Source organism: Streptomyces sp. NPDC029216, assembly GCF_040648015.1.
GTDB lineage: Bacteria > Actinomycetota > Actinomycetes > Streptomycetales > Streptomycetaceae > Streptomyces.
In genome coordinates this window covers 1-53,543 of record NZ_JBEZWL010000047.1, presented here as the reverse complement: position 1 = coordinate 53,543, position 53,543 = coordinate 1, and the positions used below count along the sequence as shown (strand labels likewise).

Here is a 53,543-nt window from a genome sequence, read left to right as displayed (position 1 = left end):
GCCCGCGCCAGCGGCCGGCCCGCGCGCCGCCCGTCGTAGTGCAGGCCGACGACGAGCCGGTCGCGGTACTCGGCGCACCGCAGGTGCAGCGCGTGGCCGTCCGCGAAGGTGATCCGGCGCAGCGGGTAGGCGTCGGCGGTGACCCGCAGCGGGCCCGGCTCCCGCGAGCCGCCGTCATCGCCCTCGAAGCGGCGCAGGTTCACGTAGACGTCCCGGCCGGCCGGGGCGCCGTGCTCCTCCTCGGCCTCCCGGGTCAGCGCCGCCATCTCCTCGGCGGTCAGCCGCTGGTGCCGCAGCGCGTTCAGCAGCCGGCCGCGGACCTGCTCCCGTACCGCGTCGGGGTGGCCGGCGGCGTCGGTGACGGTCAGGGGGCAGGAGCCGGCGAACATCCCGACCACGTCCCGGTCCCGGGAGGGCCGGGAGTCCATGGAGGTCCACAGCCCGATCTCGGTCCTGCCGGTACGGGACGCCAGCGCGTGCACGAACGAGCCGACCGTCCACTGCAGCACGGTGGTGCGCCGCTCCTCGCAGGCGCGGCGCAGCGCGAGGGTGGCGGGGCCGTCGAGTTCGGCCCGTACCGTCCCCTCCTCGCCGGCCACAGCGCCGTCCGGGCGGACCCACGCGGTGCGGGCCAGGAACCCGAGGCGCTCCCGCCAGCTCGCCAGGGTCCGCTCCCGCTGGGCCGCGCCGGCGCCGGCCCGCTGCCGGGCGGCGGCCTCCGCGAACGAGGGGGCGGTGTCCGGCGGGGTTCCGCCGCGCCGCAGGAGCTCGTAGTCGCGCCACACCTCGTGGCCGAACAGGTGGTGCGCCCGCCCGTCGAAGACCAGGTTCTGGAAGGTCGCGAGCAGCGCGTGCCGGCCCGCGTCGTGCCGCAGCAGCCGGATCGTGAACGGCCGCTGCTCCCCGTACCGCCAGGGGGTGACGGTGTCGCGCGAGAGCAGGGCGGAGGCGTAGCGGGAGAACTGCCCGGGCGAGGCGGCGCCGACCTTCTGGTACGTGACGACCTGCTCCCGGGTGCCGAGGGGCCGGGTCCACTGCCAGGGCTGGGGGCCGGGGTCCGGGCGGAGCTGGAGGTGCAGGGCGTCGTGCCGGGCGACGAAGGCGCGGACGGCCGTCAGCAGGGCGTCGGTGTCGAGGTCGCCGAGGATCTCGAAGCCGAGCCGGACGTTCTTGTGGGCCCAGCCGTCGGTGCGGGTCTTCGCGTGGAACCAGTCCTGCTCGTAGGTGAGCGGCAGGGGGGCGCCGGGCGCCGGGCGGAGGGCCGCGGCCGGGGGGTGCGGGGCGGTCAGGTCAGGCACGGGTACTCCTTGCCGGTCTCCTTGAGGGCGGCGGGCGCGCCCGCCTCGACGATCCGGCCGTCACGCATGACGATGACCTGGTCGGCCTCGTCCAGGACGGTGAGGCGGTGGGCGATGACGACGACGGTGATCCCGGCGGCCAGCAGGCCGCGCATGATCGATTCCTCCAGGGCCGGGTCGAGGGCGCTGGTCGCCTCGTCGAGGATGACCAGCTTCGGCTGTTTGGCCAGGGCGCGGGCCAGGACGATCCGCTGCCGCTGGCCGCCCGACATGCCGTGGCCGCCGGGGGCGACCAGGGTGTTGTAGCCCATGGGCATGGCCTCGATCTCGGCGTGGATCTGCGCCAGTTGCACGGCCTTGATCAGGTCGGTGTCGCCGATGTCCTCGGTGCCGAGGAGGATGTTCTCGCGGATCGAGCCGCCGAAGAGGTGCGCGTTCTGGTTGACGTAGCCGATGCGGCGCCGGTAGGTCGGCCGGTCGAGCTCCTCCAGGGGGACGCCGTCGACCGTGATCGTGCCGCCGGTGGGGGAGTACAGCCCGGCCAGCAGCATGCCGAGGGTGGACTTGCCGGATCCCGAGCGGCCGACGACCGCCACGAACTGCCCCGGCCGGACGTCGAGTCCGACGTCGGAGAGGGTGGGCCGGGGGGCTCCGGGGTAGCGGAAGGAGACCTCCTTCACCGAGATCCGGCCCGGTTCGGCGACGCCCGTCCCGGCGAGGACGCCGCGCGGTTCGGGGGCGGCGCGCAGGACGTCGTCGAGCCGGGCGAGGGTGGGCCGGACGGCGGCCAGCTGGGAGCCCGCGTCGAACACGCCCGCCAGCGGGACGAACAGGGCGATCGTCAGGGTCATGAAGCCCATGGCCTCGCCGAGCGGGCTCCGGCCGCTCAGCACGAGCCAGATCCCCGCGAGCAGCACGCACAGCGGGGCGCCGAAGCGGACCGTACGGCTGAGGGAGGCGAACAGGGCGAGGCTGCGGCGGGCGCTCAGCCGCTTGTTGACCTCGTGGACCAGGGTGTGGGACCAGCGCTCCGCGGCCCGGCCCGCCAGGCCGCTGGACTTCAGGGAGGCGATGCTCTCCAGCATCTCCACCAGTTCCTCCTGCGCCTTGGTCTGGCGTTCCAGGACCTCCTGGCTCAGTTCGGTCTGCCGGCGCCAGGTCAGCGCGAGGATCCCGGCCTGTACGGCGACCAGGGCGGTGACGAGCGCCGCCAGCAGGGGGTTCGTCAGGAACATCGCGACGAGGTAGGCGACGATCAGCACGCTGTCCAGCACGGCCGAGACCGCGGTCAGGCTCAGCACCTGGACGAGGACGTTGCTGGCGCGGGCCCGCATGGCCAGGTCGCCGGGGTTGCGCACGGTGAAGAAGTCGTAGGGCAGGTCCGCCATGTGGCCGACGATCCCCAGCGTGAGCCGCTTCTCGACCACGGCCTGGCGCCGGGCGACCAGGAACGAGCGGGCCAGCTGGAGCAGGAAGAACAGGACCCCGAGTCCGGCGAGCAGTCCCGCGGCGCCCCACAGGGTGGCGGCGGACCCGTCGGGCACCACCCGTTCGACGAGGAACCCGGCGGTGAGCGGCAGTGCGAGCTCGAAGGCCATCAGCCCGGTCGAGGCGGCGAGGAGCAGCCCGAGCTCCCTGCGGCCCGGCAGGAACCGGCGCAGCCGGCGCCAGGGGCCGCCGACGGCTCCCGCGCCGCGGGCGGGGGCGGACGTGCCCTCCAGGGGCGGGTCGAACTCCAGGGCCACCCCGGTGAAGGACTCCGCGACGGAGGCCCTGCCGAGCCGGCGGCGCCCGTACGCGGGGTCGACGACGTCGACGTACTCCTTGCCGGCGCCCTCCAGGACCACGAAGTGGTTGAAGTTCCAGAACAGGATCGCGCCGGGGCGCAGCCGCGCGAGGGCGTCCAGGTCGGCGCGTACGCCCCGGCCCCTGACCCCGTACTCGCGGGCGATCTCCAGCAGGGTGCGGGCCGAGGCGCCGTTGCGGCCGGAGTCGGCGCGGGCGCGGACCTCGTCGAGGGACACGTCGACGCCGTGGTGCCGCAGGACGGTCACCAGGGCGGCGGGACCGCAGTCGCTGACCTGGGTCTGGAAACAGACGGGCAGCCGGCCGGTGCCGGAGCGGCCGGGGAGCCTTTCGGGCAGCGCCGCCACCCGCTCGGCGAATCGCCGGGGACGGGCCGGGCCCGGGTGGTGGCCGAGGACCGGCCCGAGACCGTCGCCCCTGCGGTGGTGTTCGAGCGCCTCGGTCCGAAAGCGCGATTCGCCGGCCATGGATCCCGGTCCCTTTCCTTTCCGTTCCGTTCCGCATCACCGGCGTGTGCCGAGAAGAAACTCCCGGCACACGCCGGTGGCGACGTCGCCGGACGTCGTTAGATGACGCAGCCGCGCTGCAGCGAGAACTGGCCGCCCACGATGTCGTCGAGCTCCTCGTCGGACAGCTCGGTGATGTCGATCTCGACGTTGTCGATGTTGTTCATGTCGAATCCTTTCCTGGAGAAATGCGAATCGATTTCGCATCGATATTCCGGCCCCGTTGGGCTGGACATGGGAACTCTAAGGCTTTTTTCGACGGCCCCGCAAGGCCCGGAAGGGAAATCTATCGAATTTATTCCCGTAAAGTAAATCGGGTACGCGGGAAATCCCGTGCTCGAAATTCCGAGCACGGGTCCGGGTGGAAATGGAATTGAATTACGCGGTCACCAGCGGTGGCAGACCGCGACGTGCGCCGTGAGGACGTACGGCAGGGAGCCGTCGGGTGCGCGCAGCGCCTCCAGGGCGCCGTAGGCCGCGGCGCGGGCGGCCGGCAGCCGGTCGGGCGGGAGGCTCTCCCAGAAGGCCCGCGCGGCGGTGGACCAGGTCCACGTCCACCAGTGGTCCGGGTCCCGGAAGGTCGTCTCCAGGCGCTCCTCGTACAGCTCGGCGGAGGCGAAACCCGCCTGGTAGACGAGTCGTTCGACGCGTTCGGGGGTGAGCGGCGGGCTCTGCCCGGGGACGTCGGTCTCGATCTCCTCGCGCGAACCGGGGCCGAAGGGCCGGGTGGCCTGGACCACGCGGTCCCAGCCGGGGGCTTCCGCGCCCCACCAGGAGAGCGCCAGCCGGCCGCCGGGGCGCAGTACGGACCGGAACCGCCCGAGGGCCCGGTCGGGCCGGCGCAGGAAGCTGAGCAGCATGCCCGCGGTGACGGCGTCGTAGCCCTCGGGCGGCGGGGCCGGAGCCGGGTGCCGGGGGTCCTCGACGTCGGCGGTGTGGGCGCGGATCCAGTGCAGCCCGTGCTCGGCGGCCCGCTGCCGGGTCCGCTCGGTCATCGCCGGAGAGACGTCGACGCCCGTGACGGCGCCCCGGGGGCCGACCGCGCGGGCCGCGGGGAGCAGGCACGCGCCGGTGCCGCACCCGGCGTCCAGGACCTGCTCGCCCTCGGCGATCCGGGCGTGGCGCACCAGGAGGCGCCCGGCGGCCGGCAGGAGGTCGACGCCGACCCGGTCGTAGGTGGCCGCGGCGCGGTCGAAGAGCCCGGCGATGCCGTTGCCGTCGCCCGCGTCGTCGGTGCCGGGGCGGGGCGTCCCGGCGGCCGTGTCCCAGGGGGTGTCGGGCGGGGCGGGGAGGGGACGGGGCATGGGGGGCGACTCCTTCCGGCGGGCCCGGGGGCCCGGGGTGAACGGTGTGCGCGCGGCTGGCGCCGTGGGCTAGTGGACGGTGACGCGGAGCCCGAGGACGCGGTCGGCGCCCATCGGCGCGGCCCGCTCGAAGGTGGCGGGGTCGTGGCGCACGCGGATGCCGTCGGAGGCGAGCACCCGGCACAGCGCGTCGGTCGCGCCGCGCGCCAGCGGGGCGCCGACGCAGTAGTGGGAGCCGGCGCCGAAGGCCAGCTGGCGGGGCTCGCGGGCGCCCGGCCGCCAGTCGAGGGGCTCGGGGAAGGCCGCGGCGTCGAGGTTCGCCGCCGCGAGGATCAGCATGACCCGCTGGCCCGCCTCGACCCGGTGGCCGGCGATCTCCATGTCCCGGACGGCGTACCGGGGCGCGAAGCGGAACGGACAGCTGATCCGCAGCACCTCCTCGGTGAACTCCGTGAAGTCCGTGGACGCCTGGGGCTCCGTGGCGTCCGCGGCCCCCGTGAACAGGTCCTCGCCGCCCCGCATGACGACCTCGGTCAGGATCGCGGCGAGCGGGTCGAGGGTGCCGGTGACGATCTGCGCGGTCACGGCGACCGCGACGTCCTGCCCCAGCCGCGGGTCCTGCGCCATGTCCCGCAGGACCGCCGCGAGTTCACCCCGGCCGCCGTTCAGGATGTGCTCGCGCACCTCGGTGCGGGCGCGGTCCAGCGAGGCGTTGGCCCCGCGCGCCAGCTCGTCGTCCGTGTACGAGCGGGGCTTGGCCAGATAGGCCATCAGCCCGTCCGTGGCCTGCGCCAGGTCCGTCATGTGCGCGGTGCTCGTGCCGAACAGCCGGGCCAGCAGGGCCAGGGAGTACGGGCGGCAGAACGCGGCCGCCCAGTCGCACTCCCCGCCCGCGTCCCGGAGCCCGTGCAGCAGGTCCCGGCAGTCGTGCTCCAGCAGGGAGACGAGCGCCGTGACGTTCCCGCGGTCGAGGGCCGGGCGGATGCGGGAGCGGATCTCCCGGTGGTAGTCGCCGGAGCTGAACACCGGCCACAGGGAGACGAAGTCCCGCACCGGCCGGTGCAGGGCGGTCTGCTCCGGGGACAGGCCGGCGCCGGCCAGCGGGTCGCGCAGGGTGGAGCTGGTCAGCCCCGGATGGGTCAGGAGCTCGCGGACCAGGTCGTAGCCGGTGACGAACAGCGCGCCGGAACGCGGGTCCTTCATGGCCGGGACCGTCGCCATGGCCCGCAGGGCCTCGCGGGGGTCCGTCGCGGAGTAGTCGCCGTAGAGCAGTTCGGCGAGCTGGTCTGGGCTGGTCATTCGGGTCTCCTTCACGGCGCGCCGGGCCGGTCCGGGCGGACCGGCCGTCCGGTGCGCGCGGATGCGTACAGGGCGAGGGTCAGGGCGAGCGAGCGGCGCGCCTCCTCCCCGCTCACCAAGGGGGGCCGGCCTTCTTCCACGGCCTCGCAGAAGTCGGCCAGCAGGTCGCGGTGCGGGGCGGCCGGCAGGCCCGTGGGGTCGCGCAGGTCCTCGTACCGCAGGGGGAGGTCCGCGCTCCGGTCACCGGCCCCGTACGCCCCGTAGGGGTCGCCGGAGTCACCGTCCGCACGGGTGTGGAACCAGGCCATCCGGTCGTCGTCGAGGACCGCCGAGCCCCGGTCGCCGTGGACCGCCAGCCGTGCGGTGCGCCCCGGGTACGCGGCCGTCGTCGCCAGCACGGTGGCCAGGGCGCCGCCATCGAACCGGATCACCGCCGCCGCCGTGTCCTCCACGTCGATGCCGCGGTGGGCCAGCAGCGCCGTGTGGGCCGTCACCTCCACCGCCTCGCCCATGACCCACTGGAGCAGGTCGAGGGTGTGGACGCCCTGGTTCATGACCGCGCCGCCGCCGTCGAGGCGGCCCGTGCCGCGCCACTGCCCGGAGTCGTAGTAGCCCTGCGACCTCCACCAGGCCACCTCCGCGTGGGCGGAGGTGAGGCCGCCCAGGGCGCCGGCGCGCACGGAGTCGTACAGGAACCGGGCGGCGGGGTCGAAGCGGTGCTGGAGGACGACGCCCAGGGTGAGTCCGGTGGAGCGGGCCGCCGCCAGCAGCCGGTCGGCCGCCTCCAGGCCCACCTCCAGGGGCTTCTCCACCAGGACGTGCTTGCCCGCGCGCAGGGCGGCCTCGCCGACCTCGGCGTGCAGGCCGCTGGGCACGCAGACGCACACCGCGTCCAGGTCGGGCCGGGCCAGCAGCTCCCGCGCCGTCGCGTGCCAGTCGCAGCCGTGCTCGGCCGCCAGGGCGCGGGCGCGGTCCGGGCCGTGGCCCGCGACGGCCACCAGGGCGGCCCGTCCGGGGAGCCGGGCGAGGGTCCGGGCGTGGACCCCGCCGATCACTCCTGCTCCGATGATGCCGAATCTGAGCATCCTGTCTTTCCTGTCGATCAGGTACGGGTGGGGGCGGCGGGGGAGGTCAGGGGAGCGTTCCGGCGGGGAGGCCGTCCGCTTCGGCCGGTTCCCCGGGGAGCGGGCCGTCGTCGAGCAGCGCCGCCGTCAGCTCCTCCCGGTGCGCCTCGGTCCACAGGGCGTCGCGCTCCACCCCGTCGGCGATCCCGGACTCCACCAGCCGGACGAAGCCGGGCTCGCCCTGCGCCGCCCGCCGCCGGATCAGGTCCAGCGTGAAACGGATCCGCGTCGCGGCCAGTCCGGCCAGCGCCGTGCGCCGCTCCGGCGGCAGCCCGTACCCCTCGACCAGCAGCCGCAGGCGCCGCCCGCGGTCCGGCGGGGTGCGCCAGCCGAACGCCGCGCACCCCGGGTCGTCCGTCAGCGGGGCGAACTGCCAGGCGGCCTGCGCGAGATCCCACTCCGGCACCTCGCGCCCGGCGGCCTCCCAGTCGATGAAGGCGACCGGCCGCCCCTCCACGAAGACGGTGTTGCGCGGCGCGATGTCGTTGTGGCACACCACCGTCTCCGGCCCCGAGGTGGCCGGCTCGTACGCCCAGCGCGCGGGCTCCGGCGAGAACCCCTCCCCGGCCCGGTGCATCCGGCGCATCAGCCGCCCCACCAGGAACACCGCGCTGTCCGGCAGCTCCGCCACCTCGGGGTTCTGCGGGGCGTGGCCCTCCACGTACTGGAGAACCTCGCGCCCCTGCGCGTCGAAGCCCAGCGCCCTGGGGGCGCCGTCGAACCCGACGCGCTCGAAGTGACCCAGCAGCCCGCGGACCGCGGGGGTCCACGGGCCGGGCGGGCGGCGCACCGTGTCCCCGACGCGCACCACCGTCGAGATGCCGACGTGCTCTTCCCCGTCCTTCACCGCTCCCGCTCCCCTCGCGCCGTCCCGCCCCCGCCCGTGCCGTTCACGAGCGGGCGCCCGCCAGTGCCGTCCGCCCGGCCATGGGCTCCACGCCCAGGTCGCGCAGCAGGAGCAGCTGCCGCTGGATCTGGCGCGCCCCCGTGTCGACGTCGCGGTGCACCCGGGGTGCCAGGGCGAGGCGCTCCATGCACTTCTCCACCCGCAGGTTCTCCAGGCGGCCGCGCTCCGGCATCAGCCAGTGGTCGAACTGGTGCTGCCACAGCAGCAGCACCGCGTCGTCGTTGCGTTCGCGGACGTCGTCGAGCGCGGTCAGCTGGAGGCTGCGGGCGTCATCGCTGTTCATCCCGATGTGCGACCACCAGGTGTGGGTGTCGTCGGGGTCCTCGATCTCGATGCGCAGCCGCTCGCGGTCCTCCCACAGCGGCATCGTCTCGTCGGAGATGGAGAAGAAGTTGAGCATGAAGTGCCCGGAGTACTCGTCCACCAGGAAGTCGCGGGTCTCGGCGAAGAGTTCCGGGGTCTCGCCCGGGTAGCCGATCATGAAGAAGACCACGTAGCCCAGCTCGCTGCCGCGCAGCGCGTGGAAGGCCCGCCGGTTCTGCTTCGCCGTGACCCGCTTGCTCATCAGCTTCAGGACCTCGTCGCTCATCGCCTCGAAGCCGATGTGCAGCTTGTAGCAGTGCGCCTCCAGCAGCGCGTCCACCAGCGCCTCGGAGTCGACGGTGTTGGCGCGGCTGAAGCCCTCCCAGCGCACCCCCGCCTCCGGCAGGATCTCCAGCAGCCGGCGCAGCCGGGTGGGCGGCACCGTGAAGGTGGAGTCCATCGCGGAGATCATCTGCGCCTCGTTCTCGGCGACGTAGGCGAGCCAGTCGTGCTTGATCTTCTCCGCCGACTTGTAGCGCCACTTGGGGGAGGCCGCCGGGAACGAGCAGAACTTGCAGTCGAACGGGCAGCCGCGCATCGACTCGTACGGGACGATCGGGAACCGGCCCCTGAGGCGCGGCGAGGGCTGCGCCTCGATGTCCATGTACTCCAGCGGGTTCACCCGGATCCGCCCGCCGTCGCGCCACACGGCGCCCGGGACCTCCTCCAGGGAGCGCTGCGCGCCCACGGCCTTCAGCACCGCCGGCAGGGCCCGTTCGCCGTCCCCGCGCACCACCGCGGTCACACCGGGGAACTCCGACATCACCTGGTGGAACTTGAGGTTCGTGTACTGGCCGCCGCAGACCACGGGGACCGACGGCAGCCGCTCGGCGATCCAGTCGGTCACCGTGGCGAAGATCGCCTTGCTCCACATGTACGTGGTCGACAGCAGGACCACGTCGAAGTCGCCCGGCGGGAGTTCGGCCGTGCCCGACCAGACCCCGGCCAGGTCCATCAGGGCGTAGTCCTGTTCCGCTTCCTGGAGGATCGCCTCCAGGGTGAACGTGGTCAGGTGCGGGACGGACGTGGTCCTCGGGCGGCACAGGGTCCGCCGCCCGCCGTCGACGGTGTAGGTGAAGTCGGCGAAGTCCAGGTCCGCGCAGCCCGCGCGGTCCAGCATGGCCCGCGTACGGGCGTCACGGCCGGCGCCGCTCGTGTCGAACAGCGACCCCCGCAGGTAGTCGAGATTGACGTAGCTCGGTCCCAGACCGCACATCAACAGCGCGCGCACGGGCTGTCCTCCTCCTCGGCATCGACAACGGGTCGGGCGCCCGGGGGCGCCGCGGCGGCGGGCCTCACGCGGCCGCCATGGCGTTGCCCAGGTAGTTGGGCAGGGCGGTCAGCCGGTCCCACTGGGCGTCCAGGTCCGCCGGATACGCCTCCCGGTAGCGCCGGGTGACCTGGGCGACCTCGGCCCACGAGGCGGGCGTCCACCCGTCGTTGTAGCGGGGGGCGAGCCGGTCGTAGAGCGCGGTCCCCGGCCGCAGGACGAGCTGGTTGAGCCCGAAGTCGGCGGGCAGCGAGGCCGCCCAGTCCACCAGCTCCCCGCCGGCGCAGGCCGGATCGTCGGGCAGGCCCAGCAGGACGAAGGCGAAGGGTTTGATGCCGGCGTCCGCCAGCTTGCGGATCGCCTCGGAGACCTTCTCCGGCGGCACCCGCTTGCCCACCCCGGCGTCGGCGACCCCGGGGGACTCCGCGCCCAGCCACATGCCCCGGCAGCCGGCCTCCGCCCAGCGCCGGACGTCGGTGCGCAGCACCACCTCCGCGCGGGTCTGGCCCGTCCACTCCAGGCCGGAGCCGGCCAGTCCGTCGCACAGGTCGTCGTAGAAGGTCCGGTGCAGGCCGAAGACGTAGTCCAGGAAGAAGACCGACTCGGTGCCGCGCGCCTGGAGGGCGGCGGTCTCGGCCAGCGTCCGCGCCGCCGGCCGGTCCCGCATCCGGGCGCCGAAGGGCAGGTGGCAGAAGGAGCAGCCGTAGCTGCAGCCGCGCACGCCCATCACCAGCCCGCACGGCGCCCGGCGGGTCCGCCCGTCCACCACCACCTCGGCGGTGTAGGCCCGCGGGTCCGTCAGCTCGTACGCCGGCAGCGGCCAGCCGTCGGCCGGCAGGTCCGGGTAGGTGCCGGCCGGGGGCAGGACGGGGGTCAGGGCGCGCCCGTGCAGGATGTCGCGGACCGCCTGCACGGCGGCGGAGTCGGCCTCGCCCCGGGCGGCGTGGTCCACGCCCAGTTCGCGCAGGGTCGCCTCCGGCAGGTGGGTGGGGTGCGGTCCGACGGCGAGGACGGGCACGCCGGGCCACAGCCCGCGCACGTCCTCCACGGCCGCCCTCACCGGCGCGAGGTCCAGGGGGTAGCACTGGGCCCGGTCGGCGACCGCGGTCACCGCCACCACCAGGTCGGGGACGCTCCCGTCGGAGGGCAGCGCGTCGAGCCGCCGGTCCCACAGGCTCACCGACAGCCCCTCGCCCCGCAGCACCGCCGCGGCGTTGAGCACGTCCAGCGGCTGCTGGAGGAAGTGGCGTTCGAACTCGTCCTGGGCGACGACGAAACACACGTGGGTCATGCGGACTCCTGTCGGGGCGAGAAGACGGACCCGGCGGCGGTACGGGGCGCACGGCCCGCGCCGGCCGGGCGCACGATCCGCTCCGCACCGCCCCGGGCCGCCTCGGCGGCCCGCGGCCGCACGGCGCCGACCAGGGAGGCGATCCGGCGCAGCGGGCGCAGGTCGGGCGGCGGGCAGGTGACGGCCGACAGGGAGGCGAGCAGGCCGGTCCAGGCGTTCTCGATGAGCGGGTCGGCGACCTCCAGCCGGCGGTCCCCGCCCGGGGTGCGCACGGTGATCCGGTGCACGTCCCGGCGGACCTGCCCGCGCCCGGGGCCGCCGAGCGGCTCCAGCTCCGCGGTGAACCGGGCGGTGGCCGTCTCCACCCGAACCAGGCGCTGCCGTTCCCCCGTGGCCTTGGGGTAGTCCCGCGTCCAGACGGGGCGGGGGAGCACGGCCTCGGCCCCCTCGCCCGCCACGGTGGAGAACAGCTCCACCGCCACCCCGCGCACCGTGGTGCGCTCGTGCGCGGCGGCCAGGGCGAGGGCGGGCTCGTACGCCGTGCGCAGGGAGCCCGGGGCCACGGGGCCGCGCAGGTAGGCGTCGTACACGGGCTCGGGGAGGAAGTGCCCGAGCGCGGCCAGCATGTGCAGCCACTCGTAGCCGAAGACGCCGTGGTCCCGGTCGACGAACCGGCCCCGGGCCACATCGGGCCTGCGGTCCTTGGTGAACGCCACGCGCAGCGCCCGGACCGGCTCGCCCGGCGCCTCGCGGGCGACCAGGCGGGCCATCGCGGCCAGCACGGCCGAGTCCCGGTACTGGTTCATCACCACGACCCGGGCCGCAGGCAGCGCGGCCAGCAGTTCGGCGAGGGCGCCGGCCTCCGCCGCCCGGCAGGCGGGCTTCTCCACCACGATGCGCGCGGCGGGGTCCCGGGCCAGTACGGAGGCCACCACGGACAGGTGCGTGTGCGTCGGCGTGCACACCACCCAGACATCGATGTCACGGACCTCGGGGACCTGGGCCAGTCCGTGCCACCACCCCACCGACGGGCCGGGGGCCCGCAGCGGCGCAGGGTCCAGCACGCTGACCCTCAGCCCCAGCCGGGTGAGCACCCCGGCGTGCAGCCGTCCCACGCTGCCGTATCCGATGACGCAGGCATGTCCGGTGCGGGTCACGGGCGCTCCGCGCGGTCGGGGAGCGCGTCGGCCACGTACGTGTCGTAGTACGTCTCGAACAGGCCCGCGTCCCGGACGGCCTCGTCGACCTCCCGCACGTGTACGCCCGGGGCGAGCGCGTCGGCCCGGCGGCACAGTTCCCGGAGGGCGATCAGCGTGCCGGCCCGGTAGGCGTCGTAGCCGGAGTTGGGGATGCCCTCGTACTCGAAGAGGTTCAGCGAGCGGCCGTCGCCCAGGAGGGTGGCCAGGCCGCCGCCGGGGAGGCGGTAGCGGGCGCCGACCCCGGTCAGGGTGTCGGCGGGCAGGCCCGCGCCGCCGGTGCTCAGGAGGCTGAAGTCCTTGGTGGCGAAACCGGCCAGGAGCACCCCGTCCGGCAGCAGCGGCAGGTCCTCGGGACGCAGCAGCGGCTCGCCGGTGCTGCCCGTCACCAGGAAGGGCGTGCAGCGCCGCAGCGCGGCGGTGAGCGTCGGCTCGGTCTCGAAGCCCTGCTCGGCGGCCTGGATCAGGGCCAGGGTGTCCTGGTCGACCACGGTGACCCGGCAGCCCAGTGAGCGCAGCCGGCGCGCGAGCCGCGCGCCCAGGGTGCCGAAGCCGACGGCGACGACGCGCCGCCCGATGAACTTCCGGCCCGGCACCAGCTCGCGCAGCCGCCGCAGACAGGAGTCGGCGATCTCCTCGTACGACAGCAGGCTCTTGAGCTGGGAGCGGGCGACGTTGAAGACGGGTACGGAGGGCAGCGGCCCGTTCCCGATCCGCTTGAGCCCGCTGACGGTGAGCTCGACCACGGCGTCCACGGGCTCGCTCACCAGCCGGGCGGCGCCCGGAGCGCGGGCGAGCAGCCCGCCGTCGTCGACGACCAGCACCCGGCGGCCGGCGCGGTGGGCGGCGGCGATGAACCGGTCGACGTCGGCGGCCACCAGCCGTGCGGCGGCGACCTCCTGGCCGGGGGCGGTCCCGTCGACGACGGAGTTGTCCAGCACGTCGCTGCGGTAGCCGCGGGCGCGGAACCAGGCGTGCACCCGGTGCCGGCCCGAGGTGCGGTCCCCCTTGGCCAGCGCGTAGATCCACTCCCGGGGGATGCCGGCCCGCTCCGCCGCGAGGAGGAAGCCGACGCTGTTCTCGACGTAGTGGTCGCGGAAGACCAGCGCCCAGTCCTCGATCCCCGGCCCCCGGTCCGCGAAGTGGCGCAGCAGTGGCATGGCGGACCAGAGGGCGTCGACCTCCGCGTGCGTGAGCCGGTCGGCCCGTTCCCGTACGGCCGCCACGATCTCCCGGACCGGTGCGGGCAGCGCGGTGCCCGCGGGTACGTCGGCCAGGACGGCGGTCCGCCACAGCGCGGGCTCCGGTACGACGGGGTCCAGGGTGCGGTGCCGGGCCGGTGCGGCGCCTTCCCAGACCAGGCGTACGCGGTGTCCCGCCACGCGTATGCCGACGGCGAGGGGCAGCCCGTCGGGGCCCTCGTCCGTGTGCCACGCCGTCACCGGGTGCGGGGCGGCCGCCTCGGAGACCGCGTCGCGCACCTCGCCGGGCGAGGCCGGGCCCGTCACCGTCTCGATCAGCCGCAGGGAGGTTAACTCCTGCCCGCTGTCGGCCCGTTCGGTCCGGATGGTGCTCGTTTCGACGTCGACGGTCACCGCGCCGGCCCCCTCGGATCGGCGGGCTGCATGGGTGGCATTACAGTCAAAACGGACTCCTCGGATCGGGCATGACGAACAGCGCGCCCTGCGCGCGCGGTGTTCGTTACGGGAGTGGCTGCGTGGCGCCGGCCAAGGGGCGCGGGCACACCACTGATCGCGGGCCGGTGGACCAGGGCCTGGCGTGGATGGCTCTTCCGGGGCGCGGCGGACCGCCGCGCCGCCCGGGCGTGACTCAGCTCGTGTAGCGCGTGATGCAGTCGTGGGTGGGGCTGGGCCGGCAGTTGCCCCAGGAGGTGTTGGCGGGGTCGGCGGTCCCGGCCGCCTGAACCCGGCCGGAGAGCGGAGCCTGGTCGGCCGGGGAAACGCTGGAGACGGCCGGGGCCGCGAGGGCGCACAGGGCGGTCACGGTGGTGACGGCGCCGAAGGCGGTGCGGAGGACACGGTTCACAACGGGATCCTTCGGTTCATGGGAAGGGGGCGGGATCGAACGGCGGGGCCCTGTGGGGCGAGGCGCCGTTACCGCTCCGTTGTCAGGATTGTTTCTGGTGTGTCCCTTGAGGACTAGCGGTGCCGGCTGTCATTAAAGTGACAGATCACCAGGGGACAGGGGGAGGAACCGCTCAACATGGACATACGGAACGGTCCGAGTGTGACACCGGCGGAGACCACGGCGCTGATGACGGGCACGGACCGGCCCGCCCCGCGCGCCTGCTCCCCCCTCGCCCACGGCACGGCGGACTGGCGGGTCTACGACCACGTCCGCGCACACGGCCGCACGGACCCCGCCGCCGTCGCCCGGGACCTCGGCATCGACGCCGGGGAGGCCGAGGCGGCCCTGACCCGGCTGTCCGAACGCCACCTGGTCCACCGCGATCCCGCCGACCCCGGCCGGGGCCGCGCCCTCACCCCACAGGCGGCCCTGGCGGACCTCACGGCCGAGACCGAGGCCCGCATCGCCGCCGAAACCGCCACCCACCAGCAGCGCCTGGCCGCCCTGCGCGAGGACATCCAGCGCTTCACCCGCCTCACCCAGCCCGGCGTCCACGGCGCCGACCCGGACGCGGTCAGGCTGCTCCCCGACATCACGGCGGTCCAGACCCTCCTCCAGCAGGAGGCCGACCGCTGCCGCCACGAGGTCATCGCCTGCCAGCCCGGCGACGTCTCGCGCAACCCCGACAACCTCGAACCGGCCCTGGTTCGCGACCGCGCCCTCCTCGAACGCGGCATCCGGATGCGCACCCTCCAGCAGCACTCGGTCCGCTTCCACGGCCCCACCCAGGCCTACGTCGCCGCCGCCACCGCCCTGGGCGGCGAGTACCGCACGGCCCACGAACTCTTCGGCCGCCTCATCGTCTTCGACGACACCGTGGCGTTCCTGCCCGCCGACACCGTCACCTGGGGCGCCGTCGTCGTCCGCGAACCCCACCTCGTCGCCTACCTGCGCGGCATCTTCGAACAGGCCTGGACCCACGCCACCGCCTTCGTCGACACCACCACCCTCGGCGCCGAAGCCCTCGAACAGGCCGCCCGCGACATCGACACCACCCTGCTGCGCCTCCTGGCGGCCGGCCTCAAGGACGAGACGATCGCCCGCCGCCTGGGCATGTCCCTGCGCACGGTCCGCCGCCGCGTGGCCGACATCCTCGAACGCCTCGGCGCGGAAAGCCGCTTCCAGGCCGCGGTCATCGCCACCCGCACGGGCCTCCTCGACACCCCCGCAGACACCTCCGCCCCGCCCCGCGACGGCCGCGGACCCGGTGCACCACCGGTTCCGTAGCCGCCGACGGGACGGGGCGGTCGGGGCGGGGACCCCAGGGGGGACCCCGGGGAGGATCAGATGTCGCGGAAGATCTCGATCTGGGCGCCCACCGAGTTCAGGCGCTCGGCGAGTTCCTCGTAGCCGCGGTTGATGACGTAGACGTTGCGCAGTACCGAGGTGCCCTCCGCCGCCATCATCGCCAGCAGGACGACCACCGCCGGGCGCAGGGCCGGCGGGCACATCATCTCGGCCGCGCGCCAGCGGGTGGGGCCCTCGACCAGGACGCGGTGCGGGTCCAGGAGCTGGAGGCGGCCGCCCAGGCGGTTGAGGTCCGTCAGGTAGATGGCGCGGTTGTCGTACACCCAGTCGTGGATCAGGGTCTGGCCCTGGGCCACCGCCGCGATGGCGGCGAAGAAGGGGACGTTGTCGATGTTCAGCCCGGGGAAGGGCATCGGGTGGATCTTGTCGATCGGCGCTTCGAGCTTGGAGGGGCGGACCGTGAGGTCGACCAGGCGGGTGTGGCCGTTGTCGGCGACGTACTCCGCGGAGCGGTCGTGGTCCAGGCCCATCTCCTCCAGGACGGCGAGCTCGATCTCCATGAACTCGATCGGGACCCGGCGGATGGTGAGTTCGGACTCGGTGACGACCGCCGCGGCCAGGAGGCTCATGGCCTCGACCGGGTCCTCGGAGGGGGAGTAGTCCACGTCTGCGTCGATGACGGGGACGCCGTGCACCGTGAGGGTGGTGGTGCCGATGCCCTCGACCTTGACGCCCAGCGCCTCCAGGAAGAAGCACAGGTCCTGGACCATGTAGTTGGACGAGGCGTTGCGGATGACGGTGACGCCGTCGTGCCGGGCGGCCGCCAGCAGGGCGTTCTCGGTGACCGTGTCCCCGCGCTCGGTCAGGACGATCGGGCGGCCGGGGGAGACGCCCGGCTCGACCTTCGCGTGGTAGATGCCCTCGGTCGCGGTGATGTCCAGGCCGAAGCGGCGCAGGGCGATCATGTGCGGCTCGATGGTGCGGGTGCCGAGGTCGCAGCCGCCGGCGTAGGGCAGCCGGAAGTGGTCCATCCGGTGGAGCAGGGGGCCCAGGAACATGATGATGCTGCGGGTGCGGACGGCCGCCTCCGCGTCGATGGCGTCCATGTCGAGGACGGCCGGCGGGATCAGTTCCAGGTCCACGCCGTCGTTGATCCAGCGGGTGCGGACGCCGATGGAGTTGAGGACCTCCAGGAGGCGGTAGACCTCCTCGATGCGGGCGACCCGACGGAACACCGTACGGCCCTTGTTGAGCAGCGAGGCGCACAGCAGGGCGACGCAGGCGTTCTTGCTCGTCTTGACGTCGATGGCGCCGGACAGACGGCGGCCGCCGACGACGCGCAGGTGCATCGGGCCGGCGTAGCCCAGGGAGACGATTTCGCTGTCGAGCGCCTCACCGATTCGGGCGATCATCTCAAGGCTGATGTTCTGGTTGCCGCGCTCGATGCGGTTCACCGCGCTCTGGCTGGTGCCGAGGGCTTCGGCGAGCTGGGTCTGGGTCCAGCCCCGGTGCTGCCGGGCGTCACGGATGAGCTTGCCGATGCGTACGAGGTAGTCGTCTGCCATGGGTGCACGGTATCTCAGATATGAGATGGTGATCGCATCGGACAGGGCCGAACGGGTGAAGGTTCCGAGATTCGGGCGATACGGGGGTTATCGGTCGTCAGGTGTCAACTCGGGCAGGGGGAGAGGGGGTGGGATTCCGCCCCCACCCCCTCGGCCCCTCAGTGCCCCGTGCAGCCGCACGCCCGGTGCCGGCCGCCGTGGACCGCCGCGTACGAGGCCGGGCGCGGGCCCGCCGCCCCGCGTGCCAGGCCGGCCGCGGCCGCGCGTCCCGCCGCCGAGCCGGCGTCGTGCACCACCTTTCCGCCGACCAGGGTCATCCGCACCTGCGTGCCGCTGATGTCGGCCACCGGGCAGCGCGTCACATCCCGGTCCAGCAGCACCAGGTCTGCCGCCTTGCCCCGCTCCACCGTGCCGGTCAGCGCGTCCTGGCGCAGCTGCCAGGCGGTGCCCAGGGTGTGCATCCGCAGGGTGGAGGTCCGGCTCAGGGACTCCAGCTCCGGGTGGAGCGCGCCCGCGCCGTACGCGCCCTGACGGTCGATCGCCGTACGGAGCTGGTTCCACACCTGCAGGGCGTCCACCGGCCAGTCCGAACCGCCGGTCAGCCGGGCGCCGGCGCGCTCCAGGCTGCGCGCCGGGTACATCCGGCGGTGCCGCTCCGGCCCGATGTACGGCAGCAGCGCCTCCATCGTCCAGATGTCGGCGGTGGCCCACTGGAGCTGCATGCAGGCGGCCACTCCGAGCCGGGCGAACCGCGGCAGGTCGGCCGGGTCCACCAGCTGGAGGTGCGCGACCGTGTTGCGCAGGTCGCGCCTGCCGGTGACGCGGAGGGCGGCCTCGTACCCGTCCAGGGCGGTGCGGACCGCCCGGTCGCCCAGGCCGTGGGCGTGCATCTGCCAGCCGATCGCGTTGAACGCGGCGGTCAGCCGCCCGTAGTCGGCGGCCGAGGTGTACAGCTCGCCCCGGTTGCCGGTGGGGCGGCCCGCGCCGTCGAGGTACGGCTCCAGCAGCGCGGCCGTCTGCGCCGGGTACTCGATGACCCCGTCCAGGAACACCTTGACCGTGCCGAAGCGCAGCCCCGCCACACCCCGGAACTCCCGCTCCAGCCCCCGCGCGTAGGCGACCGACGCCGCGGGGTCCTTCGTCTGCTCCACGTCCAGCCGGATCGCGGGCACGATCCGCTGCGGCAGCCGCCCGGCCGCCGAGAGGGCCTGGTAGAGCTCCAGTTCGTGCCGCCCGGCCAGGGCGTCCATCATCGTCGTCACGCCCGAGGCCGCCGCCTGCCCCAGCGCCCTGGCGCAGGCCTCGACCAGCTCGGCCCGGGTGGGCGCGGGGACGTGCCGCTTCACCAGGTCCTGGGCGTCGTCCTTCAGCACCCCGCTCGGCTGCCCGTCCGCGTCCTTGACGATCCGGCCGCCCGGCGGGTCGGGGGTGGCGGCCGTGATGCCCGCGATGTCCAGGGCCCGCCGGCTCGCCCAGAGGTTGTGCCCGTCGCCGCCCACCAGGACCACCGGCCGGCGGGTCGGCAGCGCGTCCAGCAGCGCGTGGTGCGGGAGGGTGCCGGCGGGCAGCAGTCCGACCGGGTTCCAGTCCTCCACCACCAGCCAGGTGTCGGGCTCCGCCCCGGCGCCGCCGGTGTCGGCGAGGAACCCCGTGAGGATCTCCGTCAGCTCGGCGGCCGTCGTCTCCGCCCCCTCCAGCGAGGGCCGCAGCGACCGGTCGCCCGCGCCCAGCGGGTGGACGTGCCCGTCGTGGATCCCGCTCATCAGGGTGGCGCCGCGCCCGTCGACCACCTCGGTGTCCCGGCCGGCCAGCCGGCGCACCTGCGCGTCGCCGCCCACCGCGAGGATCCGCCCGTCACGGCCGACCGCCACCGCCGTCACCGGTGCGCCGCCCGGCGTCCCCGTGAACACCCGAGCCCCGTGCACCACCAGGGCGGCCGGCCCGCGCGCCGGGGCCGCCGAGGCCCCGGCGGCCCCGGCGCCGAGCAGACCCGCCGCTCCGGCGGCCCCGGCCGCCGCGAGGAGCCCGCGCCGGGAAACAGAAGACGTCATGACCACTCCAAACCGTTGGCTGTGGCCAGGACACTGGGTGATTAACCCCTTAACCAGAACCCGCCCGCCCCGACGGATTCCGCACGGCGGGGCGGGCCCGGCCCGGGCAGCGCCCCGTACGGATTCCGGGCCGCGACCCGTACGCGACCCGGCCCGCAATCCGTACGATGACCCGCGTGCCGCCCGGACCGACCCTCGCCGACATCGCCCGCGCCGCGGAGGTGTCCACCGCCACGGTCTCGCACGCCCTCAACGGCACCGGCCGGCTCGGCGAGGGCACCCGCCGCCGGGTCCGCGAGATCGCCACCGCCCTGGGGTACGGAGCCCCGCGCGCGCCCCGCACCCGCACCCTGGGCCTGGCCGTGACCACGTTCGCCGGGGCCCCCTGGAACTTCGTGGCCGTCGCCTACTTCTCCCGCTGGCTGACCGCCGCCACCTCCGCCGCCCACGCCCGCGGCTACGCCCTGACCACCCTCCCGGCCGACCGCGGCGCCGGCACCCTCTGGCACCACCTCGCGGTGGACGGCATGCTGCTGCTCGACAGCCCGCACGACGACCCCGTGCTGCGCGCCCTGCGGGCCCGGGGCATCCCGCTGGTCTTCGACGGGCGCCCCGCCGCCCCGCGCCCCGGCGACGTCTGGGTGGACAACGACCACGGCGCCACCACCCACGAGGTCCTCGACCACCTCGCGGCGGCCGGGGCCCGCCGCATCGCCCTGCACGCCGGATTCGGCGACGAGCACTACACCCGGGCCGTCACCGAGGCGTACGGGCGCTGGTGCGCCCGGCACGGCCGGACCCCGCTGCCGGTCCGCTTCGACCCCCACGACGGGCCCGGCCACGCCTTCGACCGGGTCTTCGCCGAGGGCGCGGCCGACGCCGTGTACTCCCTCTACGACCCGGGCGGCCACCAGGCGCTGGCCGCCGCGGCCCGGCACGGTCTGTCGGTGCCCGGGGACCTGCTGCTGGTCTGCGCGAGCGAGGACCCGGCGTACGCGGACTGCCGGCCCCCGGTCTCCACGGTCACCCTCCACCCGGAGTCCCTCGCGGAGGCTGCGGTGGCGGCCCTGGTCGGCCTGCTGGAGCCGGGCGCCGCGGCCTCCCCGGGCGGGCTCACCGTCCCCGCCACCCTGCTCCAGCGGACCTCCTCCCTCCGTTGAGGGCACCGTGACGAGATGTGCAGCAGAAGTGGACGGCGAGTGCGGGCGGCGCGACGTGCCGATACGGACACGGAGGCGTGCTGACCCGAGGCGTGGCCATGTACTAGAGTTATCTCGACATCGAGATATCTGCCGAAGGCGTACCGCAGCCGCCCCCGCCGGTAAGGGCTACCTAACTTAGCCTTACCTTAGCGGATTGGCCACAGGGCGTGGCGGCAGGATTGCGGTAATACGCGCGAAATCATGCATGAAGGAGACTGTCGTGTCGGCGAACAGCTTCGACGCCCGCAGCACGCTGCAGGTGGGCGACGAGTCGTACGAGATCTTCCGGCTGGACAAGGTCGAGGGCGCCGCGCGCCTTCCCTACAGCCTGAAGGTCCTGCTGGAGAACCTGCTCCGCACGGAGGACGGCGCGAACATCACCGCCGACCACATCCGGGCGCTCGGCGGCTGGGACTCCCAGGCGCAGCCCAGCCAGGAGATCCAGTTCACGCCGGCCCGCGTGATCATGCAGGACTTCACCGGCGTCCCCTGTGTCGTGGACCTCGCCACCATGCGTGAGGCCGTGAAGGAGCTCGGCGGCGACCCGTCCAAGGTCAACCCGCTCTCCCCGGCCGAGCTGGTCATCGACCACTCGGTCATCGCCGACAAGTTCGGCACCAAGGACGCGTTCGCCCAGAACGTGGAGCTGGAGTACGGCCGCAACAAGGAGCGCTACCAGTTCCTGCGCTGGGGCCAGACCGCCTTCGACGACTTCAAGGTCGTCCCCCCGGGCACCGGCATCGTCCACCAGGTCAACATCGAGCACCTGGCCCGCACGGTCATGGTCCGCAACGGCCAGGCCTACCCGGACACCCTCGTCGGCACCGACTCGCACACCACCATGGTCAACGGCCTCGGTGTGCTCGGCTGGGGCGTCGGCGGCATCGAGGCCGAGGCCGCCATGCTCGGCCAGCCGGTCTCCATGCTGATCCCGCGCGTCGTCGGCTTCAAGCTGACCGGCGAGCTGCCGACCGGCACCACCGCCACCGACCTCGTGCTGACCATCACCGAGATGCTGCGCAAGCACGGCGTCGTCGGCAAGTTCGTCGAGTTCTACGGTGAGGGCGTCGCCGCCACCTCCCTCGCGAACCGCGCCACCATCGGCAACATGTCGCCGGAGTTCGGCTCGACCGCCGCGATCTTCCCGATCGACGGCGAGACGCTGAAGTACCTCAAGCTCACCGGCCGCTCCGAGCAGCAGGTCGCGCTCGTCGAGGCGTACGCCAAGGAGCAGGGCCTCTGGCTGGACCCGAAGGCCGAGCCGGACTTCTCCGAGAAGCTCGAACTGGACCTCTCCACGGTCGTCCCGTCCATCGCCGGCCCGAAGCGCCCGCAGGACCGCATCGTCCTGGCCAACGCCGCGCAGCAGTTCGCCGTGGACGTCCTGAACTACGTCGACGACGCCGACGAGGCGGGCAAGGAGTCCTTCCCGGCCTCCGACTCCCCGGCCTCCGCCAACGGTGTCCCGAGCCGCCCGACCCAGGTCACCCTGGCCGACGGCACCTCCTTCGAGATCGACCACGGCGCCGTCACCGTCGCCGCGATCACCTCCTGCACCAACACCTCGAACCCCTACGTCATGGTCGCCGCGGCGCTCGTGGCCAAGAAGGCGGTCGAGAAGGGCCTGACCCGCAAGCCGTGGGTCAAGACCACCCTGGCCCCGGGCTCGAAGGTCGTCACCGACTACTTCGACAAGGCCGGCCTGACCCCGTACCTCGACAAGATGGGCTTCAACCTCGTCGGGTACGGCTGCACCACCTGCATCGGCAACTCCGGTCCGCTGGACGAGGAGATCTCGAAGGCGATCAACGAGCACGACCTCGCGGTCACCTCGGTCCTCTCGGGCAACCGCAACTTCGAGGGCCGCATCAACCCCGACGTCAAGATGAACTACCTGGCCTCCCCGCCGCTGGTCGTCGCGTACGCCATCGCGGGCTCCATGAAGGTGGACATCACGACGGACGCCATCGGCACCGACACCGAGGGCAACCCGGTCTTCCTCAAGGACATCTGGCCCTCCGAGGCCGAGGTCAACGACGTCGTGGCCAACGCCATCGGCGAGGACATGTTCAACAAGTCCTACCAGGACGTCTTCGCGGGCGACGCGCAGTGGCAGGCGCTGCCGATCCCGACCGGCAACACCTTCGAGTGGGACGCCGAGTCCACCTACGTCCGCAAGCCCCCCTACTTCGAGGGCATGACGATGGAGACCACCCCGGTCTCCGACATCGCCGGCGCCCGCGTGCTGGCGAAGCTGGGCGACTCGGTCACCACCGACCACATCTCCCCGGCCGGTGCGATCAAGGCCGACACCCCGGCCGGCAAGTACCTCACGGAGCACGGCGTCGAGCGCCGCGACTTCAACTCGTACGGTTCCCGCCGCGGCAACCACGAGGTCATGATCCGCGGTACCTTCGCCAACATCCGCCTGCGCAACCAGATCGCGCCGGGCACCGAGGGCGGCTTCACCCGCGACTTCACCGTCGAGGGCGCCCCGGTCTCCTTCATCTACGACGCCTCGCAGAACTACCAGGCCGCCGGCATCCCGCTGGTCATCCTGGCGGGCAAGGAGTACGGCTCGGGCTCGTCCCGCGACTGGGCCGCCAAGGGCACCGCGCTGCTCGGCGTCAAGGCCGTCATCGCCGAGTCCTACGAGCGCATCCACCGCTCCAACCTGATCGGCATGGGCGTCCTGCCGCTCCAGTTCCCCGAGGGCGCCACCGCGGCCTCCCTGGGCCTCACCGGCGAGGAGACCTTCTCCTTCACCGGTGTGGAGGAGCTGAACAACGGCACCACCCCGCGCACGGTCAAGGTCACCACCGACACCGGTGTCTCCTTCGACGCGGTCGTCCGCATCGACACGCCGGGTGAGGCGGACTACTACCGCAACGGCGGCATCATGCAGTACGTCCTGCGGAACCTCATCCGCGGCTAAGGGCGCGCCAGGCGGAGCGATCCGCCGGTTATCGGCACCATAGGGCCGTACCCCCGTTAAGGGGGTGCGGCCCTTCCGCTTTTCGCGGCGGAGGAATCAGATGACGGACAGGTCTCAACTCGGAAAAGCCGGGAACGATCCTTGCGCACGATCTTGCTGAGCGAAGCGGAAGTGGACTATACCTGTGCCCCAATCCTGACGAAGGCGAGGACTTGAGCATGGGATCCACCGGTGAGGGCCTCGGCCGCCGTGATCTGATCAAGCGTTCCGCAGCGCTCGGACTGATCGCCGTGCCGACGATGAGCTTCCTGTCCGCCTGTGCCTCCGGCGGCGGGGACACCTCCACGAAGGGCCCGGACAAGGGGCTCGTGTCCAAGGAGAACCCGTTCGGCCTCGCCAAGGGCGGCAAGCTCGACGTGGTCATCTTCAAGGGCGGTTTCGGCGACGACTACGCGAAGGCCTGGGAGGCGGCGTTCGACAAGAAGTGGGGCACCACCAGCTCCCACCTGGGCACCCAGGAGATCGCCGCCAAGCTCCAGCCCCGGTTCAACGGCGGCAACCCGCCGGACGTCCTCAACGACTCCGGCGCCCAGATGATCAAGATCGACGTCCTGGCCAAGGGGGGTCAGCTCGCCGACCTCACGGCCCTCCTCGACGCCCCCTCGATCGACGACCCGGACAAGAAGGTCCGCGACACCCTGATCGCCGGCACGGTCCAACAGGGCACCCAGGGCGGCAAGTTCGTCGCCCTCAACTACGTCTACACCGTCTTCGGCCTCTGGTACTCCGGCAAGCTCTTCAAGGAGAAGGGCTGGACCGAGCCCAAGACCTGGGACGAGTTCCTGGGCATCTGCGCCAAGGCCAAGGAGGCCGGCATCGGCGGCCTGGCCCACCAGGGGAAGTACCCCTACTACATCAACGTAGTGATCATGGACCTGATCGCCAAGAAGGGCGGTCTGGAGGCCATGAAGGCCATCGACAACCTGGAGCCGAACGCCTTCGAGGGCAACCCGGCCGCCCTGGCCGCCGTCGAGGCGGTCTACGAGGTGGTCGAGAAGGGCTACCTGATGCCCGGCACCAACGGCCTCACCCACACGGAGTCACAGACCGCCTGGAACCAGTACAAGGCGGCCTTCATCCCCTCCGGTTCCTGGCTGGAGAACGAGCAGCTCAAGCAGACCCCGGCCGACTTCGACATGAAGTTCCTGCCGGTGCCCCTCCTCGCCGACAGCAAACTGCCCTTCACCGCCATCCGGGCGGGCGCCAACGAGGCCTTCGTCGTCCCGGAGAAGGCCGCCAACAAGGCCGGCGGCCTGGAGTTCCTGCGCTCCATGCTCTCCCGCGAATGGTCGACCGTCTTCGCCCAGCAGGCCAACTCCCTGACCGTCGTCAAGGACGGCGTGGACCCGGGCGTCAAGCTCCGCCCGGGCACCCAGTCGGCCGTGGCCGCCGTCAAGGCCGCCGGGGCGGACACCTTCAACTACCTGTACCCCGACTGGTACAGCGAAATGGACACCGAGATCCAGAACGCGTCCAATGAGCTGATGGCCCAGCGCATCCAGCCGAAGGAGTGGATCAAGCGGGCGCAGGCCGCGGTGGACAAGGCCGCCAAGGACCCCAACGCCAAGAACAACCACCGCAGCTGACCCCACGTCCACCGGCGGCGTCACCAGGGACGGACACCATGAGCCAAGTAGCCCGGAGCAAGGGACGGATCGGCTTCATCGCCGGCTTCCTCGTCCTGCCGCTCGCGCTGTATCTGACCTTCGTCATCTGGCCGTACGTGCAGACGTTCGGCTATTCGTTCACCAACTGGTCGGGCCAGTCGCCGACGTTCGACTTCGTCGGCCTGGAGAACTACTCGGCCCTGATGGAGGACGAGGTCTTCCGCGGCGCCCTGTGGCACAACCTGCTGCTCCTGGTGTTCGTCCCCGTCATCACCATCCTGCTGGCCCTCTTCTTCGCCTTCATGGTGAACGCGGGAGGGCGCAGCGGGGCCGGCGGGGTGCGCGGCGTCCGCGGATCGGCCTTCTACAAGATCGTCTACTTCTTCCCGCAGGTCCTCTCCCTCGCCATCCTCGCCGTCCTCTTCGGAGCGGTCTACCGCAGCGACGCGGGCGGCCTGCTGAACGGGTTCCTGGCCAAGCTCGGCCTCGTCGACCCGGCCCGCCCCGTCGAATGGCTCAACCAGCCCAACCTGGTGCTCTGGTGCCTGCTGCTCGTGGTGGTCTGGCACGGGGTCGGCTTCTACCTGGTCCTCTTCTCGGCCGCCATGCAGTCCGTCCCCAAGGACATCTACGAGGCCGCCCTGCTCGACGGAGCGGGCCGCGCCCAGACCTTCCTCAAGGTCACGCTCCCGCTGCTCTGGGACTCCGTGCAGACCTCGGCGGTCTACCTGGGCATCGCCGCCATGGACATGTTCGTCCTGGTGTCCACCATGACCTCCGGCCAGTTCGGCGGCGGCCCGGACCACCACAGCGAGGTCATGGCCACGGTCCTGATGCGCAACTTCCTCTACTTCGGCAAGAGCGGCTACGCCTGCGCCATGGGCGTGGTCATGCTGCTCCTGACCCTGATCCTCTCCGTCGTCACGCTGCGCGCCACCCGCCGCGAGCGCATCGAGTTCTGAGCGGGAGACCCGATGACCACAGTGATCAAGGCACCCGGCGAGTCCGCCGCCGAGCGGTCCCAGGGGGGCGGCCGCTCCGGCGGCGGCGCGAAGCCCCGTTCCGACGGCACGGTGCTGAACGTCTTCTCCCACGGCTTCCTCGCCGTGTGGGCGATACTGATCGTCCTGCCCCTGGTCTGGCTGGCGCTCGGTTCCTTCAAGACCGACTCCCAGATCGGCGCCTCCGCCCTCAGCTGGCCGTCCCACTGGCACTTCGACGCCTTCGGCCGGGCCTGGGACAAGGGCATCGGCGGCTACTTCGGCCACACCCTCATCGTGCTGGCCTTCTCCGTCCCGCTGACCATGCTGCTCGGCTCGATGGCGGCGTACGTCCTGGCCCGCTACCCCTTCCCGGGGAACCGGATCATCTACTACTTCTTCGTCGTCGGGGCCATGTTCCCCGTGTTCCTGGCGCTCGTTCCGCTGTTCTTCATGGTCAAGCGCCTGGACATGCTGAACACGTACCAGGGACTGGTCCTGGTCTACGTCGCCTACTCGATGCCCTTCACCGTCTTCTTCATGCACTCCTTCTTCCGCACCCTGCCGACGGCGGTGCACGAGGCGGCGGTGATCGACGGGGCCTCCGACACCCGGATCTTCTTCCAGGTGATGCTGCCGATGGCCAAGCCCGGCCTGATCAGCGTGGGGATATTCAACGTCCTGGGCCAGTGGAACCAGTACATCCTCCCCTCGGTCCTCATGCAGCCCCAGAGCGGATCGGACCCCGAGCGCTACATGCTCACCCAGGGCCTGATCCAGCTCCAGTACCAGATGGGCTACGAGACGGACCTGCCGGTGCTCTTCGCCGGCGTGACCATCGCGATGATCCCGATGCTGGTCGTCTACCTGTCCTTCCAACGGCAGATCCAGGCCGGGCTGACCTCGGCCACCCTCAAGTAGGGCGACGCCGCGGCCCCCTTCCCCGCCCGGGGAAGGGGGCCGCTCCGTGCCCGGGCCCGCCGCTCACGGCCGGCGCACCAGGAGCCCCACGGTCAGACCGCTGAGGGATTCCGTGCCGTAGACGGTGTACTTCGCCGCCCGCAGGGCCTGGGCCTGCGGAGGGGGCACCGCGCTCAGGACGTCGAGGTTGTTGCCTGGCACCACCACCCAGATCCGGCTCTCCCCCGCGAGGCACCGGGCCGGCCGCGGGCAGTAGACCGGGAACAGGTCGTCGTTCTGCGCAGCCGTCGCGGCCAGGAACACCTCGCGCGGGTGCACGTCGGGCCGGAGGTAGTAGCGGACCCCCTGGTCCAGCATCCACGGGGCGCCGCGCACGTATACCACCGCGTCCCCGGAGCGGTAGTACTTCTCGATGGTCCGCGCCGCGCCCGCGTAGTCCGCGGCGTGCGGTACGTCGTGCTCGAACGGCCGCCGGACGCTGCGCTGATCGGGCAGCACCAGCAGCGCGACCACGCTCAGCACCACCGCCGGCGCCGACCGGGACCGCGTGGCCGCCGCGAGCCCGGCCCCCGCCAGCACCGCCCAGGCGGGCACGGTGAACAGGGCGTACTGGTAGCGGAAGTAGGAGACCTCGCCGTGCGAGGCCAGCCACAGCACCAGCGGGGGCAGTACGGCGACGGCGCCACAGAGCAGGACGGGGAGGTGCCCGCCGCGTTCGCGCCAGGCCAGGGCCGCCAGCGCCACGACCACGCCCGTGCACAGGCCCGAGGCGAACAGCTGGGGCCAGATCTCCACCAGCCCCCACGCGCCCGGCTCCGGCAGCCAGAACAGCTGACGGGACGCCTGCGACCGGCCGAACACGACCACCGGCAGGACGCAGGCGCCCGCGGCGAGCACCGCGAGGACGAAGTGCCCCAGGCCACGGCGCTCGTGGCGGGTGCGCAGGACCACCGCGACGGCGTGCCCCAGTACGACCGTGAGCGCGATCAGATGCACCAGCCCGAGGATCGCCAGGCACAGCCCGTACGCCGCCCACGGCCTGCGCCGGCGGGGCGTGTCCAGCGCGCGGAGCAGCAGGAGCGTCGCCAGGGTCGCGAGCATCATCACCAGGGCGTAGCTGCGCGCCTCCTGGGCGAACCGGCTCGTCGCGGGGATCAGGGCGAAGAGCAGCCCGGCGCACAGCGCGGCCCGCCGCCCGAAGAGCCGGCGTCCGATCAGGGTGACGAGGGCGGCCGTCGCGCCCGCGGCCAGCACCGTGGGCATGCGCAGCGCCGTGTGCGAGTCCCCGAACACGGCCGTCCAGCCGTGCATGAGGAGGTAGTACGTGCCGTGGACGGCGTCCACGTGGTGCACCAGGTCGAGGATCTGCCGCGCACCGCGCCTGCTCACGTCCCAGGTGACCAGCTCGTCGGTGCCCAGCTGGGTGCCGTTGACCCCGATGAGGGAGAACGCCACCGTGGCCAGTGCCGGCCAGACCCACAGGGCGCGGGACCGTTCTGCCCCGTCGGGCGGCGCCGACCCGGAGCGGGCCTCCGCTTCCTGGGGAGGCGGAGGCCCGGGAGAGGAGCCGTCTGCGGGGGACATGAGGGTCATCGGGCGGCCACCTCGCTTGCCGAGCCCGGCTCGGACCGGGCGATGGGTCGCGGGCGACGTTAGGGAAGACGACGGCCGTTTGTCCCGCGGCACGCCCTACAGCCAGGTGCCGAACCGGCGGATGTACCAGGTCTTCACCAGCTGGGTCAGCGTGCAGTACGCGAGGAGCACGCCGATCAGCCAGGGGAAGTAGCCCGCCGGCAGGGCGGTGAAGCCCAGAGCGGGGGCCAGCGGCGAGAAGGGCAGCCAGAGCCCGGTCGCCACCGCGAGGACCGTCATCACCATCACCGGCCAGGAGGCGCGGGACTGGATGAAGGGGATCCTGCGGGTACGGATCATGTGGACGACCAGGGTCTGCGAGAGCAGGCCCTCGACGAACCAGCCGGACTGGAACAGCGAGGCCTCGCCCACGGTGTTGGCGGCGAACACGTTCCACATGACCACGAACATGACGATGTCGAAGATCGAGCTGATGGGGCCGATGGTCACCATGAAGCGGAAGATGCCCTTGGCGTCCCAGTTGCGCGGCTTGCGCAGGTACTCCTCGTCCATCCGGTCCCAGGGCGTGGCGAGTTGGGCGATGTCGTAGACCAGGTTCTGCACCAGGAGCATGATCGCGAGCATCGGCTGGAAGGGGATGAAGGCGCTCGCCACCAGGACCGAGAAGACGTTGCCGAAGTTCGACGAGGCCGTCATCTTGATGTACTTGATCGTGTTGCCGAAGGTGGTGCGGCCCTGGACCACGCCCTGCTCCAGGACGGTCAGGTCCTTCTCCAGCAGGATGATGTCCGCCGACTCCTTGGCGATGTCGACGGCGGTGTCGACGGAGATGCCGACGTCCGCGTCCCGCAGCGCGGCCGCGTCGTTGATCCCGTCCCCGAGGAAGCCGACCGTGTGGCCGTCCGCCTGCAGGGCCCGGACGATCCGGGCCTTCTGGACCGGGTTGACCTTGGCGAAGACCGTCGTACGGGCGGCCAGCGCGCGCAGCCCGGTGTCGTCGAGGGCGTCCACCTCGGAGCCCGGGACCACATGGCCGACCTCGATGCCGACGTCGGCGCAGACCCGGGCCGCGACGAGCTCGTTGTCGCCGGTGACCACCTTCACCGCGATGCCCTTGCCGGCCAGGCCCCGCAGGGCCGCCGCGGCGGAGGCCTTCGGCGGGTCGAGGAAGGCGAGGAAGCCGACCAGCGTCAGCCGGTCCTCGTCCGCGACGGTGTAGGTGTCGCGCGGGGCGGCGATGGCGCGGGTGGCCACGGCCAGGACCCGCAGCCCCTCGCGGTTGTGGCCCTCGGCGATCTCGGTGACGTGCCGGCGCAGCTCCTCGGTGAGCTCGACGGCCTCGCCGCGGTCCCTCAGGTGGGTGCAGAGCGCCAGCACCTCCTCGACCGCACCCTTGGTGATCATGACGTGCTCGGAGCGGCCGGGGCCGCCCACCATCGAGTTGCGGTTCAGGACCACGGACATCCGCCGTCGGGCGAAGTCGAAGGGGATCTCGTCGACCATCGTGAACCGTGCGTCGACGACAACCTCCTCGGCCTCGTTCACACGGTCGACGACCGCCTGGTCCAGCAGGTTGCGCAGGCCGGTCTGGAAGTGCGCGTTGAGGTAGCCGTACTCCAGGACCTCGTCGTCCTCGTCGCCGTGCACGTCCAGGTAGTGGTCGAGGACGATCCGGTCCTCGGTCAGGGTGCCGGTCTTGTCCGTGCAGAGCACGTCCATGGCGCCCAGGTTCTGGATGGCGTTCAGCCGCTTGACGACGACCTTGCGCCGGGACATGGCCACCGCGCCGCGCGCCAGGTTGGCGGAGACGACCATCGGCAGCATCTCGGGCGTCAGGCCCACCGCGACCGCCACACCGAACAGGAAGGCTTCGTTCCAGTCGCCCTTGGTCAGGCCGTTGATCATGAAGACCACCGGGACCATGACCAGCATGAAGCGGATCAGCAGGAAGCTGACCTTGCGCACGCCGCTGTCGAAGTTGGTCTGCGGGCGCTCGCCCGTGAGGGTGCCGGCCATGGAGCCGAACCAGGTGTCGGATCCGGTCGCGACGACCACGCCGGTGGCGGTGCCGGAGGTGACCGAGGTGCCCATGAGGCAGAGGTTGTCGGCCTCCACCGGGTCGGTGGTCGCGTGCCGGCCGAGGTCTTCCGGTCGCGTGTCGGCCTTGGCCACCGGCAACGACTCGCCGGACAGGGCCGCCTGGCTGACCATCAGGTCCTTGGAGGTGAGCAGCCGCAGGTCGGCCGGGATCAGGTCACCGGCGGCCAGCCTGACCAGGTCGCCCGGGACCACCTGGTCCATGGGCACTTCGAGCGTGGTCGGCACCGAACCGCCGCCGGCCCGCCGCTGCACCGCGCAGGTCGTGGTCACCAGCTTCTTCAGGGCGTCGGCGGCGCGGCCGGAGCGGTACTCCTGCCAGAAGCGGAGCAGTCCGCTGACCGCCACCATCACGGAGAGGATGAGGACGCCGGGGTCCCTCGGGTCCTGCCAGAACATGACGGCGGCCAGGAAGACCAGGACGCCGATGAAGGGGTTGCAGAAGGCCTTCGCGAGCTGCACCGCCCAGTGCGGGGTGCGCTCCCGGGCGACGACGTTGGCGCCGTGCAGTCCCAGGCGGCGCACGGCCTCGCCGTGGGTGAGGCCGCCCGGCGGGGTGCCGGTCTCCTGGAGCACCCGGACGGCCGGGCGGGCGCTGATCGCGGCGAGGCGCTCGCCGACGAGGCGGGTGGCGGCCTCCAGCTCGGCGGCCTTGCGCTCGCGGCGGCCCCGGCCCGGCGGCGCGAGCTTCGTCGGGGTACGAGGGGTGAGCATGGTCATGACGAATACCTCCCTCCACCGCGTCCGGGCAGCGCGCGGCCGCGCGGTCACGTGGAGTGGTCATGGTGCGGCGCGGGGTGGCGGAAGCCGCCACGGGGTGCGCCGTGGACATGGATGACGTATGCCTGACAGGAGAGCCGGGGCATGCGAAAGAGGGAAAAGAAGGAAAAAGGAGCGTTCCTGAACGGAACGGTCAGCCGACGAGAGCGCGGCGAAGACTTCGGTCGGGACTCATCCCGAACACCTCCTCGCGTCGCGCCGTCAGTACGCGGCGCCAGGTCCGGCCGGAAAGGCCGCAGAGGACCGGCGCCTCAGCGACCGTAACACGATCTCGGAGGGCGGTGTTCATCCTTTTGGCCAGCGGTGTCCGTTTCGTCATGTCTCCGGCCCTTGACGTCAGAGGGGCCAAAGGCTCGACTTAAGGTTCACAAGTTGGAGAGAAGCCGGGGCCTCGGAGCGTACCGCCGCGAGGACCGGCCGGGGGGCGACGGATGGCCGTCGCTTATGGGCAGGAGTGGATGAGTCGTGCAGACTCCCGGATCGCAGTCCTCACTGCATCGCGCGAATCTCGAACGGGTCGTGCGGGCGGTGCGCCTCGCGGGTTCGCTGACCCAGGCGGAGATCGCCCGTACCACCGGACTGTCGGCGGCCACGGTCTCCAACATCGTCCGTGAGCTCAAGGAGGGCGGGACCGTCGAGGTCACCGACACCTCGGCGGGCGGCCGGCGGGCGCGCAGCGTCTCGCTCAGCGGGGACGCGGGCATCGTGATCGGCGTGGACTTCGGCCACACCCACCTGCGGGTGGCCGTCGGCAACCTGGCGCACCAGGTGCTGGCCGAGGAGTCCGAGCCGCTGGACGTGGACGCCTCCTGGGTGGACGGCTTCGACCGGGCGGAGGCGCTGGTCGGACGGCTGGTCGAGCAGGTCGGCGTGGCCCGCGACAAGGTCATCGGCGTCGGGCTCGGCGTCCCGGGCCCCATCGACGTGGAGTCCGGCACCCTGGGCTCCACCGCGATCCTGCCGGGCTGGGCGGGGATCAACCCGCGCCAGGAGCTCTCGCAGCGGCTCGGCGTACCCGTCTACGTGGACAACGACGCGAACCTCGGCGCGCTCGGCGAGCTGGTGTGGGGGAGCGGGCGCGGGGTCAGGGACCTGGCGTACATCAAGGTGGCGAGCGGTGTGGGCGCCGGCCTGGTGATCAACGGCCGGATCTACCGGGGGCCCGGGGGCACCGCCGGCGAGATCGGGCACATCACCCTGGACGAGTCCGGCCCGGTCTGCCGCTGCGGCAACCGCGGCTGCCTGGAGACCTTCGCCGCCGCCCGCTACGTACTGCCGCTGCTCCAGGGCAGCCACGGGCCGGAGCTGACGATGGAGAAGGTGGTCGAGCTGGCCCGAGAGGGCGACCCCGGCTGCCGCCGGGTCATCACCGACGTGGGCCGGCACGTCGGCAGCGGCGTGGCCAGCCTCTGCAACCTCCTGAACCCGAGCCGGATCGTGCTCGGCGGCTCGCTGGCGGAGGCCGGCGAGCTGGTCCTGGCGCCGATCCGTGAATCCGTTGGGCGGTACGCGATCCCCAGCGCGGCCCGGCAGCTGTCGGTGCTGACGGGCTCCCTGGGCAGCCGCGCGGAAGTACTCGGCGCACTCGCTCTCGTACTCAGCGAAATGGGCGATTCGACGGTTTTGACGGAAAATGGGATGGGAGTGCGGGCCCCCGCCGCCCTGTCTTCATTTAGATAACGGATGACTCCGTTGTCATCTCGTTAAGGATTCACTCCTTGACGACAAACTCGCGGCCGGGGTTGACTCACACCACCTCGGCCGCAGTGTTGCGGCCTCGTCAGGGAGGTTCACTTCATGAACACGCGTATGCGTAGAGCCGCCGTTGCCGTAGCCGCCGGCGCCATGGCCGTCTCGCTGGCCGCTTGCGGCAGTGCCAAGGAAGCGGGGGGCGGCGAGAAGAAGCCCTCCGGTGCCGCCGCCGGTGACGCGATCAAGGTCGGTCTGCTCCTGCCGGAGAACCAGACCGCGCGCTACGAGAAGTTCGACAAGCCGCTGATCGAGAAGAAGATCTCCGATCTCACCAACGGCAAGGGCGAAGTGGTCTACGCCAACGCCAAGCAGGACGCGACCACGCAGAACTCCCAGGTCGACACCATGATCACCAACAAGGTGAACGTCCTCATCATCGACGCCGTGGACTTCAAGGCCATCGCGGGCTCGGTCAAGAAGGCCAAGGACGCCGGCATCCCGGTCGTCGCCTACGACCGCCTGGCGGAGGGCCCGATCGACGGCTACACCTCCTTCGACAACGAAGAGGTCGGCAAGGTGCAGGGCAAGGCCCTGCTGGAGGCCCTGGGCGACAAGGCCAAGGACGGCCAGATCGTCATGATGAACGGCTCCGTCACCGACCCGAACGCCGCGATGTTCAAGAAGGGCGCGCACTCCGTCCTCGACGGCAAGGTGAACATCGGCAAGGAGTACGACACCAAGGAGTGGAAGCCGGAGAACGCCAACACCAACATGGCGGGCGCCCTCTCCGCGCTCGGCAAGGACAAGGTGATCGGCGTCTACTCGGCCAACGACGGCATGGCCGGCGGCATCATCACCGCCCTCAAGGCGGCCGGTCTGAACCCCCTGCCCCCGGTCACCGGCCAGGACGCCGAACTCGCGGGTGTCCAGCGGATCGTGGCGGGCGAGCAGTTCATGAGCGTCTACAAGCCGTACGCCCCCGAGGCCGCGGCCGCCGCCGAGATGGCCGTCGCCCTCGCCCAGGGCAAGAAGGCCGACGACATCATCAACAACAAGGTCGACAGCGCGACCACCAAGGGCGTGCCCGCCGTGCTGGTCCCGGTCGTCTCGCTGACCAAGGGCAACATCAAGGACACCGTCGTCAAGGACGGCGTCTACACGGTCGACGAGATCTGCACCGAGAAGTACGCGGCCGCCTGCGCCTCCCTCGGCCTCAAGTAGGCCCCCCGTCGCCCTCCCCGGAGAGGCGGCCCCCCTGCCCTGCCCGGCGCCCCGCCCCCTTGCCCCCGCCACCCGCGGGGCGCCGGGCAGAAACGTTTCACTCGTTTGTCGTATCCCCATCCGCCCCGCTCCTGCTCTTTTGCACGACATCCCCGCCGGTCAGGCGGCGAAGGAGATGGTTCATGTGTCCGCTGCGCCCGTGCTGGCGTTGCGAGGGGTCTCGAAGCGGTTCGGCGCCGTCCAGGCCCTGACCGACGTAGAACTCGAGATCCACTCCGGTGAGGTCGTCGCCCTGGTCGGCGACAACGGCGCCGGCAAGTCCACGCTGGTCAAGACGATCGCCGGCGTGCACCCCATCGATGACGGAGTCATCGAGTGGGAGGGCCGTCCGGTCTCCATCGGCAAGCCCCACGACGCCCAGAACCTCGGCATCGCGACCGTCTACCAGGACCTCGCGCTGTGCGACAACATCGACGTCGTCGGCAACCTCTTCCTGGGCCGCGAGCTCAAGCGCTACGGCGTGCTCGACGAGGTGGAGATGGAGCGCCGCGCCCGCGAGCTCCTGACCACCCTGTCCATCCGGATCCCCAGCGTCCGGATCCCCATCGCCTCCCTCTCCGGAGGCCAGCGCCAGACGGTGGCGATCGCCCGCTCGATGCTCGGCGAGCCCCAGCTCGTCATCCTCGACGAGCCCACCGCCGCCCTCGGCGTCGAGCAGACCGCCCAGGTCCTCGACCTGGTCGAGCGGCTGCGCGAGCGCGGCCACGCCGTCATCCTCATCAGCCACAACATGGCCGACGTGAAGGCCGTCGCCGACAAGGTGGCCGTACTGCGGCTGGGCCGCAACAACGGCGTCTTCAACGTCGCCGACACCTCGCAGGAAGAGATCATCTCCGCCATCACCGGGGCCACGGACAACGCCGTGACCCGCCGGGCGGCCCGCACCGGGGAGGCCCGCAAGTGAGCACCGAACACCACACCGCGGCGGAGGACGTGGCCAAGCTGGCCAACCCCGCCGCCCCGGCGGACGCCATCCCCGTGGTGGACCCGCGCCTGCTCGTGCGCGAGCAGGGCCTGACCGGGTACCTGAGCGAGTTCGGCCGCAAGATGAAGGCCGGCGACCTGGGCTCGATCCCGGTCGTCCTCGGCCTGATCATCATCTGGGGCATCTTCCAGGGCCTGAACTCGAACTTCCTCTCCCCGGAGAACCTCTCCAACATCGCCATCACGATGGTCGCCACCGGCATGATGGCCGTCGGCATCATCTTCGTGCTGCTGCTCGGCGAGATCGACCTCTCGGTCGGCTCGGTCAGCGGCGTCTCGGGCGCGATCGTCGCCGTCCTCGCCGTCACCCACGGCGTCAACGAGTGGCTCGCGATCCTCGCCTCCGTCGTCGGCGGCGCCCTGATCGGCGCCCTGCACGGCTTCTTCTTCGCCAAGATCGGCGCCCCGGCCTTCGCGGTCACCCTCTCCGGCCTGCTGTTCTGGTCCGGCGCCATGCTGCAGATCCTCGGCAGCAACGGCACCATCAACCTCGACCCCGACGGCGTGGTCGGCAGCCTCACCACGTACTACTTCTCGGACGTGGCCGCCGGCTACGGCCTCGCGGCCCTCGCCACGGTGGCGTACTTCCTCGCCACCTACCTCGACAACCGCCGCCGGGAGGCCGCCCAGGTCCCCTCGCGGCCGCTGAGCGAGATCCTGCTGCGCACCGGCCTGCTGGCCGTGTTCACCTTCGGTCCCGCCGTCGTGTTCAACCAGTACAAGGGCCTGCCGCTCGCGCTGGTGCTCTTCGTCCTTGCCCTGGTCGGCACGGACTTCGTCCTGCGCCGCACCACCTTCGGCCGCAACGTCTTCGCCCTCGGCGGCAGCGTCGAGGCCTCCCGTCGCGCCGGCATCAACGTCAACGGCATCCGCATCGCCGTCTTCGCCATCGCCGGCACCTTCGCCGCCATCGGCGGGCTCTTCTGGGCCTCCAAGATCGCGGCGGCCAACCAGAGCGCCGGCGCCGGCGACCTGCTGATGAACGTCATCGCGGCGGCCGTCATCGGCGGCACCAGCCTCTTCGGCGGCCGCGGCCGCACCTGGAACGCCCTCCTCGGCGTCATGGTCATCACCTCCATCCAGTACGGTCTGGCCCTGGAGGGGATCGCGACTCCGATCCAGTACATGATCACCGGTGCGGTACTGCTCGCCACCGTGGTCATCGACTCGGTCACCCGCAAGACCCAGAAGACCGCCGGACGCGCCTGACCGCGCGCCCGGGGCCTCGCCCAGGCGGTAACACCCGTCACAGTGCCCGGTGCCACTCCGTGTGGCACCGGGCACCTGTGCGTACAAGCGTACGTACGGATGTGCGGTCATACGTCCGTTTGGGAGGTGTGATTGCGCCGCCAGGTGTACAGGTATGACAAAGGGCGTGCCACTCCCGGTACCGCCCGATGATTCCGCCCGCGAGCGGAACATTAGACTCGACAGACCAGCCAGCAACTGCAAGGAGGCACGGGTGCTGCTGACCCGCATCAAGGGACCGCGCGATCTGGACCGGCTCAGCCAGGAGGAGCTGATCCAGCTCGCCGCCGAGATCAGGTCCTTCCTGGTCGATGCCGTCTCCAAGACCGGCGGGCACCTCGGCCCCAACCTCGGCGTGGTCGAACTGACGATCGCCCTGCACCGGGTCTTCGAGTCGCCGAAGGACAAGGTCCTCTTCGACACCGGTCACCAGGCCTACGTCCACAAGCTGCTCACGGGCCGCCAGGACTTCGCCGGCCTGCGCTCCAAGGGCGGCCTGTCCGGCTACCCCTCGCGCGCCGAGTCCGACCACGACGTGATCGAGAACTCGCACGCCTCGACGGTCCTCGGCTGGGCCGACGGCCTCGCCAAGGCCAACGAGGTGCTCGGCCGCGAGGACCACCACGTCGCCGCCGTCATCGGCGACGGCGCCCTCACCGGCGGCATGGCCTGGGAGGCGCTGAACAACATCGCCGCCGCCAAGGACCGCCCGCTGGTCATCGTCGTCAACGACAACGAGCGCTCCTACGGCCCCACCATCGGCGGCCTCGCGAACCACCTCGCCACCCTGCGCACCACGGACGGCTACGAGCGCTTCCTGGCCCGCGGCAAGGAGATCCTGGAGCGCACCCCCGTCGTCGGGAAGCCGCTCTTCGAGACCCTGCACGGCGCCAAGAAGGGCCTCAAGGACTTCATCGCCCCGCAGGGCATGTTCGAGGACCTCGGCCTGAAGTACATCGGCCCCATCGACGGCCACGACATCGAGGCCCTGGAGTCCGCCCTCCAGCGCGCCAAGCGCTTCAGCGGCCCGGTCATCGTGCACTGCCTCACCCAGAAGGGCCGCGGCTACACGCACGCCGAGCAGGACGAGGCCGACCGCTTCCACGGCATCGGCCCGATCCACCCGGACACCGGCCTGCCGGTCAAGACCGCCGCCGCCAGCTGGACCTCCGTCTTCGCCGACGAGATGGTCAAGCTCGGCCACGAGCGCGAGGACATCGTCGCCATCACCGCGGCCATGCTCCACCCGGTCGGCCTGAAGAAGTTCGCGGACGTCTTCCCGGACCGCATCTACGACGTCGGCATCGCCGAGCAGCACGCGGCCACCTCGGCCGCCGGCCTCGCCACCGGCGGCGTCCACCCGGTCTTCGCGGTCTACGCCACCTTCCTCAACCGCGCCTTCGACCAGGTCCTCATGGACGTCGCCCTGCACAAGTGCGGGGTCACCTTCGTCCTGGACCGCGCCGGCGTCACCGGCGACGACGGCGCCTCCCACAACGGCATGTGGGACATGTCCATCCTCCAGGTCGTCCCCGGACTGCGCCTGGCGGCCCCGCGCGACGCCGAGCAGCTGCGCGCCCAGCTCCGCGAGGCCGTCGAGGTCAAGGACGCCCCGACCGTCGTGCGCTACTCCAAGGGCGTCGTCGGCCCCGCCGTCCCGGCCGTCGGCAAGGTCGGCGGCATGGACGTGCTGCGCCTGCCGGCCCCCGAAGTCACCCGTCCGGACGTACTGATCGTCTCGGTCGGCGCGCTCGCCCCGATGTGCCTGGAGATCGCCGGCCTGCTCGACAAGCAGGGCATCTCCTCGACCGTCGTCGACCCCCGCTGGGTCAAGCCGGTGGACGAGGCCATGGCCCCGCTCGCCGACCGCCACCGGGTCGTCGTCACCGTCGAGGACAACGGCCGCACCGGCGGTGTCGGCGCCGCCGTCTCGCAGGCCCTGCGGGACGCGGGCGTGGACGTACCGCTGCGCGACTTCGGCATTCCGCAGCGCTTCCTCGACCACGCGCTGCGCAAGGAGATCATGGCCGAGATCGGCCTGACCGCCCCGGACATCGCCCGGCAGGTCACCGGACTGGTCGCCAAGCTGGACGGCCGTTTCGAGGACGAGCCGGCCGCCACCGTCGACTGACCGGCACCGTCCGGATCGCGCGGTTGCACCTCACGGGCCGGGAGATCACCCTTGAAGGGTGGGCCTCCCGGCCCGTTCGCGTACTTCTTGGGAGGTGCGTCGGTGAGCTCGGATCTCAACAGCCCGTTCCGTACCAAGACGGTGGAACAGTCCATCCGTGACACGGAGGAGCCGGAGCACGCGCTCCGCAAATCGCTCTCCGCCTGGGACCTGACCGTCTTCGGTGTCGGCGTCATCATCGGTACCGGCATCTTCGTCCTGACGGGCATCGCCGCCCGCAACAACGCCGGGCCCGCCACCGCCCTCTCCTTCGTGGTATCGGGCGTCGTCTGTGCCCTCGCGGCCCTCTGCTACGCAGAGTTCGCCTCCACCGTGCCGGTGGCCGGTTCGGCGTACACCTTCGCGTACGCCTCCATCGGGGAGCTGCCCGCCTGGATCATCGGCTGGGACCTGGTCCTCGAATTCGCCCTCGGCACCGCCGTCGTGGCCGTCGGCTGGTCCGGGTACGTACGCCACCTCATGCACACCAACCTCGGCTGGGACATGCCCGTCGCCCTGACCGGGCGTGACGAGGGCGGCAGCTTCGACCTCCTGGCGTTCCTGCTGGTCCTGGTACTGACCGCGATCCTCGTCGTCGGGACCAAGCTGTCGGCCCGGATCACGGCGATCGTCGTCGCCATCAAGGTGACCGTGGTGCTCCTGGTCATCATCGCGGGCGCGTTCTTCATCAAGGCCGACAACTACTCGCCGTTCATCCCGCCGGCCGAGCCACAGACCGGAGGCGGCGGCTGGACGACGGCACCACTGGTGCAGCTGATGTTCGGCTACACGCCCACCAACTTCGGCGTCATGGGCATCTTCACCGCGGCCTCCCTCGTCTTCTTCGCCTTCATCGGCTTCGACGTGGTGGCCACCGCGGCCGAGGAGACCAAGAACCCCCAACGGGACATGCCGCGCGGCATCCTGGGCTCGCTGCTCATCTGCACCCTGCTGTACGTCGCGGTCACGGTCATCGTCACCGGCATGCAGTACTACAAGGAGATGTCGCCGTCCGCCCCGCTGGCCGAGGCCTTCCGGGCGGTTGACCAGCCGTTCTTCTCCGGCGCCATCAGCCTCGGTGCCGCCGTCGGCCTCATCACGGTGTCCATGATCCTGCTGCTGGGCCAGACCCGCGTGTTCTTCGCGATGAGCCGTGACGGACTGCTGCCGCGCGTCTTCTCCGTCACCCACCCGAAGTTCCGCACCCCCTACCGGGCCACCGTGCTCCTCGGCGTCATCATCGCCGTCATCGCGGGGTTCACCCCGCTGGAGAAGCTCGCGGAACTGGTGAACATCGGCACCCTGTTCGCCTTCGTCATCGTGGCCCTCGGCGTGATCATCCTGCGCAAGACCCGCCCCGACCTGCACCGGTCCTTCCGCACCCCGTGGGTGCCGGTGATCCCCATCCTGTCGATGGCGGCCTCCCTCTGGCTGATGCTCAACCTGCCGGCCGAGACCTGGGTCCGCTTCGGGATCTGGATGGTGATCGGCTTCGTCGTCTACTTCGCGTACGGCCGCCGCAAGAGCCGCCTGGCCCAGGCCGGCCAGGACGCGGAGTACTAGGAGGCCGACGGGGACGGTGCGGGCGCCGGGGACTTGGACCTGGCGCCCGCACCGCCCTTGGCGGGGGAGTCCTTCGCCGAGGCGGGCACCTTCTGGTCGGTGCGCAGGGCCTCCCAGAGCTGCGAGGCCTGTTCCTGTGCGATCACGACCCGGTTCGGGTCCACCTTGTCGTAGGCCACCGGCAGCATGATGGTCTCCATCGTGGACGGGTCCACGCCCTTCATGCTCTGCGCGAAGTCCGCCAGTGCGGTGAGCGAGGCCAGATCGGAGTCGGTGGTCAGGGACTTGGTGCCGGCGTCGGCGAGCTTGTAGAGCCGGGCCGGGTTGCCGAGGGCGTCCTGCTTCTTGATCTCGGAGAGCATCGCGAGCATGAACTGCTGCTGGAGGCCTATGCGTCCGAGGTCGCTGCCGTCCCCGTAGCCGTAGCGGGTCCGTACGAACTTCAGCGCGTCCGTGCCGTTCAGCCGGTGCGTGCCCGCGTCGAGCCTGAGGCCGCCCTTGGCGCCCGTCATCGGCTGGTCGAGGGTGACGGTGACCCCGCCGAGGGCGTCCACCAGGCCCTTGAAGCCGGCGAAGTCCACCTCCACGAAGTGGTCCACGCGGATCCCGGACAGCTGCTCGACGGTCTTGACCACACAGGCCGGCCCGGCCACCGAGTACACGGAGTTGAACATGACCCGGCTCGCCTCGGGGACGGTCCTGCCGTCCCCGTCCTTGCACTCGGGCCGGGTGACCAGGGTGTCGCGGGGGATGCTCACCGCGGTGGCCCGGGACCGGCCCTCGGGTATGTGCACCAGCATCGCGGTGTCGGAGCGGGCCCCGCTGACGTTGCCGTGGTCGAGCTCTCCGTTTGCCCCGGCCCGCGAGTCGGAGCCGAGCACCAGGATGTTCTGCGCCTTCTCGACCACCTTCGGCGGGCGGTTGTCCGTACCGATCGCCCGGTCCAGGTCGACGCTGTCGATGTTCCCCTCAAGGTGGCTGTAGACCCACCAGCCGGCCCCGGCCGAGCCGAGGACCAGGGCGGCCGCCGTCCAGGCCAGCCCCCGCCGGATCCGGCTCGCGCGCGAACGGGCCGGCGTCGGCTCGGGCGTCGCCGGTGTCGGGGTGGTCGTGGCGGTGGCGTCTGAAGTCATGCCCGGGAACCGGTCCTTCCGAACGGGTGGCGGGGGCGCACGGCGGGGGCGCGCGCGGGCTCCAACATAGACGCAGGAGCCCGCCAGATGACCCCCGGGGTATCCTGATTCTGTTCGAACGGTGAAGGGGAAGGGTTGCTCGGGACCCATGGCGACGCGATCCGGACGCAGTCCGAACAAATCCCCCCGACGCTCTGCGGACCCCGGTCAGGCACCCGCCGTTGACCGGAACCGCGTGGCACTGGGTCCCCTGAGCGGACGCTGGGTGCTGGCGGGCAAGGACGGACGGCTCACCGCGTACGCGCGCGCCGAGGGCGGCCTGCTCCGCTGGACCGAACGCGCCCCCGGCGGCCCCGGCTGGAGCGGCCCCGACCTCCTCCCCGCCGACGGACTGACCGACCTGACGGTGGGTCAAGGGCCGGACGGGTACGCCCACTTCGCGGGCCGGCGCCGTATCCGCGCCGAGGGCCCCGAGGGCGTCGAGACCCTCACCTACCACCACGCCGTCCAGTACCAGACGGGCCGCCCGATGGGCCCCTGGGACTCCCTCGGCACCCTCTACCGCAACGTCGAGATGGCGCAGCGCGGCGGTCCGCCGGCCCTGGCGGTGGACAGCCGGGGCACTCCGCACGTCTTCGTCCGCAACTACGGCCGGGGCTTCCACGTGAAGCGCCAGGACGACAAGGGCGCATGGGCCGGGTGGGAGGACGTGCGCGGCAGCATGACCTTCGAGGGGGCCTGCGCCTCCTCCACCGCCGACGGCCGCGTGTGGTTCGCCGCCCCCGGAGAGAAGGGGATCACCCTCTGGTCCCAGAGCGGAGCGGGCGGCCCCCTGCACAAGGGCGAGGACATCCCGTACCTCGCCCGCGACGGATCGGTGGGCGCCCTGGAGACGGCCCCGGGCCGTGTCACCCACTTCTGGCACGCGGCCGACGGGAGCGGGGTGTTCGCCTACCGCGAGGGCGCCGGGGTGATGGCCCTGGGCGGCGGCCCGGCGTACGGGGCGGTGGCCGCCGTCCGCGCCCTGGTCGACGGGTACGACTGCACGGTGCTGGCCCACCGCGCCGCGGACGGCCGCACCGCCCTCGCCGCGTACCCGACGGAGCACGAGGCGGCCGGGCTCTGGTGGACGGAGATCGGCGAGCCGTGCCTGGAGTCCCCGGCCCTCGCCGTCGACGCCCATGGCCTGGTCGTCATCGCCTCGATCAGCGCCCGCGGCGAACTGCTCGTCAACCGGCAGAAGGACGCGTCCTCCCTCTCACTGGGCCGCTGGCAGCGCTTCTGACCGGTCGCCGGGCCGGCGCCGCCCCTGCGGGGGGATGCTGGACAGCCCGTGGCGGGCGACCGCCAGGCTGGAGATGCGCCGCAGGAAGTCCACCGAGCGCGCCGCCGTGTCCGGGGTGATCCAGGCGTCGTCGATCTCGCACAGCTCCACCCGTACCGGAGCACCGCGCAGCACGATCGGCAGGGTGTAGGCGATCGTGGACGCGAAGGTCAGCAGGGACAGCCCGATGGGCTCGGTCAGCGCCGTCAGCTCCAGCGGCAGTTCGGGGTGGACGATCTCCATGCCGGTCAGGCCTGCGATCCGCTCCAGCTTGGCCGTGCTCTCCCGGCGGTGCGCCAGGTAGCGGCCGGCCGCCCGGGTGCGGGCGATCCAGCCGACGGCGTCGATGTACCGGTCCTCGTCGATGACCCCGGTCTCCACCAGGGAGCTGCCCGCCAGGTCCGCCCCGGGCCGGGGCCGCGGCGGGCCGAAGGTGGCCCGGCTCCAGTCGTACTCGTTGGGCCGTACCTCGGCTCCCGGCGGCGCGGACACCGGCATGCAGGTGAAGAAGACGGCCCGCTCCAGCTCCTCTCGGGCCAGCCACCGGTTCACCGGGCCGCCCTTGGCGGACTTCACGTCCCCCTGGTGCCAGCGGGTCAGCTGCTGCCCGCTCGTCAGCAGCGCCACCAGCTCGGTGGTGGCGGTGCCGTCGTCGACGACGACCACCTCGCGGGCCCGGGAGCGCGGCAGCAGCAGCTGGATGGTGCGGGAGAACAGGTCCCCGATCACCAGCCGCCGGGCCGCCGCGACCGCCCGGCCGAGGCGGACCAGCTCGCCGGCCCGTCCCAGGTAGCCCGCGCGGACCTCGTAGCGCCGCCAGACCACCTTGGCCTGCGAGGCGAACCGGCACAGCCGGCGGACCTGCGCGCGCGAGCGCGGGTCCACCGGCTGGAGCACGGCGATGGTGAGGGACGCAGCCTCGCCCGGGTGGGCGTGGGCCCACTCCAGGACATTCAGTAGTTGAGCCGGGCTCTCCACCAGGGCGAGGGTTTCGCTCATGCCGAGGCCGTCACACCCTCGGCGGGAAGGGTGTTCTGGACGCGGCGGAGCTTCTTCATCGGGCCGAGCTCGGAGTCGTAGACCTTCTTGACGCCGTCGCCGAGGGCGGTCTCGATGGTGCGGATGTCGCGCACGAGGCGGGCCAGGCCGCCGGGTTCGACGGAGGCGGCCTGGTCGGAGCCCCACATGGCGCGGTCGAGGGTGATGTGCCGCTCGACGGCGCAGGCGCCCATGGCGACGGCGGCCACGGTGGTCTGCAGGCCCGTCTCGTGGCCCGAGTAGCCCACGGGCACGTTGGGGTAGGCCGCCTCCAGGCTGTTGATCACCCGCAGGTTGAGCTCCTCGGCCTTGGCCGGGTAGGTGGAGGTGGCGTGCAGCAGGACGATGTTCTCGCTGCCGAGCACCTCCACCGCGTGCCGGATCTGCCCGGGCGTGGACATGCCGGTGGACAGGATGACCGTCTTGCCCGTGGCGCGCAGGGCCAGGAGCAGTTCGTCGTCGGTCAGGGAGGCGGAGGCCACCTTGTGCGCGGGGACGTCGAACTTCTCCAGGAAGGCGACGGCCTCGGTGTCCCACGGGGAGGCGAACCAGTCGATGCCGCGCTTGGCGCAGTGCTCGTCGATGGCGCGGTACTCGTCCTCGCCGAACTCGACGCGGTGGCGGTAGTCGATGTACGTCATCCGGCCCCAGGGGGTGTCCCGCTCGATGTCCCACTGGTCGCGCGGGGTGCATATCTCGGGGGTCCGCTTCTGGAACTTCACCGCGTCACAGCCCGCGTCGGCGGCCGCGTCGACGAGCGCGAGGGCGTTGGCCAGCTCACCGTTGTGGTTGATCCCGATCTCGCCGATCACGTAGGTGGGCCGGCCGGTGCCGACCTCCCTGTTGCCGATACGGCGGATCCGGTTGCTGTGCACCACTGTTCAGAGTTCCTTTCGGGGGTACTGCGGGGATCGCGGCGACGGGGTCGCCGAAGTCTGGCGGGGGTCCAGGAGGGGGGCCAGGGCCCTGGCCCGGTCGAGGTCGCCGGGTTCGTCGAGCTCGATGGCCCGCTCGGGGGCCGTGGGGACGAGCTGGGTCCGGCCGAAGAAGCGGTGGCCGCTGCGGCGGAAGCCCTCGGCGCGCATCGCGTAGACGGCGCCCGATTCCAGGTATTCGGGCGTACGGTCCTGACGGCGCAGGCGGACCGCGCTGTCGTGGTTGACGCCCCGGGCGGTGTGGCCGGGCCCGGCGGCGGGGTCGGCGGTCCACAGGAAGCCGTGGAAGGGGACGGCGGTGAAGGCGGAGTCGGCGCCGTCGCGGACGATCGCCGCGACGGTGTCGTCCACCTCCTCGGAGGTGATGAAGGGGCTGGTGCACTGGACGAAGACCAGGACGTCCACGGCTTCGGAGTGACGTTCCTCCAGCCGGTCCAGGGCGTGCAGCAGCGCGGACTCGCTGGAGGCCCGGTCGGAGCCCAGCTCGGCCGGCCGGTCCACCACCTCGGCGCCGGCCGCGCGGGCGGCGCGGGCGATCGCCTCGTCGTCGGTGGAGACGGCGACCCGGGTCACGAGGGAGGCTCCGAGGCAGGCCCGTACGGCGCGGGCCACCAGCGGTACCCCGCCGACCTCGGCGACGTTCTTGCCGGGGATGCCCTTGGAGCCGCCCCGGGCGGGTATGACGGCGGTGACGTTCACAGGGCTCTCCTGGCCTGGTGGAAGAAGAAGGGGAAGAGGGGGACGAAGGGGTTGCTCATATGCCGCCCCACTGCTGGATCTTCGGGGCCACGCGCTGGACCCCGAACTGGTAGGCGACCTTGAGTACGCGGCGCGAGGTGCGCTTCATCGGGCCGCGCGAGCGCGCCGCGGCGGCGCCGGCTCCGGGGGAGCCGTCCGGGTCCAGGCCCCTGCGGCGCAGGAGCGTACCCACGTATTCGGGCGCGCTCCCGGCCGTGTAGTACGGGGAGATCGGCGGCAGCCGTTGCCCGCGCAATTCGACGATCCGGGCCCGGAGTTCACCGAACGGATCGGTGGAGCGGATTCCCTGGTCGGCCGTCCACGCCTCGTGCGCGAGCGGGGCCGCGCCCTCGTCGATGGCGGTCCAGTCGGTGACGCAGCCGGAACCGGTGAAGTAGTGGTTGCCGTGGATCTCGCGTACGCCGAGATCGCTCAGGATGGCGGTCGGCATTCCCCGGTGCATCGATTCGAGGGCGGCCGTGGAACTGACCGTCACCAGGAGATCGGTGCGGTCGAGGGTCTTCGACATGTTGCCGTACACGAAATGCAGATTGGGCGGCAGCGGTTCGTCCAGCTGGTCCGCCAGGACCTGATAGTGGAACGCCTCCACGTGGGTGGTCGCCTCACCCGGCTTGCTGCGCAGTTTCACGAGTACGTCGCGGCCCGGGCGCAGCCGGGCGTGGGATATCGCGCGGCGCAGCAGGTAAAGCCGGCCGTTCCGGTCGGCGGGTACCGAGGGCTGGACGGCGAAGCACACCGTATAAGGGTGTTCGGCGAATGTCCGGTTCGGATCGTAGGGGCGCTGGTCGAGAAAGGGGAGCGCCGTCTGGACGATGCTGGAGACGGGAATTCCGAGGGGTTCGTACACCTCGGTGAAACGGCGCCGGTCGAACGGGCTGTTGGCGAGGACGATATCGACGCCCGCGCGCAGGAGGAGCCCGTCGGCCATCTTCTCGTAGACGACGCCGACGTAACCGGTCATCAGGATCGGCCGCCGCGGGGCGCCGGCGAAGCGGCGGGCCAGGGCGTGCAGGGCCGCGTGCGTGGCGCCGCCGACCGTGCCCAGGATGATCAGGTCCGCCGTGTCGAGCGCGGGGGCCGCCGCGAACTCGGCGAGCGTGGCCTCCGTGATCGAGGAGGGGGTGATGCCGACCTCCGCCAGCTGGCGCGCCGTCGGCGTGCTCCGGCCGCGCAGCATGTGCGCGTGGACCTCGCTGCCCGGTGCCAGGCCCACCGCCAGCCCCGCACCCCATTTCCAGCGGGTGTCGGAGTCTGCGAGCACGTGGATGCGCACTGGTGGATTCCCGGTCGGTCGGCGAAGCCCAACTGCTGTCGGCGGGCCCGCAGCTGGGCGCGGGCTCGGGCGGGCTGGCCGTGAGGCCCGTTAGACCTTACCTCCTCGCCTGAGCCATAGGTGTCACGAATAGGCCTCGACCCCCGGGGGGAGCTGTACGTCACACCGCCGAGCGGCGTTCGGGATCTCCCGGAGGCTCTGACATGATGGCGGAGTGTCGGTGAATGGGGAGAAGGTGGGTGCCGGCCGATGGTGACCCTTTCGGTAATCGTCGCGATGTGTGACGTCCGCGACTACTGTCGGACGACGCTGAAGTCCCTGGCCCTGAATGCCCGCGCGGACTTCGAGTTCATCGTGGTGGACGACGCGTCCATTGACGGGACATCAGAGATCCTGCGGGAGGCGGTGCCCGGGATTCCCGGTGCCGTGCTCATCCGCAACGAACGGAACATGGGAATATCGGCGACCCGCAACATAGGCCTCGCCGCGGCCCGCGGACGCTTTTTCACCTTCCTCGACGGGGACGACTGGTACGCCCCCGGATATCTTGCGCAATTGGTCGGATGGATGGGCCAGTCGGGCGTCGATTTCCTGCGGACCGGCCATGTCCGGGTCTACGGCAGAAAACGCAAGATCGTCATGCCCCCGCTCGCCCCGCGGGCCCTACCGCTCGATCCCCTGGACTACATGGGGCCGGTGGACGCCTCCACGTTCATCGACTACCCCTCGGTCTGGGCCGGCATCTACGACCGCGAACGCCTGCGCGAGGCCGGCGCGCTGTTCTTCGAGGAGACCCTGCGGACCGCCGAGGACCGGCACTGGTTCTACCAGCTGCACCTGCGGATGCGCTCCTTCGGAGTGGTCGACCTCCACGGCGTCTTCTACCGCCGTGATGTGTCCACTTCACTCACCAAGATCCCGGACGAACGGCAGCTGGACTTCCTTCCGGCCTTCCGGCTGGTTTTCGGCGAACTCGCCCGTCATCCGCGCGGATATGAACTCTCGTTCAAGGCCATGCGAACTCTGTGTGCGCTCATCGTCATTCACCTGGACCGCGCCGAGCAGTACGACGAAGTCACCCGGGGCCTCCTTCAGGAACGCAGCGCGCAGATGCTCTTCGAACTTCCCCCGGACATCCTGGAGGGGACCCTGGCAGGAATGGACTCCGCACGCGTGAACAAGCTCAGAGCACTGATGTCCCGGCACCTGGGCGCCGCCGCCCGATGACCCGGATATTCGCCGCCTCCACCCTCTACGGCGCCATGACGGTGGCCGCCGCCATCGACGCCGGCCAGGTCGGCCGGGACGACCGCGAGCGCATCCTGCTCGTCTGCAACAACGTCGACATCCCCGAGGTCGCCACGCCGCTGCACCACATGCCCGGCGCCGCCGCCGTCCTCGCGCGCTTCCACCGCGTCGTCTACTGGAACGACCTCATCTACCCCTTCCACCCGGCGCTGTGGGGCCCCCGCGACGAGGACGCCCCCCTCTGGCGCACCGTCATGGGGGAGAAGATGGGCATCCGGCCCGGCCCCCTGGAACTGGTCGTCGAGTCCATCCAGGTCAAACCCGCCCAGACCCTCTGCAAGATCTTCTCGGACGCCACCCTCGCCGTGTACGCCGACGGGGTCATGAGCTACGGCCCCACCCGCAACGACCTGCCCCGCCCCATCCACGGCCGCATCGAACAGGTCCTCTACCTCGACCTGATCCCCACCCTGCTCCCCATGCTCCTCACCGAGTACGGGATCCCCGCGCAGCCCGTCCACACCGCCGCCGTCCTCGAACTGCTGGCGGAGCTCACCGAGGAGTGCCGCCCCATCCTCGACCGGGCGATCCCGCGCGCCCTCGCCGAAAGCGGCCCGCAGACCGCCCTCCTCCTCGGCCAGTACCTCTCCCCCCTCGGCATCCTCACCGAGGAGGAAGAGGAGGACCTGCACCGGCGCATGTTCGAGCACGCGGTACGGCTCGGCCACACCTCCGTCGTCTTCAAACCGCACCCCAGCGCCCCCTCCAGCCTCTCCGACGCCCTCGCCACGGCCGCCCGGGAGGCGGGCGTCCCCTTCGTCGTCCTGGACGTCCCGGTCCTCGCCGAGACCGTCTTCGCGTACCTGCGCCCCCGCACGGTGATCGGCTGCTTCTCCACCGGCCTGTTCACCGCCCGGACCCTGTACGGGATCCCCGTCGCCCAGATCGGCGCGCTGGAGGTCATCCGGCGCATGCGGCCCTACGCCAACAGCAACCGCATCCCCGCCACCCTCACCCACGCCCTGATCCCCGACCTCGACGTGCCGACGGCCGCCCCGGCCGACCGGATCCTGGACGCCGAGCACATCCGCACCGAGGTCACCCCCTACGTCCAGGCCGTCGGCTACTGCATGCAGTCCAAGCGGTACGCCTTCCTGCGCCCGGTGGCCGAGGAGTACATCGCCGCGGCCGTCGACCAGTGGGAGGGCCGCCCCGAGCTGTCCATGCACTTCAACGAGCGCACCCGCACCCGCCTGGAACTGCCCGGCCCGCGCACCTGGAAGTGGCGGCGCGGCCTGGGCTGGACCCTGCGCGCCACCGGGGAGCGCACCGAGCCGGACGAGGCGCCCCTGACCGACATCTCGCTGAGCGGGTTCGCCTCGCTGGTCGAGGCCAAGGACGACCAGGGCGTCCTGGAGGTCGGCGCCCGGCTGCTCACCGAGCACGAGAACCTCGACCTGCTCATCGGCATGGCCCAGGCCCACATCCGCCGCAAGGAGACCGACCAGGCCCTGCGGCGCATCGAGCGGGCCATGGAGATCTCCGCGGACAGCGGCCGCACCCTGGTCTGGCTGCGCATCGCGGAGACCGCGGCGAAACTCGGCAAGCCCGGAGACGAGCTGCGCCGCCGGGCGGCCCGGCGGGCGCTGGAGCTCAACCCCGCCTCCCCGGCCGCCCAGCGGCTGGTCAAGAGCGGCCGGCTCGGCCGCAGGTGAACGCGGAAGGGCCCGTCCGCACCGGGTGCGGACGGGCCCTTCTTCCTGCTGCGCGTGTTACGCCGGGACGCTGGCGACACCCGGGGCGAGGAACTTCTTGCCGTTCACCCGCTCCGAGACGCCCTCACGGTCCAGGTACGGGGTGATGCCGCCCAGGTGGAAGGGCCAGCCCGCACCGGTGATGAGGCAGAGGTCGATGTCCTGGGCCTCGGCCACGACACCCTCCTCCAGCATCAGGCCGATCTCCTGCGCCACCGCGTCCAGGACGCGGTCGCGGACCTGCTCCTCCGTCAGGACGGAGTCGCCCTGCACCAGGAGCGCGGCGACCTCGGGGTCCAGCTCCGGCTTGCCGGAGTCGTAGACGTAGAAGCCGCGCTTGCCGGCCTCGACGACCCGCTTGAGGTTCGGCGACACGGTGAAGCGCTCCGGGAAGGAACGGTTCAGCGTCTCGGAGACGTGCAGACCGATGGCCGGACCGACGAGCTCCAGCAGCACCAGCGGCGACATCGGCAGGCCGAGCGGCTCGATGGCCTTCTCCGCGGTGACCACCGGGGTGCCCTCGTCGATGACGTTCTGGATCTCGCCCATGAAGCGGGTCAGGATGCGGTTCACGACGAACGCCGGGGCGTCCTTCGTCAGAACGGCGGTCTTCTTCAGCTTCTTCGCGACACCGAAGGCGGTGGCCAGCGAGGCGTCGTCCGTCTTCTCACCACGGACGATCTCCAGCAGCGGGAGGATCGCGACCGGGTTGAAGAAGTGGAAGCCGACCACGCGCTCCGGGTGCTGGAGCTTGGAGGCCATCTCCGACACCGACAGCGAGGAGGTGTTGGTGGCGAGGATCGCGTGCGCCGGGGCGACCGCCTCGACCTCCGCGAACACCTTCTGCTTGACGGACATCTCCTCGAACACGGCCTCGATGATGAAGTCCGCGTCCGCGAAGCCCTCGGCCTTGTCCAGGACACCGGTCACCAGGGCGGTCAGGCGGTTGGCCTTGTCCTGGTTGATCCGGCCCTTGGCCAGCAGCTTCTGGATCTCGGCGTGGACGTAGCCCACACCCTTGTCCACGCGCTCCTGGTCGATGTCGGTGAGGACCACCGGCACCTCCAGGCGGCGCAGGAACAGCAGCGCCAGCTGCGAGGCCATCAGGCCCGCGCCGACCACGCCGACCTTGGTGACCGGACGGGCCAGGGACTTGTCCGGGGCACCGGCCGGGCGCTTGCCGCGCTTCTGGACCAGGTTGAAGGCGTAGATGCCCGAGCGCAGCTCGCCGCCCATGATCAGGTCCGCGAGGGCCTGGTCCTCGGCGTCGAAGCCGGCCTGGAGGTCGCCGTCCTTGGCCGCGGCGATGATGTCCAGCGCGCGGTAGGCGGCCGGAGCGGCGCCGTGCACCTTGGAGTCCGCGATGAAGCGGCCCTTGGCGACGGCCGCGTCCCAGGCCTCGCCGCGGTCGACCTCGGCGCGTACGACCTCGGTCTCGCCCTTCAGGACCTTCGCGGTCCAGATCAGGGACTGCTCCAGGAAGTCGGCACCCTCGAAGATCGCGTCGGCGATGCCGAGCTCGAAGACCTGCTTGCCCTTGAGCTGACGGTTCTGGTTGAGCGAGTTCTCGATGATCACCGAGACCGCGCGCTCCGCACCGATCAGGTTCGGGAGGATGGCGCAGCCGCCCCAGCCCGGAACCAGGCCGAGGAAGACCTCGGGCAGGGAGAAGGCCGGGATGGCCTTCGAGACGGTGCGGTAGGAGCAGTGCAGACCGACCTCGACACCGCCGCCCATCGCCGCGCCGTTGTAGTACGCGAAGGTGGGGACGGCCAGGGCCGACAGCCGCTTGAAGACGTCGTGGCCGCCCTTGCCGATGGCGAGCGCCTCGTCGTGCTTCTTCAGCAGCTCGACGCCCTTGAGGTCGGCGCCGACGGCGAAGATGAACGGCTTGCCGGTGATGCCCACGCCGACGACGGAGCCCGCGAGGGCCTCCTGCTCGACCTGGTCGATCGCCGCGTTCAGGTTGGCCAGCGACTGCGGGCCGAAGGTGGTCGGCTTGGTGTGGTCGAAGCCGTTGTCCAGCGTGATGAGCGCGAAGCGCCCGGCGCCGAACGGCAGGTCCAGGTGGCGGACGTGCGCGGACGTGACGACCTCGTCCGGGAACAGCTCGGCCGCGCCCTTCAGGAGCTCAGCGGTGGTGCTCACTTGGAGTCTCCCTCGGCGTCGAAGTTCGGGTTCTCCCAGATGACCGTGGCGCCCATGCCGAAGCCGACGCACATCGTGGTCAGGCCGTAGCGGACGTGCGGCTGCTCCTCGAACTGGCGGGCCAGCTGCGTCATCAGGCGGACGCCGGAGGAGGCCAGCGGGTGACCGAAGGCGATCGCGCCGCCGTACTGGTTCACGCGGGCGTCGTCGTCGGCGATGCCGTAGTGCTCCAGGAAGGCCAGCACCTGCACGGCGAAGGCCTCGTTGATCTCGAACAGGCCGATGTCCTCGATGGACAGGCCGGCCTGGGCGAGGGCCTTCTCGGTGGCCGGGATCGGGCCGTAGCCCATGACCTCCGGCTCCACGCCCGCGAAGGCGTAGGAGACGAGGCGCATCTTGACCGGGAGGTTGTTCTCGCGGGCGAAGTCCTCGGACGCGATGATCGCGGCGGTGGCGCCGTCGTTGAGACCGGCGGCGTTGCCCGCGGTGACCCGGCCGTGGGTACGGAACGGGGTCTTCAGGTTCGCCAGGTTCTCCAGCGTGGTGCCCGGGCGCATCGGCTCGTCGGAGGTGACCAGGCCCCAGCCCGTCTCACCGACGGCCTCGTTGGTGTTGCGCACCGAGATCGGGACCAGGTCCTGCTGGATCTTGCCGTCGGCGTACGCCTTGGCGGCCTTCTCCTGCGAGCGCACGGCGTACTCGTCGGCGCGGAGCTTGGTGATCGTCGGGTACCGGTCGTGCAGGTTCTCGGCGGTCATGCCCATGAACAGGGCGGACTCGTCGACCAGCTTCTCGGAGACGAAGCGCGGGTTCGGGTCCACGCCCTCGCCCATGGGGTGACGGCCCATGTGCTCGACACCGCCGGCGAGGGCGACGTCGTACGCACCGAAGGCCACACCGCCCGCGACGGCGGTCACGGCGGTCAGCGCGCCGGCGCACATGCGGTCGATGGAGTAGCCCGGGACGGACTGCGGGAGGCCCGCGAGGATGCCGGCCGTACGGCCCAGCGTCAGGCCCTGGTCGCCGATCTGCGTGGTCGCGGCGATGGCGACCTCGTCGATCTTCTTGGGGTCCAGGTCCGGGTTGCGGCGCAGCAGCTCCCGGATCGCCTTCACGACGAGGTCGTCGGCGCGGGTCTCGTGGTAGATGCCCTTCGGGCCCGCCTTGCCGAACGGGGTGCGGACGCCGTCGACGAAGACGACGTCCCTGACGGTACGAGGCACGTTGGCTCTCCTCCAGGTGCGGGTGTGCACTGCTGCGCGGCGGCGCTCCTGTTTCACTGAGCGCCCGCTCACCCGGCCCATGCTACTTGCGGGTAACCAATGTGCACACCCCCTCCCCGAACAGCGGCGAACGTCACACCCGGGGCGGCGTCCCGTCATGCGCCCCGGCACGCGCCCCATCGTGGCGCCCGGCCGACCGGAGCGGCCGGACGCCACGAC

The 53,543-nt window shown here is 71.7% G+C and carries 37 protein-coding genes; 15 read left to right on the top strand and 22 right to left on the bottom strand.

From position 1 onward, the window contains the following. The 11 genes from AB0F18_RS18865 to AB0F18_RS18815 form a co-directional block, all read right to left on the bottom strand. The coding region (locus AB0F18_RS18865; protein WP_362061790.1) for a condensation domain-containing protein at nt 1–1,298 on the bottom strand (1,298 nt) is incomplete at its 3' end. Beyond that, nucleotides 1,286–3,571 (bottom strand): peptidase domain-containing ABC transporter, encoded by a 2,286-nt coding sequence (locus AB0F18_RS18860; RefSeq protein ID WP_362061787.1) that lies wholly within the window; start codon nt 3,569–3,571, stop codon nt 1,286–1,288. The genes AB0F18_RS18865 and AB0F18_RS18860, both read right to left, overlap by 13 nt. Before the next feature lie 425 nt (nt 3,572–3,996). After that, a complete protein-coding gene (locus AB0F18_RS18855) occupies nt 3,997–4,914 on the bottom strand; it encodes a class I SAM-dependent methyltransferase (protein ID WP_362061784.1) in 918 nt (305 codons plus the stop codon). 69 nt (nt 4,915–4,983) lie between these two features. Beyond that, nucleotides 4,984–6,213: a cytochrome P450 gene (locus AB0F18_RS18850; protein ID WP_362061781.1), complete on the bottom strand. Its 1,230-nt coding sequence runs from the start codon at nt 6,211–6,213 to the stop codon at nt 4,984–4,986. 11 nt (nt 6,214–6,224) lie between these two features. After that, a complete protein-coding gene (locus tag AB0F18_RS18845) occupies nt 6,225–7,298 on the bottom strand; it encodes a Gfo/Idh/MocA family oxidoreductase (RefSeq protein WP_362061778.1) in 1,074 nt (357 codons plus the stop codon). A gap of 46 nt (nt 7,299–7,344) precedes the next feature. Continuing rightward, nucleotides 7,345–8,184 (bottom strand): phosphotransferase, encoded by an 840-nt coding sequence (locus AB0F18_RS18840; protein WP_362061775.1) that lies wholly within the window; start codon nt 8,182–8,184, stop codon nt 7,345–7,347. 43 nt (nt 8,185–8,227) lie between these two features. Next, nucleotides 8,228–9,838, bottom strand: coding sequence for a radical SAM protein (locus AB0F18_RS18835; RefSeq protein ID WP_362061772.1), 1,611 nt, complete (start codon nt 9,836–9,838; stop codon nt 8,228–8,230). Between the two features lie 64 nt (nt 9,839–9,902). Next, nucleotides 9,903–11,168, bottom strand: coding sequence for a radical SAM protein (locus tag AB0F18_RS18830; RefSeq protein ID WP_362061769.1), 1,266 nt, complete (start codon nt 11,166–11,168; stop codon nt 9,903–9,905). Further along, nucleotides 11,165–12,325, bottom strand: a complete 1,161-nt coding sequence (locus AB0F18_RS18825; protein ID WP_362061766.1) for a Gfo/Idh/MocA family oxidoreductase — start codon at nt 12,323–12,325, stop codon at nt 11,165–11,167. The genes AB0F18_RS18830 and AB0F18_RS18825 overlap by 4 nt, the downstream gene beginning before the upstream one ends. Further along, a complete protein-coding gene (locus AB0F18_RS18820) occupies nt 12,322–13,959 on the bottom strand; it encodes a hypothetical protein (protein ID WP_362061763.1) in 1,638 nt (545 codons plus the stop codon). Before AB0F18_RS18820 ends, AB0F18_RS18825 begins: the two co-directional genes overlap by 4 nt. Nucleotides 13,960–14,194: 235 nt before the next feature. Next, the gene (locus AB0F18_RS18815) at nt 14,195–14,410 is read right to left on the bottom strand and encodes a hypothetical protein (protein WP_362061760.1); all 216 of its coding nucleotides are present in this window, start codon (nt 14,408–14,410) and stop codon (nt 14,195–14,197) included. Between the two features lie 177 nt (nt 14,411–14,587). Between AB0F18_RS18815 and AB0F18_RS18810 the strand changes: the two genes are divergently transcribed. After that, entirely contained in the window at nt 14,588–15,739 is a 1,152-nt protein-coding gene (locus AB0F18_RS18810) for a helix-turn-helix transcriptional regulator (RefSeq protein ID WP_362061757.1), read from the top strand. Between the two features lie 56 nt (nt 15,740–15,795). On the opposite strand, the gene AB0F18_RS18805 is transcribed toward AB0F18_RS18810, so the two are convergent. Continuing rightward, nucleotides 15,796–17,325 (bottom strand): UDP-N-acetylglucosamine 1-carboxyvinyltransferase, encoded by a 1,530-nt coding sequence (locus AB0F18_RS18805; protein ID WP_362061754.1) that lies wholly within the window; start codon nt 17,323–17,325, stop codon nt 15,796–15,798. A 158-nt stretch (nt 17,326–17,483) separates the two neighbouring features. Beyond that, the gene (locus tag AB0F18_RS18800) at nt 17,484–19,376 is read right to left on the bottom strand and encodes an amidohydrolase (protein ID WP_362061751.1); all 1,893 of its coding nucleotides are present in this window, start codon (nt 19,374–19,376) and stop codon (nt 17,484–17,486) included. A 167-nt stretch (nt 19,377–19,543) separates the two neighbouring features. On the opposite strand from AB0F18_RS18800, the gene AB0F18_RS18795 reads away from it, so the two are divergent. The 5 genes from AB0F18_RS18795 to AB0F18_RS18775 all read left to right on the top strand — a co-directional run bounded on the left by AB0F18_RS18795 (nt 19,544) and on the right by AB0F18_RS18775 (nt 27,081). Beyond that, a complete protein-coding gene (locus tag AB0F18_RS18795; protein ID WP_362061748.1) occupies nt 19,544–20,536 on the top strand; it encodes a LacI family DNA-binding transcriptional regulator in 993 nt (330 codons plus the stop codon). A gap of 262 nt (nt 20,537–20,798) precedes the next feature. Then, a complete protein-coding gene (gene acnA / locus AB0F18_RS18790; protein WP_362061745.1) occupies nt 20,799–23,513 on the top strand; it encodes an aconitate hydratase AcnA in 2,715 nt (904 codons plus the stop codon). 218 nt (nt 23,514–23,731) lie between these two features. Beyond that, nucleotides 23,732–25,159, top strand: a complete 1,428-nt coding sequence (gene ngcE, locus AB0F18_RS18785) for an N-acetylglucosamine/diacetylchitobiose ABC transporter substrate-binding protein (protein ID WP_362061742.1) — start codon at nt 23,732–23,734, stop codon at nt 25,157–25,159. Nucleotides 25,160–25,197: 38 nt separating this feature from the next. Further along, nucleotides 25,198–26,142, top strand: a complete 945-nt coding sequence (locus AB0F18_RS18780; RefSeq protein WP_362061739.1) for a sugar ABC transporter permease — start codon at nt 25,198–25,200, stop codon at nt 26,140–26,142. 12 nt (nt 26,143–26,154) lie between these two features. Then, nucleotides 26,155–27,081 (top strand): carbohydrate ABC transporter permease, encoded by a 927-nt coding sequence (locus AB0F18_RS18775; protein WP_362061736.1) that lies wholly within the window; start codon nt 26,155–26,157, stop codon nt 27,079–27,081. A gap of 63 nt (nt 27,082–27,144) precedes the next feature. On the opposite strand, the gene AB0F18_RS18770 is transcribed toward AB0F18_RS18775, so the two are convergent. Further along, the gene (locus AB0F18_RS18770; RefSeq protein ID WP_362061733.1) at nt 27,145–28,674 is read right to left on the bottom strand and encodes a glycosyltransferase family 39 protein; all 1,530 of its coding nucleotides are present in this window, start codon (nt 28,672–28,674) and stop codon (nt 27,145–27,147) included. A gap of 96 nt (nt 28,675–28,770) precedes the next feature. Further along, nucleotides 28,771–31,491, bottom strand: a complete 2,721-nt coding sequence (gene mgtA, locus AB0F18_RS18765) for a magnesium-translocating P-type ATPase (RefSeq protein ID WP_362061730.1) — start codon at nt 31,489–31,491, stop codon at nt 28,771–28,773. A gap of 525 nt (nt 31,492–32,016) precedes the next feature. Between mgtA and AB0F18_RS18760 the strand changes: the two genes are divergently transcribed. The 6 genes from AB0F18_RS18760 (at nt 32,017) to AB0F18_RS18735 (ending at nt 40,489) form a co-directional block, all read left to right on the top strand. Then, nucleotides 32,017–33,231 carry an ROK family transcriptional regulator gene (locus AB0F18_RS18760; RefSeq protein ID WP_362061728.1) on the top strand — a complete coding sequence of 405 codons (1,215 nt, stop codon included), beginning with the start codon at nt 32,017–32,019 and terminating at the stop codon, nt 33,229–33,231. A gap of 117 nt (nt 33,232–33,348) precedes the next feature. Then, nucleotides 33,349–34,464, top strand: a complete 1,116-nt coding sequence (locus AB0F18_RS18755) for a substrate-binding domain-containing protein (RefSeq protein ID WP_362061725.1) — start codon at nt 33,349–33,351, stop codon at nt 34,462–34,464. A 175-nt stretch (nt 34,465–34,639) separates the two neighbouring features. Then, nucleotides 34,640–35,428 carry an ATP-binding cassette domain-containing protein gene (locus AB0F18_RS18750; protein ID WP_362061722.1) on the top strand — a complete coding sequence of 263 codons (789 nt, stop codon included), beginning with the start codon at nt 34,640–34,642 and terminating at the stop codon, nt 35,426–35,428. A 29-nt stretch (nt 35,429–35,457) separates the two neighbouring features. Next, the gene (locus tag AB0F18_RS18745; RefSeq protein ID WP_362061796.1) at nt 35,458–36,717 is read left to right on the top strand and encodes a sugar ABC transporter permease; all 1,260 of its coding nucleotides are present in this window, start codon (nt 35,458–35,460) and stop codon (nt 36,715–36,717) included. A 253-nt stretch (nt 36,718–36,970) separates the two neighbouring features. Beyond that, on the top strand, nt 36,971–38,887 hold the full coding sequence (gene dxs, locus AB0F18_RS18740; protein WP_362061719.1) for a 1-deoxy-D-xylulose-5-phosphate synthase: 1,917 nt from the start codon (nt 36,971–36,973) through the stop codon (nt 38,885–38,887). Nucleotides 38,888–38,989: 102 nt separating this feature from the next. Next, the gene (locus AB0F18_RS18735) at nt 38,990–40,489 is read left to right on the top strand and encodes an amino acid permease (protein WP_362061716.1); all 1,500 of its coding nucleotides are present in this window, start codon (nt 38,990–38,992) and stop codon (nt 40,487–40,489) included. Here AB0F18_RS18735 and AB0F18_RS18730 read toward each other — a convergent pair. Next, complete coding sequence (locus AB0F18_RS18730; RefSeq protein ID WP_362061713.1) at nt 40,486–41,622, bottom strand: LCP family protein; 1,137 nt, start codon at nt 41,620–41,622, stop codon at nt 40,486–40,488. The genes AB0F18_RS18735 and AB0F18_RS18730 overlap by 4 nt on opposite strands. A 235-nt stretch (nt 41,623–41,857) precedes the next feature. On the opposite strand from AB0F18_RS18730, the gene AB0F18_RS18725 reads away from it, so the two are divergent. Continuing rightward, a complete protein-coding gene (locus tag AB0F18_RS18725; RefSeq protein WP_362061710.1) occupies nt 41,858–42,907 on the top strand; it encodes a hypothetical protein in 1,050 nt (349 codons plus the stop codon). Here the strand turns inward: AB0F18_RS18725 and AB0F18_RS18720 are convergent. The 4 genes from AB0F18_RS18720 to AB0F18_RS18705 are packed head-to-tail and all read right to left on the bottom strand — an operon-like array spanning nt 42,881 to nt 46,951. After that, nucleotides 42,881–43,945 carry a hypothetical protein gene (locus AB0F18_RS18720; protein ID WP_362061707.1) on the bottom strand — a complete coding sequence of 355 codons (1,065 nt, stop codon included), beginning with the start codon at nt 43,943–43,945 and terminating at the stop codon, nt 42,881–42,883. The two genes, AB0F18_RS18725 and AB0F18_RS18720, sit on opposite strands and share 27 nt — an antisense overlap. Next, entirely contained in the window at nt 43,942–44,859 is a 918-nt protein-coding gene (locus AB0F18_RS18715; protein WP_362061793.1) for an N-acetylneuraminate synthase family protein, read from the bottom strand. The genes AB0F18_RS18720 and AB0F18_RS18715 overlap by 4 nt, the downstream gene beginning before the upstream one ends. A 6-nt stretch (nt 44,860–44,865) precedes the next feature. Further along, entirely contained in the window at nt 44,866–45,618 is a 753-nt protein-coding gene (locus tag AB0F18_RS18710) for an acylneuraminate cytidylyltransferase family protein (protein WP_362061704.1), read from the bottom strand. Nucleotides 45,619–45,673: 55 nt separating this feature from the next. After that, nucleotides 45,674–46,951, bottom strand: coding sequence for a DUF6716 putative glycosyltransferase (locus AB0F18_RS18705; RefSeq protein ID WP_362061701.1), 1,278 nt, complete (start codon nt 46,949–46,951; stop codon nt 45,674–45,676). Between the two features lie 249 nt (nt 46,952–47,200). Here AB0F18_RS18705 and AB0F18_RS18700 point away from each other — a divergent pair, with 249 nt between their 5' ends. Continuing rightward, nucleotides 47,201–48,178 carry a glycosyltransferase family 2 protein gene (locus AB0F18_RS18700; RefSeq protein WP_362061698.1) on the top strand — a complete coding sequence of 326 codons (978 nt, stop codon included), beginning with the start codon at nt 47,201–47,203 and terminating at the stop codon, nt 48,176–48,178. Continuing rightward, the gene (locus AB0F18_RS18695; RefSeq protein WP_362061695.1) at nt 48,175–49,914 is read left to right on the top strand and encodes a polysialyltransferase family glycosyltransferase; all 1,740 of its coding nucleotides are present in this window, start codon (nt 48,175–48,177) and stop codon (nt 49,912–49,914) included. The genes AB0F18_RS18700 and AB0F18_RS18695 overlap by 4 nt, the downstream gene beginning before the upstream one ends. Before the next feature lie 57 nt (nt 49,915–49,971). Here AB0F18_RS18695 and AB0F18_RS18690 read toward each other — a convergent pair whose 3' ends face one another. After that, entirely contained in the window at nt 49,972–52,101 is a 2,130-nt protein-coding gene (locus AB0F18_RS18690; protein WP_362061692.1) for a 3-hydroxyacyl-CoA dehydrogenase NAD-binding domain-containing protein, read from the bottom strand. Beyond that, a complete protein-coding gene (locus AB0F18_RS18685; protein ID WP_362061689.1) occupies nt 52,098–53,324 on the bottom strand; it encodes an acetyl-CoA C-acyltransferase in 1,227 nt (408 codons plus the stop codon). The genes AB0F18_RS18690 and AB0F18_RS18685 overlap by 4 nt, the downstream gene beginning before the upstream one ends. Between the last annotated feature and the right edge of the window lie 219 nt (nt 53,325–53,543).

Coding starts and splice junctions, on each gene's coding strand:
- AB0F18_RS18860 (WP_362061787.1), bottom strand. CDS start 3,571: ATGGCCGGCGAATCGCGCTTTCGGACCGAGGCGCTCGAACACCACCGC.
- AB0F18_RS18855 (WP_362061784.1), bottom strand. CDS start 4,914: ATGCCCCGTCCCCTCCCCGCCCCGCCCGACACCCCCTGGGACACGGCC.
- AB0F18_RS18850 (WP_362061781.1), bottom strand. CDS start 6,213: ATGACCAGCCCAGACCAGCTCGCCGAACTGCTCTACGGCGACTACTCC.
- AB0F18_RS18845 (WP_362061778.1), bottom strand. CDS start 7,298: ATGCTCAGATTCGGCATCATCGGAGCAGGAGTGATCGGCGGGGTCCAC.
- AB0F18_RS18830 (WP_362061769.1), bottom strand. CDS start 11,168: ATGACCCACGTGTGTTTCGTCGTCGCCCAGGACGAGTTCGAACGCCAC.
- AB0F18_RS18810 (WP_362061757.1), top strand. CDS start 14,588: ATGGACATACGGAACGGTCCGAGTGTGACACCGGCGGAGACCACGGCG.
- AB0F18_RS18805 (WP_362061754.1), bottom strand. CDS start 17,325: ATGGCAGACGACTACCTCGTACGCATCGGCAAGCTCATCCGTGACGCC.
- AB0F18_RS18800 (WP_362061751.1), bottom strand. CDS start 19,376: ATGACGTCTTCTGTTTCCCGGCGCGGGCTCCTCGCGGCGGCCGGGGCC.
- AB0F18_RS18795 (WP_362061748.1), top strand. CDS start 19,544: ATGACCCGCGTGCCGCCCGGACCGACCCTCGCCGACATCGCCCGCGCC.
- ngcE (WP_362061742.1), top strand. CDS start 23,732: ATGGGATCCACCGGTGAGGGCCTCGGCCGCCGTGATCTGATCAAGCGT.
- AB0F18_RS18780 (WP_362061739.1), top strand. CDS start 25,198: ATGAGCCAAGTAGCCCGGAGCAAGGGACGGATCGGCTTCATCGCCGGC.
- AB0F18_RS18775 (WP_362061736.1), top strand. CDS start 26,155: ATGACCACAGTGATCAAGGCACCCGGCGAGTCCGCCGCCGAGCGGTCC.
- AB0F18_RS18770 (WP_362061733.1), bottom strand. CDS start 28,674: ATGACCCTCATGTCCCCCGCAGACGGCTCCTCTCCCGGGCCTCCGCCT.
- mgtA (WP_362061730.1), bottom strand. CDS start 31,491: ATGACCATGCTCACCCCTCGTACCCCGACGAAGCTCGCGCCGCCGGGC.
- AB0F18_RS18755 (WP_362061725.1), top strand. CDS start 33,349: ATGAACACGCGTATGCGTAGAGCCGCCGTTGCCGTAGCCGCCGGCGCC.
- AB0F18_RS18750 (WP_362061722.1), top strand. CDS start 34,640: ATGGTTCATGTGTCCGCTGCGCCCGTGCTGGCGTTGCGAGGGGTCTCG.
- AB0F18_RS18730 (WP_362061713.1), bottom strand. CDS start 41,622: ATGACTTCAGACGCCACCGCCACGACCACCCCGACACCGGCGACGCCC.
- AB0F18_RS18720 (WP_362061707.1), bottom strand. CDS start 43,945: ATGAGCGAAACCCTCGCCCTGGTGGAGAGCCCGGCTCAACTACTGAAT.
- AB0F18_RS18700 (WP_362061698.1), top strand. CDS start 47,201: ATGGTGACCCTTTCGGTAATCGTCGCGATGTGTGACGTCCGCGACTAC.
- AB0F18_RS18695 (WP_362061695.1), top strand. CDS start 48,175: ATGACCCGGATATTCGCCGCCTCCACCCTCTACGGCGCCATGACGGTG.